Below are 57,671 nucleotides of genomic sequence, written 5' to 3' on the forward strand. Positions count from 1 at the left end.
GACTGTTTTCATGTCGAAATTCGACACAGCCTGACGCAATACAGCACCTCCATGCTGCTTTATATCAAGCCCAAGTTCTTGAATAAGAGGGATATTTCTTTTATTGCCAAAGTAAGCCTGAGAATAGGCCCCAGATCCAACTTGATTATAGCCATCTAATTTCGCTCCTTGTTCAACAAGGTAACGTACTATTTCCTCATTACAATATCGAACAGCTCTTAAAAATGCAGGATTTTTTTCAACATTTAAATTGACCCCATCTTCAACTAATAATTTTACTACATCAAATCTTTGTGTAATCAATGCTAAATCCAACGGGCTTAATGATGTATGCTGATTTAAACATATCTTTTCTTCAATATTCCAGCCTTTATCCCTCGCAGCCTGCAAAGCATTGACATTACCAGTATAGATATACATTGCAAGCTCTGGTAGTTCTGGAAATGTTCCAATACCTTGTAGCTTAATCATCTATAGATTTGCTCCCTTCTTATTTTTATACAAAGTATAGAAAACTACCGTTTATATAACAATGGTACATAGAGCTATAGTGTTATAAAATACAGGGCAAGATTTATATTAAATTTGTTGGTTCTTTTATTAAAAAGAAGACAATTGAATTAAAAATTTCCCAGGAAAGAATTTATTCAAATTAAAAAGAGGGGCTGGGACAAAACCCATCTCTAAACTAAAAAGCCGGTGAAATTTTACGATCAGTAAAATTTCATCGGCTTTCAATTTTTTCATAAAAATAAGGACCACTTCTGATAAAATTAAGTCACCACAACCAAATTATACAGAAAGAAGGATCCTTATGTTTAAAGATTATAACATGAATCAATTAGTTTTGCCTTTAGATTTAGAAGTAAAATTACAAAAGAATGATATTGCCTTCCATGTCCATCATTTAGTCGAAAGTATCCCGCCTGAAGCGTTTGAACCATTCCTTCGAAATGAGGGCTGCCCTGCCTACCATCCACGCATGATGCTTAAAATTATCTTATGCGCCTACACGCAATCTGTCTTTTCTGGTCGTAAAATTGAAGCGCTTTTAAAAGACAGTATTCGGATGATGTGGCTAGCTCAAGGGCATGAACCAACCTACCGCACAATCAACCGATTCCGTGTCCAACCAGACGTAAAAGAGTTAATTCGTCAATGCTTCGTTCAATTCCGCTGCCAGTTGGTACAAGGGGGATTAATTAACCAGGAAGCTATTTTTATTGATGGAACAAAGATTGAAGCGAATGCGAACAAGTTTACATTCGTGTGGAAAAAGTCGATTGAAAAATATCATAACGGACTAATTGAAAAGTCAAACCAGCTATACGATGAGCTGCTTGAAAAAGAAATCATGCCAGAAATTGAACGGGAAAATGAAAATGAATTAGCATTGGAAGACCTCGCTCGAATGGTTGAAAAAGTAGATGAAGTGATTTCTGAATATGATCGAAAAATTGAGGATTCATCAGATGTAGCAGAGCGAAAGGCTTTAAGAACGGAACGGAAATTCCCAAAGCAAGCTCGGAAAAAATTAATCGACTATATTGAACGCAAACTAAAATATCAAAGAGACTTCGAAATCTTTGACGAACGAAATAGTTATTCGAAAACAGACCCGGATGCGACATTTATGCGTATGAAAGATGACTATATGAAAAATGGTCAATTGAAGGCAGGTTATAACATACAAGTGGCAACAGAAGGTCAGTATGCGCTTGCCTACAGCATTTTTCCGAACCCAACAGATACACGTACATTAATCCCATTTTTAGATGAAATCGAACAACGTTATTTTAAGTTACCCAAACACATTGTCGCAGATGCCGGATATGGCAGTGAACAAAATTATGATGATATCCTTTCGAATCGTAAGAGAGAAGCCTTAATCACGTACAATATGTATTTAAAAGAACAGAAGAAAAAGCATAAGCACAACGAATTCAATACAGCGAACTGGGATTATGATAAAGAACATGATCGATACACTTGCCCAAACCAACAACAGCTTGTATTTAAATATCGTACCACGAAAACGGATCAATATGATTTCAAGCGTGAGTTTAAGATATACGAATGTGAAGACTGTTCCGGATGCCCTCTCCGTTCATCGTGTACAAAAGCAAAAGAAGGAAATAATCGTAAGATAATGGTGAATGAGAAGTGGGAAGAACAAAAAGAATATGTGCGAGCAAAGCTTTCAGAAGAAAAAACAAGTACCATTTATCGTCAACGTAAAATTGACGTGGAACCAGTTTTTGGATTCTTGAAGGCTAATTTGCGTTTCACCCGATTTTCTGTACGAGGAAAATCGAAGGTTGAAAACGAGATGGGCCTCGCATTAATGGCCGTGAATTTAAGAAAATTCACAGCCATTAGCTAAGATCTATAGGAAGACTACATAAAAAATAGAGAAATCCGAATTTGAATTCATTCAAATTCGGATTTCTCACTAATTGAAGCTAGTTATGTCCCAGCCTCTCTTTCTTAAACAATTACATGACTTACTATTATTTTAAGCCAAGTGCTTTATCTGTTGTTGCATTTATTTCTTTTAGAAGCTCAGGGTTTTCTGCTAATGATAGACCATAAGATGGAATCATTTCTTTAATTTTCGGTTCCCACTCCTTGATATGTTGAGGGAAACATTTATTAAGAACCTCAAGCATAACATGTACAGCCGTAGATGCACCTGGTGAAGCTCCTAGTAAAGCTGCAATCGAGCCATCAGAAGCACTTACAACTTCTGTACCGAATTGAAGTGTTCCTTTACCACCAGCTTCTGTATCTTTAATTACTTGTACACGTTGACCAGCTACGATAATATCCCAATCATCACTTTTTGCATTTGGAATGAACTCACGTAACTCTTCCATACGTTGTTCTTTTGAAAGCATAAGCTGTTGAATTAAATACTTTGTTAAGCCCATCTCTTTCACGCCCGCAGCTAATAAAGTTGTGATATTATGCGGTTTAACAGAAGCAAATAAATCCATATTTGAGCCTGTTTTTAAGAACTTAGGTGAGAAACCTGCGAATGGTCCAAATAGTAGTGATTTTTTATTATCAATATAACGTGTATCAAGATGCGGTACTGACATTGGTGGAGCACCAACTTTTGCTTTTCCATACACTTTTGCATGATGTTGTTCAGCTACTTCTGGATTATTACATTGTAAGAATAGACCACTAATTGGGAATCCACCAATATGTTTCCCTTCAGGAATACCAGATTTTTGTAGTAATTCTAGGCTTCCTCCACCAGCTCCAAGGAAGACAAATTTTGCTGAATGATATTCCATTTTACAGCCGTCTAAATCGTGCACGCGTACTTCCCATGTACCATCACTAGCTTGTTTTAAACTTTCAACACTATGATTGTAGTTAACATCTACATCTTTTGCTTTTAAGTGATCAATTAACATACGTGTTAAAGCACCAAAGTTAACATCTGTACCAGTGTCAATTTTCGTTGCAGCAATGTCTTCACCTGCAGGACGATTTTCCATGATAAGTGGAATCCATTTTTTTAGAGTTTCAGGGTCATTAGAAAATTCCATTCCTTCAAATAAAGGATTTTTTGTCATCGTTTCATGACGTTTCTTTAGAAACTCAACATTTTCTTTCCCCTGTACTAAACTCATATGTGGTAAAGGCATAATGAAGTCTTGTGGATTATTGATCAGCTTATTGTTTACAAGATACGACCAAAACTGTCTTGAAACATGGAACTGTTCATTAACATTAATCGCTTTTTTGATATCAATTGATCCGTCTTTTTTCTCTGATGTGTAGTTCAGCTCACATAATGCAGCATGTCCAGTTCCCGCATTGTTTAATTCGTGAGAACTTTCTTCGCCCGCTTTTTCAAGCTTTTCAAACACTGTAATTTTCCAATCTGGTGCTAATTCTTTGAGTAATGTTCCCAAAGTTGCACTCATGATTCCGGCACCAATTAAGATAACATCTGATTTAATTTGTCTGTTACTCATTTTTACCTTCCTTATATATTAAGATTTGCAGAAAGGATGTAAGCACTCCCGCTTTAGAAGTACTGTAGCCATGGAGCAACCTCGGAGCACACCATTTCTGTATCAATTATTACCTTATTGCAGTTTATCACAATTAGTTCAAGAATAAAATATCAACTATTTATATGAGAGTTATCAGCTTTTTTCGAGCCTTTCCAATCATAATTCAAGCAAAAAAATGACTTTTTGTTCTAGATAAAATTTGAATTATTTAAGCTTATTGGAATAATCGGCCTAAAAATGGTTGACATTTTCATAAAAAATAGGTTCTTTTTATTATTATATCTGTATAATAACATGCAAATATGAAGCTCGTCTTGTATTTGAACTAACTTTCCTTTCCCCAAAGATTAACTATCGATTGGGGATTTTATATGCCAGCCATCTATATGAAAACCGCCCATTTGTATGAACACATACTCCACTACTGCTTCATATAACGCCATCATCTTTTCAGCATTATCCTCTTGCATTGCTCTCATAAAAATTTCTCTAAAGTCCTCATCTGGAAATGCTGACTTACTATATTTTTGTAAGTAAATTGGATCTTCAAGATAGGCATAGATTTGATAAAAGGGTATCGTTTCTAGATTTAAAAACTGACAGTATGCCAAAAATAAATTGGCTAATGAGTTATGGTAGGTAAAGGAAAAGTCCATTCTATCATGCTCATAACAATCCTTTAAATTATCTAGTGCATCCCATAATTCATATTTTTTTAATTCTAAGACCGTTTTATTCATTGTGTTATATTTTTCTTTTAGCCATTCCCCTGCTTCAAATTTTAAATCTTTTACTATTCCAGTATAATCAAATATAATTCTACCTGTTTTAAATTGGACCATCGACATGGTTCTTCTTTTTTTAAAATCATCTTGGAAATACCCACGAATTTGACTTGGTGGATTTGCAAAGTATTCAATTAAAAAACCATCAATAACACGATTCCCTCTTTCCCTCCACCCCACATTATCCGCCAAAATAATATGGACATCGATATCAGAGCGCTTGGAAGGATTTCCAGTAATATAGCTCCCACATACGAGTGCTCCTACAACTTCCTCTTTATCTTGCCATTCTTTCAGGAATATTTCTAAGGCTATATTCCATTTTGCCATTGATCATTCACTCCCTTTTTAATTGATTTATTTCTACAATACTATTGAAAAAACAGAAAACCTTTAATACGTTTTCTGTTTTTATCTACTTCTTATTTAATTTCTTTAACAGTTAATTTCTTTTGGCTAACTTCATAAGTTACTACTACATTTTTAATAATCGCCGTATCATCATAGGAGAGACTAGCTTCAAATTCTATTGTAGCATCACCCTTCCATCTAAGATGATCCACATAGCTATAGTTTTCATGATCTGTTCGAATCCAAGTATCCATCCCTTGCTCAGCACCATATTTAACCCTTGAAGATTCTACTAACTCTGGGCTTACCATTCGCTCTTCCACATTGATGACTTCAACAAATTCACTTTTATTAGAATTCGTAACAATAGCAATTAATTTATGATCAGGTGAAGGGATAATTTCTTTTATATACATTGATGGACTGGAGAAGCTAGAATATGCCTCTAGCACATCGTCTTTTATCCGCCAAAGAACATTTTGACTGCCGTAATCAGAATAATTATTGAATAAAGTAAAGAAGACGCTCCCATCTGCTAATTTATATACATCCTGACTTTCAAAGCTCCCTGATAAAATATCTACTGCAAAAATAGCCGCATTTGCAATTTTTTCGTTATCACTTTGTATAAATGGCTGAATAGCCTTTAACGCCTTATTTCTCAACTTTTCATCATTATAGCTCTCTACTAGTCTATTTATGGCAATATAGATATACTCCTCTTTGTCACTATCTAGAGCTTTTAGAAATTTATCTGCATCATATTGTGTAGCTGGCATTAATTCCATATCCTCTGTTGATAAATAACGAATATAAAGCTCATTATTTTGATGTTTATAGTAAGCTGCTGCTATTGTGGCAGTAGAAATTGAGCTTACGATCATCATACCTATTACCATAGCGAGCCATTTTTTAGAAAAACTTTTTTTCTTTTCTCCATAGTTGGCTGCTTCAATTAATTCTTCCTCTATTAAGCCAATTTCACGATACAACTCCTCTTTTTTCATATATATAACCCCTCGCTTTTCAAATAAAATCTTAGTTTATTACGTGTCCTAAATAAATTCGACTTTACTTTACTACTACTCATTTGAAAGTGTAAGGAAATATCTTTTATTGAAGAGGAGTACCAATATCGCTGAATAAATATATTTCTAGATTGTTCATCTAAGGTATATAAAAATTGGCTAATGTATTGAGCAAGTTCACCCGCTTCATAGGATGTTTCTACCGTATGAGAAGAAGCTAGACATTCTTTCAGCTCTGTGAGAATGACCTCAAACTCATTATTTCTTTTTTTGGCTGTATTATAGCTATGCTTATCAAGTGCAATATTTCGTATGATTCTCCCTAAAAAAATAGATAGTTTTCTTGGTATTTGTGGAGGGATTGTGTTCCATGCAGCTAGGTAGGCATCATTTTCACATTCTTCAACATCCCTCAAATTTGCCAAGATTCTTCTTGCTATTACTCTACAGTATGCTCCATATTTTTTTCTGGTTTCCAAAATAGCCTGCTGTGAGCGTTGTATATATAAAGCAACTATTTTTTCATCGTCCATTTGCATTTTCTCCTTTTATGTACTCTTACTTATAAAGTAGATAATCCAAACAATTGGTTGCATGTTATGGCAAAAATTCTGCTAATGAAAAAACCGCACTCTTTAGGTACGGTTCTCCACATTTCAAAATAAATTAGATAAAAATGTTTGTATTGATGTAGGTAATAGCTGAAAGAATAATCCTTTATATTTAATATCCAGTATACCAGCGATGACAATAACAACGAAAACTAACAATAGAAAGATTTTCTTATTTTTAGCAATCCAATTCAATAGCTGCCACTCCTCTGACATAATAGTAAGCATGTTAAGTATAAGTTGATTGCTATCAAATAGCATCCTATTAATTGTCTGTCACCTTATTTTACAATGCTACATAAATTAAAATGATACGCTAAAAACGAGAAATATGTAAGAAGGGAATGGCTATGGTCAATTTTAAATCTTTTCGAGGTGTCATCACTCAAATCAGTGATTTTCCTGTTGGGCAAAACGGAGATAAGAGCGGTTGTTATAAAATGATGACCTTAGAAGATGGTGCTGGAGGGATCGTCAATTTTATTATTTCTCCCTCCACCTATTTTGTTAATCGTGAAATTGTAACAACTGGTGAATGGGTAACAGGATATTATGATGGAGATGCGCCTGTTCCAATGATTTACCCGCCACAATATCGTGCTTTAATTATTGTCAAAGAAAGCAATTATCAAAATGTAAAAGTAGATTTCTTTAATCAACAATTACTGAGTAGTGATGGACAATTACAATTAAACCTTTCTCCTACTACGATTATTTCACTTAAAAATGGGCAGCCTTTTTCCAATAGTCCTGCCAATCGAAACCTCATTGTTGTTTATGGCCCTACCACTAGGAGTATTCCTGCTCAAGCCACTCCCTATGAAATCATTGTTTGGTGTTAATTTAATCAATTTGAACAACGGCTTAAGCCTCACTACGTGAATTTAAGCCGTTGTTGACTGTTATTATTTATTCATATCATTTTTCATTTCATGTAATTGTTGTTTAATCTGCTCTAGATTTTCCTTATTTTGCTGAACAGTATCCAAATGTTCACCATATTGTTCTGCATTGAAACGTGCATTTTCAGCATGCTTAATCTGATTAAATGCATGTTCTATTGCTATTTCCTCTGGATGTGACTTTGCATGCTTTAATAGACGATCCGCCTTTTGCACAGAGTTACTAAACAATGTGCTAGGATGATCCTGCTTCCAACTTGTATCGGAGTGCTTAGCCAATGTATATATCTCCCTTCATAAAAAAGTTTTCATTGTTCTAGATGTAGTATTAAGAAATGCTTTGAAAATATGTATGGAAGAAAATAACGTGAAGTTGCTAAACACAATATTTCCCAGGCTATATTCAAAGAACTAAGGCTCATGCCTTAGTCCTCCTCTCAATGTAATGAATAGTTGTCAAATATAAATTAGTGCCATGCAGTCCTCTCACTGACTGGTTGCTTGATATCTGTTTTTCCTTGTGTTTCAGCAAAGTTATTGATTTGTGCTGAAGATGAATCAAGCTCAAATTCAGTACCAAACTCCTCACGATGAAGTGTCTGACGCTGTTGATTTGTTTTATTTGCACTTTTCGTATCATTTGATTTGTTACGATTTGTATTCATATTTGACATAACCATCCTTCATCGATTATTTGAAAAGCTTTAAAACCTTGTATATGTTTTATGAACTTTTCATTCTAAAGTTTGTCCAAGGAGGAAAAAAGAATGTGCATTAATTATTTTATTTAGCTAAGTATAAAGTTGAGGCTTTTTCAATTTTTGATTGTTAGTAAGTCGCTTGCAATCTTATTTTCTTTCTGACTATAATACTTGTATACAAGTATACTCCAAATAAAAAAGGTGATAGTATGAGCGAATATAATGATTATTTATATCCACAAAAGTGGCTTTCTAAGGCTTCAACAGGTGATCGCGTAGCATATGAACTTAGAATGCGTATTATTTCAGGTTTAATTGAAAGCGGTACCATTCTTTCAGAAAACAAACTAGCAGCTGATTTTGAAGTAAGTCGTTCACCCATTCGTGAAGCCTTAAGAATTTTAGCTTCTGAAAATATCATTCGATTAGAAAAAATGGGTGCTGTTGTCATCGGTTTATCAGAAAAAGAAATAGAGGAAATTTATGATGTTCGCTTGCTTATTGAAACATTCGTATTTGAACGTCTGATTAAAATGGATACAACAAACTTAGCACTGGAGCTTAGCAAAACGTTAGAAATGATGAAAGTTGCCATTAAATACAATGATGCGGATGAATTTTCCTATCAGGATGTTATGTTCCACGAGACTATTATTCGTTCTATTGGGCATTCCTATATCACCATGATTTGGAATAATTTAAAGCCAGTAATGGAAGGCTTGATTTTGCTATCTATGCGCATGCGCTTCAAAGAAAAATATGAGGATTTTACTCGCATTGTGAAAAATCACGAACTATATATTGATGCTATTAGAGCAAAAGACCGAGAGCTCATGATTAAATCCCTTCATGAAAATTTTGATGATGTTCAAGGCAAAGTAGAAGATTTATGGCGGTCACAGCAAATGCTATCTAAAGGGGTTGAGCCACAAAATGACTAACTATATGTTAGGTGTTGATATAGGGACTACTAGCACAAAAGCAGTTTTATTTAGTGAACATGGGAAGGTTATTCAACAAGAAAATATCGGGTATCCATTATATACACCGGATATTTCGACAGCAGAACAAAATCCAGAAGAAATCTTTCAAGCTGTACTGCAAGCCATTTCTAACATTATGAAAGTCCATTCAGATAAATCATTATTATTTGTGTCCTTTAGTAGTGCTATGCATAGTGTAATCGCCATAGACGAAAATGATCTACCGTTAACACCCGTTATTACATGGGCTGATAATCGTAGTGAAGCATGGGCACATAAAATTAAAGATGACTGGAATGGTCATGAAATTTATAAAAGAACAGGTACACCTATTCATCCAATGTCACCACTAAGCAAAATTACTTGGCTTGTGCATGAACATCCTGAAATCGCCCGCAAAACAAAGAAATATATCGGTATTAAAGAATACATTTTTAAAAAGTTTTTTGATCAATATGTCGTCGATTATTCATTAGCTTCGTGTATGGGTATGATGAATCTCCACACATTAGATTGGGACGAAGAAGCTTTAGCTGTTGCAGGTATTACAAAAGCACAATTATCAACACTCGTACCAACAACTCAACTATTTTTGAATTGTAATGACCTTTTAGCTAAACAAATTGGTATTGACCCACACACACCTTTTGTCATTGGTGCAAGTGATGGCGTGCTCTCTAATCTAGGTGTGAACGCCATTCGTGAAGGTGAAATTGCTGTCACTATTGGGACAAGCGGTGCTATTCGCACTATTATTGATAAGCCTAAAACTGATGTGAAAGGTAGAATTTTCTGCTATGCCTTAACAGAGAATCATTGGGTTATTGGTGGACCCGTAAACAATGGCGGTATGGTGCTTCGCTGGATTCGAGATGAATTTGCGTCATCCGAAATTGAAACAGCCAAGAGACTAGGGATTGATCCATATGAAGTATTGACCAAAATTGCGGAACGTGTAAGACCGGGTGCTGATGGACTGCTATTCCATCCTTATTTATCAGGTGAACGTGCACCTTTATGGAATCCAGATGTGCGCGGTTCATTTTTTGGTTTAACCATGTCTCATAAAAAAGAACATATGATACGAGCGGCACTGGAAGGGGTTATCTACAATTTATATACGGTCTATTTAGCATTATTGGAATGCATGGAAAGCCCCGTCACTCGTATTCAGGCAACAGGTGGTTTTTCACGCTCTGAGATTTGGAGACAAATGATGGCGGATATTTTTGAATCCGAAGTGGTAGTTCCTGAAAGCTATGAAAGCTCCTGTCTTGGCGCTTGTATTTTAGGCTTATATGCTATGGGAAAAATCGATTCCTTTGACGTGGTCGCTGACATGGTTGGTGACACTTATAAACATACGCCAATTGAAGAGGCGGCCAAAGAATATAGACAGCTGCTCCCAATTTTCATTCGTTTATCTAGAGTATTAGCAGACGACTATGCGTCAATTGCTCAGTATCAAAGGAGCTTAATTAAGCCCGACTAAAGAGGAGGAGAATACATGCCATTAGTTATTGTAGGTATTGGTATTATTGCGCTGTTAATTTTAATAATGGGCTTTAAATTAAATACGTTTATTTCATTAATTATTGTTTCATTCGGTGTGGCATTAGCTCTTGGGATGCCTTTAGATGTCATCGTAAAAACGATTGAAGCAGGGTTAGGCGGAACATTAGGCCACTTGGCATTAATATTTGGTCTTGGTGCGATGCTAGGAAAATTAATTGCCGATTCTGGGGGTGCACAGCGTATTGCCATGACCCTTGTGAATAAATTTGGAGAAAAGAACATTCAATGGGCAGTTGTAGCAGCATCCTTTATTATCGGTATCGCCCTTTTCTTTGAAGTAGGTCTTGTGCTATTAATTCCAATTGTCTTCGCTATTTCAAGACAATTAAAGGTTTCTATTTTATATTTAGGAATTCCAATGACCGCAGCATTATCTGTCACACATGGATTTTTGCCACCACACCCAGGACCAACCGTTATCGCTGGTGAATTTGGGGCAAATATTGGTGAGGTGCTGCTTTATGGCTTTATCATCGCCATTCCAACTGTTATTTTAGCAGGGCCTTTATTTACAAAAGTAGCGAAAAAATTAGTGCCTGAATCATTCAACAAAACTGGAAACATTGCCTCTCTAGGTGAACAAAAAACATTTGAACTAGAGGACACACCGAGTTTTGGAATAAGTGTTTTCACTGCACTATTACCCGTTATTTTAATGTCCATTGCTACTATTATTACACTGTTGCAAAAAACAATTGGCTTTGATGATAATGGCTTCTTAGCAGGTATCCGCTTCATCGGTGAAGCTGGTACATCCATGTTAATTTCCCTATTAGTTGCCGTCTATACAATGGGTATTGCAAGGAAAATCCCTATTAAGCAAGTAATGGAATCATGTACGACAGCAATCTCCCATATCGGTATGATGCTCTTAATTATTGGGGGCGGTGGCGCCTTCAAACAAGTATTAATCGATGGTGGTGTTGGTGATTATGTAGCTGAACTCTTCCATGGAACTACCTTATCGCCAATTTTACTAGCATGGATTATTGCCGCTATTTTACGTATTTCATTAGGGTCAGCTACAGTTGCTGCTTTAACAACAGCTGGGCTAGTCATCCCAATGTTAGGTCAGAGTGATGTGAATCTTGCTTTAGTCGTACTGGCAACAGGTGCAGGAAGCTTAATTGCTTCACATGTCAATGATGCTGGTTTCTGGATGTTTAAGGAGTATTTTGGATTAAGCATGAAGGAAACATTTGCTACATGGACCTTGTTAGAAACAATTGTATCTGTAGCTGGTTTAGGATTTATTTTATTACTAAGTTTATTTGTTTAAAAAAGTTAAAAAGGAGCAAGCACAATGTTAAATACAATTGGCGTTATCGGATTAGGCGTTATGGGAAGTAATATCGCTTTAAACATGGCTAATAAGGGCGAGCATGTAGCTGTTTATAATTACACACGAGATTTAACCGACAAACTTTTACAAAAAGTCGAAGGACAAGCGCTTACTCCCTACTATGAAATAGAAGAGTTTGTACAAGCTTTAGAAAAACCAAGAAAGATCTTTTTGATGGTGACAGCTGGTAATGCCATAGATTCAGTTATTCAATCAGTAGTGCCCTTCCTTGAAAAGGGCGATGTCATTATGGATGGCGGTAATTCTCACTATAAAGATACAGAACGTAGATATGATGAACTTAAAGCTTCAGGAATTGGATATTTAGGAATTGGGATTTCCGGTGGTGAAGTAGGAGCATTGACAGGGCCATCTATCATGCCTGGTGGCGATCAAGAGGTCTATGACAAAGTTGCACCTATACTGACAAAGATCGCAGCACAAGTGAATGATACACCATGCTGTACGTATATAGGTCCTAAGGGTGCAGGTCACTTCGTCAAAATGGTCCACAATGGAATTGAGTATGCGGATATGCAACTCATTGCGGAAGCCTATACGTTTTTAAGAAAAAATATAGGATTATCCGTTGATGAAATTGCTACTATTTTTGAAACATGGAATCAAGGTGAATTGAAAAGCTATTTAATTGAAATAACAGCTGAAATTTTAAGGAAAAAAGATGAGGTAACAGGGTTACCATTAATTGATATGATTCTAGATAAAGCTGGTCAAAAAGGGACTGGGAAATGGACAAGCCTACAATCGATAGATAATGGTATTCCTACATCAATTATTACGGAGGCTTTATTCGCTCGTTATATTTCATCATTAAAAGAAGAACGAATTAGAGCAGAGGCAATACTAACTGGACCAAATTACAATCAGCAAAATCTAGAGAAGGATGTCTGGATTGAATACGTTCGCCAAGCCCTATATATGGGGAAAATCTGTGCTTATGCGCAAGGATTTACACAATATAAAATGACATCTGAGCTTTATAAATGGCATTTACCATTAAAAGATATTGCATTAATTTTCCGTAGTGGTTGTATTATTCGAGCGGAATTTTTAAATGTTATTAGTGAAGCCTATCAAAAGCAACCTTCACTAGATAATTTATTAATTGATCCATACTTTGCAGAAAAGACGAAGGACTATCAAAGTGGCTTAAGAAAAATAGTTTGTGAAGGCATCCAAGCAGGAAATGCATTCCCATGCTTAAGTGCTTCTCTCACATATTACGATAGTTATCGAACAGGTTCATCTAATGCTAATATGTTACAGGCACAACGTGATTATTTCGGTGCGCATACGTATGAACGAATTGATGCACAAGGTGTTTTCCATACAAATTGGTAAGTAAAAAGCTAAAATATACATCATTGCCTCAATGATTGTATATTTTAGCTTTTTTATTCTAGAAAAACATGTACTCGATTACGGCCTGCTTGTTTTGCCGCATACAGTGCTTTGTCCGCATTGTTTAAAAGCTGATACAGTGTCTCTTGTCCCTTTGTACCTTCTGCTACACCACAGCTAATAGTAGCACGAATTGCTCCCTCAGTAGTCATAAGTGGCTGGGATTCTACGCTATTACAGAGCAAATTAGCTAATGCTTGCCCCTCTAATAATGTAGAGTCCTTGAGTGCAAGAACAAATTCCTCACCGCCATACCGTGCAAACAGTTCTCCTTTTTTCAACACACTCTGACAAACCTTTACGACATGAACTAGTAATTGATCACCGATAGCATGCCCATACGTATCATTGACGTTTTTAAAATGATCGATGTCCATTAAAATGACAGTAAAAGCTGAGGATGATTCTCTTGCCTCGCTGTAAGCCTGATTACATTGTTGAAAAAAAGCTCGACGATTATAAATTTGTGTAAGTTCATCGTAAAAAGCGAGTTGCTCTAACTGTCTTTGTAGCTCCTTCAACTCTGTTATATCAGTGAAAATAAGTAATAACCCCTTACCATGATTAACATGTTGCAGCTCTGTAACACGCACTTGATAAGTATGATCAGAAAGCACCATCTCGATGTCTTGCGTATTCACCACTGCCTCCAATGTAAATGGCATCGGTTGTCCAGTTACTTCAAGCCATGTTTTCCTAATATCCCTACCAATCATTGATCTGGTTAGCTGAGGAAATACCTTGCTGCAGGCTTGGTTAAACTCTATTAATCGGGCAGATTCATCTAAGACAATAACCCCATCATTGATACTATGAAATATTGCATCCTTGGCAACAGGCATCACCCTAAATAACCGTGAGGAATTAATAGACCATAAATATAAAAATGAAGAAGCCCATAATACCATAGGGACAGGATCAACTCCTTGAGGTGTTAAGCCCAATAAATAGATGAATGCTGTTATCATAGGAATAAGTTGACCACACATTAAGGCAATTAATTGTTGCCGGTAGGCCTTAGTAGTCTCTTTCCAATGGATTAATACTAATAAAAAAGATACGAACATACAGCCAAAAGTAAAGATGCCATGAATGATATACCATATGCCAATTTCCTGATGAACATAAGGTGCCCCTAATATAGGATCTATTTCAAATACTCTATAATGAAAATGGTGTATATCATTTGTAGCAACCATGATTAAGCTAATAAATGGAATGGCAAGAAGAGCCATTATCTTTTTCCTTGTCAGATGAAAGCCTAGGTATTGCATGATAAACAATAATCCGAGAGGCGTTGAAAAAGCCATACCTACATATTGGATGGCCGTCCAAACCTTTATGGCACTTAATGTTGTAGCGATTAAACCAAAAGCAGAGGCAAAACAATATACCGCAATTAATGCGGTATAACTAATAAACAATTGAGCAATTTTTGTATAATTGTAGCGTTTTAGAAATACGTATAAACATAAATACAAATTTAGTACACCTGATGTGCAGCTAAGAGTAATGAAAGCAGTCAATTGCGAATTCATGTCTATGTACCTCTTTATATTTTTAATTTTAATGTAGCATACATATAAAATTTTGTGGATTTATTTATTGATTAAATTGCATCAAAAAGTGAATTTAAAGGAGTAACGAATATGATCAATAAGGATAACTCAGAAATCATTTTCTTTTCCGATCCAGCAGAAAATCTAACCCACCCCTTTTATAACAAACAAATTGTATTTACAGGCGCCCTTTCTACCATGACACGATCCGAAGCCGCCAAACAAGTAAAAGCCTATGGAGGGTATTTACAGGGAGCTGTTACACAGCAAACGGATTTCGTCGTTCTTGGTGATAAACGTCGCGGTATAAGCGCCAAGCAGTATAAAGCTGAGCAGCTAATTAACCAGGGACAAGATATTCAAATATTAATAGAAGATGATTTTTTATGGCTTATTTCAATACCAAAGGAAATGGACAAGTAAAAAGAGTATGTAAGGTTGTCCTTCTTACATACTCTTTTAAAACAATATTCATGTGTTTAACACATGAACTATTTATTGACCTTAGGTGCTGGATAATCAAAGCCCTTTGTATCCACCTCTACCTTTTTCATTTGCTGATCTTCTAGTGGTTTATTTGTAGCATCTCGCTCTGCTCCAACAATGGCATCAACTGTTTCCATTCCCTCGATTACCTTGCCAAAAGCAGCATATTCCCCATCAAGATGTGATGCTTCCTTTACCATAATGAAAAATTGTGAGCCTGCTGAGTTTGGATCATCTGAACGAGCCATCGAAATAACACCACGTTCATGCTTCATATTATTTTCAAATCCATTTGAAGAAAACTCACCATCAATTGAATAATCAGGCCCTCCAGTACCATTCCCCTTTGGATCTCCACCCTGAATCATAAAATCAGGAATAACACGGTGGAAAATAAGACCATCGTAAAATCCATCTTTCGCCAAAGCAATAAAGTTGGCTACTGTATTCGGTGCTACAGTAGGCTCCAATTCAATAACTATTTTTTCATCATTGCTCATCGTAATCGTCACAATTGGATTTTCCTTCACTTTTGACGCGTAATCCACTTCTTGTTGTGTTTCCTTAGTCGTGTTACTCTCTGTTTTCTCACTATCCTTCGCTGTACCACAGCCTGTCAAAACAACCATAATGGCTAGCAGTGATAGCATAAAATACATACCTTTGTTACGTGCAAACATATCCTTTTCAGCTCCTCTTGTTATGCATTTCATTATAAAACTATCCAATCTTTAGGACAAATTCAAGAGAGACAATGACAGGATATTCATGTCATCGTCTCTACTTTTTATTTCTATTATATTAAGTCGTATGCTGCAAAATCAAAATATTCCCTGACCGACTATACATTGGAGTTTAGTTGTTTTATTAATTCACAGGATCTCAATAAATCATAACCGCCTTGTCTAGAACAGATTGATTTTGTACTTGATTCCCTAAAATATATAGTTTTTTTAAGTTAGGCAAATTCACTAAGGGTTCCACATTCGAAATGGCATTATTTTCTAAATGAAGCACCTCTATTTGTTGCCAATTTCCCAAGAAATTTAACGATTGTAGTGAACTATCTTGTAAAGTGAATGAACGTAAATTTGTAAAGCCAGCAAAGTAAGGCATGATCTTATCTACTTCTTGCACCCATTCCCCATTACCAATTTGAATGGAAACATCATTTAAAGTTAAATGCTCCAGCACGTTGTTCGTAAATGGCTTGCTATTCACCTGAAAATTACATTCATTACAGTTTAACATTTTTACATGCTGCAAATTGAATAAGTCATTGGTTTCATAAAAGAGGGTCTCATTTAAATTGATTGTTTGCAAATGAGGTAGGTCATTTAATGAACGAATACCTGTAAGAGTTCCATACTCCATGACTGTAAGCTGTTCTAGCTGTGGGTATTTCATTAGTTCTGAACCATTCAATTGCGAATCCGATCCACTTATAGAAACCGTCAAATCTCTTAAAGCCGGTGCCTCTAGCTTTGGTAAAAATGAGCTCTTCAGCTCTGCTTTTTTCAAATGGGGCGCTACAATCGATGAAATATCACCATGATAACCAGTTAACGATAACTCCGTCAATGACGTTAGACTGTTTACCATATCCAACAACTCCACTTGACCAGGAGAAGCTAAACGTAGCTTTGTTAAAGATGACATATTTCTAAGTCTATCTAAATTGATTATATTCATGTTTTCAAGATCTAAAGACTGTAGTTTAGGCATGTTTTGTATAAAATCAAGCGTTTTTAAATTTCTTACTGAAGTAAGTTTTAATTCTTGTAATTGAGTCAATGCGTATAGTGGGCTAAAATCTGTAGCTTCACTAATGTCTATTGCTAACGACTCTAAATCAGTGAATGTAGACAGCCACTTTAAATCATTGATCGATGTTAAGGAAAGTGATTTTAGCGATAATTTATTTAGAATCTGGAAATCTGTCACCTCTTCAGCCACATAAGATAGTTCAAGCGATTGAAGATTGGGGAACTCTAATAATAAAGCAAGTTCATCATTACTTCTAATTTGGATAGAGAGATCTTTAACATTTGACTTATCACTAAAATATCCTGCGATTTTACTAAATGATTCATTAAAGCTACCTGTATAACTTTTTAAGTTTTCAAGATGGTGAAAGCTTACTTTTTCACTTTGTGATATTTCATAATCATTCATGAGCTTTAAAACCGTTAATCCAGTAAAGGCCTCAAAGTCCTTTTGTTCAATTTCTTGCGTATTTAATAACTTATCCATAATGATATAAGTTGAAATTTTAGCTTCCTTATTTGTAAAAGGATCTTCTAAGCTATAATCAAAATGCCATTGATTGTCAGAATAGTAGGCAGCCAAATATCGAATACTTGCAATCTCTTCTTTTGTTGGCATCGCCCCACCTTTATCAAAAATATCTTTTAAAAAGAACAGAAGAACTTCACTTTCAGGCATTATCCGAACAGATAGCTCTTCACGGTTTCCATCCTCTGTTTGATTACTACTTAAAAGGAAATACCCAAGGAATACACACATCATGACAATGGGTATCAGAAGGAGCAGCTTTAAATTTGTTTTTGGACGGGATATTGTATTAGGAGAAGCTGTTCCATAATAATTATTAATCGTTTGATCTACATAATAAACTTTATTCTCTTTCAACATGATTTCAGTATCACAAAAAGGACATTTAAATGTTTGCTCTTCTTTATATTCAATTTTCCCATTACAATTTGGACAATTTAATTTAATAAATTCCACTGGCAGCCCCCCAGCACTATTTTCCATTAAGCTTAGTTGTCTAAAAAATAAATGTCAATATATACGAAGTATAGGTAAGCAATCTAAAACTATATTTGAAGTGCCTAGCCAGCTAAATACTTAACTAAATTTACAATAACTCTATACTCGGGTTGTTAAAGTTTGCCCATGCTATATCACTGTTAATGTATCTAACCATTCTATAGGCTACTGGCTTAAAACCGCACTTAGGCCAAAAAGTCGATGCAGCAAGATTCGTTATTCTCCAATCTGTAATGATATTCTCATAGCCCGCCTCTTTCATCCTTCTACAGCCTTCATTCATCAGCTCTTTTCCCACACCTCTTCCCATTTGAGAAGAGTAAGTACCTGCAATCGTTAGCTCTATTGCATGCTCAGGTGTCATCAAATCTGAATGTATAGGGTAATATTTTTGAAATCCTAATTCCTGCCCATCCTTTATTGCAACGAGACATGTATCATCATTATCCTCTACTATACTTTTATATGAGGCTTTTATGCTCATAACAACTTCAGGGAATACGGGCTCAAATGTAGGTGCGGCATTTTGATACGATTGAATGATCCTAGACATTTTCCCCATCATTTCACTATCCATTTTATTAGCAACCCTAATCTCTGCATTACATACATTTTCGAATGGTTTGTAATCCCCTATGTTCATTACGCCATGTACTTGCTGTATAGAAAAGCTTAATCGTAGGTAGGCATCATAATAAGCCTGATTTCCAAGTGGGATTATCGTGTAATGCATAAAGCACCCCTGCTCTAGCCACGCCACTGAAACCTCTGTATAGAGATTCCTTATAAGCTCAGAGGATTGATCCTTTCTGATTGCCATTCCCTCATAGGGTACCCATATATGTCTGCCTCTTACCGTGTCAATCTTAACGACTCCGATTATATACCCTACTAGGTCATCTTTAATAAATGCCCCCACCCCATTGACATTATTATGAACAAATAAATTTTCAAGCATATTCGTTATATGTTCAGTATTAAGATAGTTGTTGTTTAAAAATGGATATACCTCCCCTTCGAAGCTCTGTCTATTAATGAGTAACTTAGCCATTGCGGGTATATCATTCATACTGATTGTTTTATACTCACATTTTCCCATTTCAACTCTCCCCCTAAATTTTCACTTTATATTACCTATTCTATCATTATGGATAAGACAGGATTTTGTTGGAAATTTCCATCCTTAAGCTAAGCCAATTAACTATGTAGAAATAAAGTAAGTAAATATGATATCTTTTTGCAAGATAGTATTTTGGAAAGAGAGGGTATTTATCAATGAATCAAAATAATTTCTGGCTTGATTTACCAAGGCCGTTTTTCATTTTAGCTCCTATGGAGGATGTGACAGATGTTGTATTTCGTCATGTCATTCAGGAGGCAGGGCGACCCGATGTATTTTTTACTGAATTCACCAACACGACGAGCTATTGTCATCCAGATGGCTTAGATAATGTACGTAGCCGCTTAGCTTTCACAGAAGATGAGCAGCCCATTGTTGCACATATTTGGGGGGACAACCCTGAACATTTTCGTCAAATGAGTATTGGTATGAAGGAATTAGGCTTTAAGGGAATTGATATTAATATGGGCTGCCCAGTTGATAATGTAGCAGAAAGAGGTAAAGGCGCTGGCTTAATTCTCCATCCTGAACTAGCCGCAGATATTATTCAAGCAGCCAAAGCAGGAGGCTTACCAGTTAGTGTCAAAACAAGACTTGGCTTTACGGATGTAGCAGAATGGCGTGAGTGGCTTACCTATATTTTAAAACAGGATATCGCCAATCTTTCTATTCATCTCCGTACACGGGAAGAAATGAGTAAGGTTGCTGCACATTGGGAATTAATTGCAGATATCAAAAAACTACGTGATGAAGTTGCTCCCCAAACATTACTGACAATCAACGGTGATATTCCTGATCGTTTAACAGGTCTACAACTAGTTGAACAATATGGTATTGATGGTGTAATGATTGGACGCGGCGTATTTTCAAACCCATTTGCCTTTGAAAAGGATCCTAAAGAGCATAGCGCCAAAGAATATCTTAACTTGCTATACCTACACCTGGATCTGCATGACCACTATTCCAAGGAATTCGAAACACGTTCATTTAAAGCATTGCAACGTTTCTTTAAAATATATGTACGTGGCTTCAAAGGAGCCAGTCAATTGAGAGTTCAATTACTGAACGCAAATTCTACAGATGAAGTCCGTGAATTATTAGCTACGTATATTGCCGACAAACTAACGGAGTAAACCTTTAATATAAGCTGATATAAAAGAGGAGACTGGCTATCGCCAATCTCCCTTTTACTTGAAATCATTTATTGGGCCTTTACCCATTAGAACTTCTACCGTATTAGAAGATCCCATGTTAAAAGAAATGCCGTTAACGAAATATATCAATAGAAAATTCGGGTACTATTTACAAAATCCTTCTTAAGGGGAATCTTTGGAAACAAATACTGACAGCATATAAGGAAAACCAATCTAATTTCTCATAAAAACATTTTATGCTATGATATTTAAATTGTGTCTACTAAGTAACACAGTTACATTCATCTAAGAAAGAGGTATTTATGCATCATACACAGTTATCCAAGCGACATTGGTTACTTATCTTAACACTTGCATTATTAACATTTGTTCTTGGGACAAGCGAATTTGTTATTGTCGGGATCTTAACTGATATTTCTTCAAGCCTTCATATGACTAATGCAAAAGCAGGTACACTCGTTTCTGCGTTCGCTCTTACATTTGCTATCGCCACACCACTCGTGATGTCAGCAACAAGCCATTTTCCAAAGCGTAAATGGATGCTGTTTTTGATAGGTTTCTTCATTGCATTAAATGCTCTGTGCGTAATTTCAACGAGCTATATTATGCTCCTTGTCCTTCGGGTTATGACAGCGATTGTGACAGGCGTATTGATCTCTCTAGCCATGATTGTTGCGAGCGAAACCATGCCGACTAACAAACGCGGTCTTGCTATATCATTCGTTTTCAGTGGTTTTACACTGGCAAATGTAGTTGGCGTTCCCATTGGAATTGTTATCGCCGAATGGTACGGCTGGAATGCCATATTCATGTTAACCACTCTTCTCGGAGGGTTGGCGTTTGCGGCATCTTTTTTTGTCTTACCTACTCGGCTCAGCCAAGTACGAAGCTCCATACGCGATCAATTTTCTTTACTAATCCAGCCACGAATTTTAATTGCCTTTTTCATTCCTGCTCTCGGGTTTGGTGCAACCTATGCAGTCTTTACGTACCTTGTTCCTATTTTAAAGGGGATGGGTGCACCAAATAGTTCTATAAGTCTAATCTTATTCGGTTACGGGTTTCTTTCGATTTTCAGCAACATTCTTGCCAATAAAATCGCCAGTCACAATGCCATTGGTCGACTTCGGTTTGTTTTTCTCGTCCAAGCAATTGTACTGACAACTTTATTTTGGACGACAAATCATTTTATTTTAGGACTAGCAAACATTGGATTAATGTCACTAATGGCCATCCTCTTAACAACATCTACTCAGCTTTATTTAATAGATTTGGCCGAAATTTATAAACCAGAAGCTAAAGGACTCGCAGCTTCTCTTATGCCAGTGGCAAGTAACGTAGGCATCGCTTTTGGGTCTGCATTAGGCGGAATTGTGTATCATCAAGGAAATTTGATGAATGTCACATGGGTCGGTGGTATAGTTGCCATCTGTGCAAGTCTGCTAACTTTCTTTAGTTATCATCTAGACCATAAACAAAAGAAAATGGCATAAAACAATAGGTACTTTAGTAAAAATATAAATTAAACAGACCCATGCGCATAATGCGAATGGGCCTGTTTTTACTTTTGATACTTATCTTCATAATAAGGAAGCCTATTTCAAAGAATTATCCTGAAATAAGATGTTTTTCTTTCATTGGTCCTACTTTATTTAAAATGATTGCACCAACCATTTGAATAATCGTCTTCACAATAATTTGCCCTATAATGGCGGCAGGTACCGCTTCCCATGGCAATATATTGGCACCAAGTGGACTTAGGCCGATTACGACAAAAATTGCAGAATCTAGAAATCCTCCAACAATGCCACTGTAGAACACACGCCAAGCCATTGGTAATTTTAATCGAGTATAGATTTCTGTATCAGCTGTTTCAGCGACAACAAATGATAGTGCTGAGGCTACCACAATCAAAAGTGTATCACCCAGTAGGAATGACACCACAGCTGATAAAATTAAAGCTGTAATAATAAATAAATACGTCTTTTTTCTACCATATTTATTTTGTACTAGATCCCGAAAAATAAAGGTTGCTCCAATTAAAAGCGTTCCCATTGGGACAATAAACATGCCAAAATGTAATGGTGCAAATGCTGCCGTTACTACATTAGCGATGACAATAGATAATAAATAAAATAAAATTCTCATACTTTTACTCCTCAAGTAAATTTAAAGACATTTTTGCAGCGGCTCACTATACACCTCTTTTATTTCCCCAAACGAGGGCATGTAACTGTGGCAGTACTTTAACATCTCTTAAATCCTCATCCTTTATTACTCTATCAATCAGCGCATGATATTTATCTAATAAATGCATCATTAATTGTGAATTATCAGTTGTCGCGAGATCATCATTACCAACTTGAAGATAAAAAGGAATCAGGGGATATCGATGGTGAATTTGTTTAGCATAATCGTAATCCTCTTGATTAAAAACGACTATTTTGAGGGATACATGGTGATTGTTGTTTCGATCTTTAAGTTTTTCGAAGATATAAGAGAGCACCGAGTAGTCTGTGGTCATTCCAGAACTAGGTGGCTTTGGTGAAATCGTCAGTTCATCAATCTCATACATCCATTTTTGCCACCTACTCCCCTGTGTTTCTACCCCGATTTTTATGCCATTTTCTTTTAATATGGCAATGAGCTCTGCTAAATTCGGATTGAGTGCAGGATTGCCGCCTGAAATCGTAACAAATGAAAAACCATTGCCTCCCAGCTGCTTGAGCTCAGCCCAAATCTCTTCCGCTGTCATTTGGACAATAAGATGCTTTCCACTGCCATCCCACGTAAACGCTGAATCACACCAAGAACAGGAGTAATCACAGCCTGCGGTTCTCACAAACATTGTCTTCTGGCCAACGACCATTCCCTCACCTTGAATTGTTGGTCCAAAGATTTCAATTACAGGTATTTTACTCAACTTCCATCCACTCCCGTCTCGTTTCTGCATAGCTTGTCGGAGTTTCATAAAGTTTAATAAACTCTACACGCGCACCGTTATATCCTTCATCAAGCAAGGCCTCAGTCAACTTTTCGTATATCCACACAACAATGTTCTCTGCTGTCGTATTCATGGGCGGAAGTGTTTCATTTAAATAACGGTGATCTAAATGAATCTCTATTTTTCGTTTCCATATTTCTTTTATATCGCCAAAATCAATTATCAAACCACGTTCATCTGTGTAGCCACTCAGCCCTAATATAACTCGATAGGTATGACCGTGAAGATTTTTACATTTCCCCTCATAATGGTGCAGATGATGAGCAGCATCGAAGGTAAATTCTTTGCTGATGAGGACACGCTTTGCATGGTATTTCAATTGATTTCTTTGAATATCCACATCCATTTTCTGGAGTCTCTCAACGATTTTAAAATCTGACATGTCTTAAGACTCCTTCCTATAACTTAAATACTCATCAAGCCCTTTATTTCGCAATTTACATGCTGGGCATTCACCACAGCCATCTGCTATGACACCGTTATAGCAAGTCAACGTTCTTTCTCGTACAAACTCAAGTGCCCCAAGCTGATCAGCTAATTCCCATGTCTGTGCCTTATTCAGCCACATCAACGGAGTATCAATCACAAAGGAATCATCCATCGATAAATTTAATGTTACATTCAAGGATTTAATAAAGACATCACGGCAATCCGGATAGCCACTAAAATCAGTTTCACAAACACCTGTTACAATATGCTTCGCTCCTACTTGGCTCGCTAAAACGCCCGCAAATGAAAGAAAAAGGAGATTGCGACCAGGCACAAAAGTCGATGGGAGCTCACCATTTCCTCCGTCCTTCACCTTTATGTCTTGTCGTGTCAATGCATTCGGAGCAAGCTGGTTCAGAAGTGACATATCAAGAATATGATGCTTGATACCAAGTTCACTCGCTATCTCCTTTGCACATTCAATTTCAAGACGATGCCGTTGACCATAATCAAAAGTTACTGCCTCAATCTCTTCAAAGCGTTCTTTTGCCCAGAACAAACAAGTTGTGCTGTCCTGACCTCCACTAAATACTACAATTGCTTTTTCCTGCTTCATCTAGAAAACTCCCTTATATCAAAAAAACAGCACCCTAAGAAAAAGTGCTGCTTTTTTCTTAGTTTTTTTAAGAGGGTAGCTAAAAACCTCTTTCTTGCTTCATTTATCGATTATCAATTTTTTCTGGATTAAGATCGTGGTTCATTAAACGATAATTGGCGATTTCTTCGTATTTCGTTCCTGGCTTCCCATAGTTACACCATGGATCAATCGAGATACCCCCACGTGGAGTAAATTTTCCCCACACCTCTATATATCTTGGATCAAGTAGTGTAATTAAATCATTCATAATGATATTTACGCAATCTTCATGGAAATCGCCATGATTTCTAAAACTGAATAAATATAACTTTAGTGATTTACTTTCAACAATTTTTTTATCTGGAATATACGAAATGTACATCGTAGCAAAATCCGGCTGATTTGTAAGCGGACATAAACTAGTAAACTCTGGGCAATTAAACTTAACAAAATAATCTCGATTAGCATGAAGATTATCCACTGCCTCTAATACCTCAGGTGCATAATCATAGGAATACTTTGTACCTTGATTACCTAATAGGGTCAAATCCTTTAATCCTTCTTCATGACTTCTGCCAGACATAAAAAAACCTCCTTGTAAAATGTTTCCCAACACTTTTCAAGAGAGGCATCACCAATTCAGTCTATTAAAACATAAGTAAAAACATAAAAAAAGCCACGTCCGATATGGACATGGCATATTGTCATGTTTCCATAGTTTTTTATAGAGGGTATCAGCTATGAACCTCTCCCGTTTTAGTCCGGGCATTCTTTTCTTCCATATCGTACAAAAAATAATACAGAACGTCAAATAGATTTTTTATAGAATTCTTCCTTGAGGATTAAATGATAAAAAGCATGAATTACTGTAAGTCGATACTCATTTAAAAGTTCTACTTTTTTATTAAATTACTTGGAAAATAGAATTAATTCATTTTTGACAAAGTCATACTAATTATCAATATTTTGAGATTTTTTAATATTCCGATATTCGAATTATCTCACCTGTGATAAATTGGAATTATCGCACTAAACTGAAAAGTGCGGTAATTAAGAGTGGAGGGAGAAATGAGATTTGAAAAAGTTTAAGTTTACGAAGTTTTTAAGTAGTATGATAGCTTTCGTTATGGTGCTTTTTCTATTGGTTCCATTATCGAATGCCAATGCTGAAGAATCGAAACCATTCAAGCAGGATAGTCAAAGTGAAAGCACACTTCAACTAAAGGCGGCTATCGCTGAACAGCTAAGCTTGTCTAAAGATGGTCCAACTCTTCACGAAAGCTTACAAAATGTATCAGGCAATCAAGAAGTTGCTGTCATCGTACATTTATCTGAAAAGCCTGTGGCACTAGAGCAAGGTATAAGCCAAGTGAAAGGCCAAAAGTTCTCTAATGCGCGAGCAAATGAAGTTCGTTCAAATGTAAAATCTCAACAAGCACAAGTTAAAAAAGAATTAGCTACTAAAAATGTTCAAATGACTCAAGGCTACACATTTGATACTGTTTTAAACGGCTTTGCAGCAACTGTGAAAGCAAATGACCTCCCGAAGCTGCTTTCAATAGAAGGAATTACATTAATCGAACCTGATGCGATTGTTTACGCATCAGAAGACAATACAATGAAATCATCAGAACTTATTAAGGAAGATCAATTAGAGGCTCAAATGAATACAAGTATTTCTTTCCTCGGCATCGAACAGCTTTGGAAGGAAGGAATTGAAGGACAAGGTATAAAGGTGGCAGTATTAGATACTGGTATTGACGCAGATCACCCCGAGTTTGCTGGAATTTACAAGGGCGGGAAAAACTTCATTCCAAATTCATCAACTTACACAAAGCCTCGGGCAGATGACGATGCATCGGAAACATTGCCTTCTGAGCGTCCTGCCGGAACACCTGAATTTAATGAAAAAGGAAGCTCGTTCTATACTTCTCACGGTACCCATGTTGCTGGAACCATTGCAGCAATTGGAGCTAACAATTTCGGCATTAAAGGAATTGCTCCAAAAGTAGACCTTTATGCTTACCGTGTTCTTGGTGCATATGGAAGTGGGGCTACATCTGGTATTGTTAAAGCAATAGAAACGGCTGTAACAGAAAAAATGGACATAATCAACCTTTCTCTTGGTGGGGGGGCTAACTCTGAAACGGACGCTGGTTCATTTGCTATTAATAATGCAATGATGGCTGGAACAATCGGAGTAATTGCAACAGGGAACTCCGGCCCAAATCGAGGAACAATGGGCACGCCTGCAACTGCTCGTTTAGGCATTGCTGTCGGTAACACAACAAATCCTGAAACAATGTATAACGGTGAAGTGAATGTTACAGTTGGTGACTACAACTTAACAAAACAGCTCCCATTAATGGGAACAACTTTTGGAAGGGATTTAGCAACACAGCTTCAAGGAGAATTTGACCTAGTTGCTATCCCTGGAAACGGAGAAGTAAAAGACTATGAGGGAATCGATGTAGAAGGTAAAGTAGCATTGATCTCTCGTGGCAGTATCGCATTTGTTGATAAAATTGCGAACGCAAAGGCAAATGGGGCGGTCGCCACAATTATTCATAACTTTGCTGGTGGAACAAATGCACCTAATATTTCAGGTACATTCCTGGGGGATTCCTTTGCTTTTCTACCAACATTTGATATGTCCCAAACGGATGGCAATGCAATTCGTGCTGCATTAGCCGGTGGAACTGGAAAAGTTAGCTTTAGTCAATTTACTTCCACAAAGACACTGGGAGATGAAGTAAACGATTCAAGTTCCCGTGGACCTTCTACACCAAACTTTGACATTAAACCAGATGTAAGTGCACCTGGAACAAACATTATGTCAACGATTCCAATGTATAAAAAGGATTTCCCTGATGCAGATTATGCAGAGGCATATGATCGTAAAACAGGAACTTCTATGGCAACACCGCATATTACAGGTATTGTTGCATTACTTAAACAAGCAAATCCTGATTGGAATGCGTTCGACATAAAAGTGGCGCTTTCTAATACAGCAAAGGTTTTAGATAAAACAAAATACGATGTGTTCTCTCAAGGTGCAGGTCGTGTAAATGCTTATGCTGCAGCACATCCAGAAATTCTTGCCTATGCATTGGATAATGCAATTTTAGATGGAACTGGAGCTGTTTCAGAAAACTTAAAAGGGACAGTTACTTTTGGTCCACAATCACTTAAAGACCAGGATATTTCCGTAACGAAACAAGTTTTAGTAAAAGATATAAAGGGGAATGGCGGTAATTATAACGTATCAATTGATGTGACAAAAACATTTGGTGATGCAACTGTTACAGTCGACCAGCCAACATTTAATCTAGTTGGTGAGCAAGTGTTAAATCTTACATTAACTGCTTCACAAGCTACAGCACCAAACGGCTCAGAAATACTGGGGTATATTCACATCAGCGGTGGTGCTACAGAAATTTCATTGCCATTCGCAGCTGACTTTGGAAGCGAGGCAGTAACTGAAATTAAAGATTTAAAGATTACAGAAACAGATCTATCCTTTAATGGAGATGGCGTGAAAGATTCAGCTGTACTTTCATTTACATTAACTGGCGATGTAACAACTAACTATATCGAGCTATGGGATATTATGAATCCTCAGGGTGGAGAATATGGTGATGGCTACATCGGTTATCTACATGCAGGTACTGCGCTAGGAAAAGGCTCTTATACGCTGAATATCGCTGGGCAATACAAACCATGGGGAACAGAACCTGCCACAACAATTCCAGATGGTCTCTATACTATTGACTTTACTGGTCTTGCGGCATCAGGGGTAGTTTCAGATTATGTTGGGCCAATTATCGTGAAAACGACTAAGCCAGAAATTACTGGTTCAGTAGCTGAAGGTGTCGCTACAGGACAGGTAACAGATAAGTATATCGACTACAATGAAGAGTTATATTTATATGGTTTAAACTACAATTTAAATGATAAATTAAAAGCTTCCTATATTTCGACTGTGAATGGCGAAGTACAAGCGCCAGTTCCTTTTGAATTAAATCAAGATGGTAGCTTCACATTCCCAGTAACATCAGAAACGAATGCTGTATCCGTAAAAATTGAAGACGCTGCTGGAAATGTTGGTGAAGCATTTATATTTGAAAAAGATGTAGTTGAACCAAAAGTGACACTTTCCGTCAATCCAACTGAGCTAGACCTAACAGTTGGAAAATCTGCACAACTTACAGTAACAGAGACGTCTACTCCTCCAGAAGGTGAAGCAACAGAGAAAGATGTAACTTCACAAGCGACTTATGTTGTGGGAGATGAGAATGTTGCAACAATAGCAAATGGATTAGTAACTGCTGTAGGTGAGGGCACGACTACGATTACTATTTCATACGGTGATCATGAGGTTATGGTAAATGTTACAGTTAAAGCACCTGTTGTAGAAACACCAATCGTAACACTAGAAATTGACCAAGCTCAGGTTGAAACTAGAATAGGTAAAGAGGTTACGGTTAAGATTACTGAAGTAACTACTTTTGAGGGTAAAACAACAAAAAAAGATGTTACTACGCTTGCAACCTACGAAGTAGCAAATGATAAAATAGCTACTGTAAAAGCAGGAGCTGTAAAAGGAAAAGGTCAAGGTACTACGACAATTACGGTAACATACGGTGACCACACGTTAACATTCGGTGTGTTGGTTGAAAAGCCTGGTAATGGTAATGGTAACGGCAATGGCAACGGCAACGGCAACGGCAACGGTAATGGCAAAGGTAATAATGAAGTTACCGAGGTTGAGTTATAATTAAATAAGTACAGTTCAGCAAAAAGAGAAATTGCGCTTTGCAATTTCTCCTTTTGCTATTTAAATTTCACTTACTTATGATAAGGTTGGCTGTAACTAGTCTAAGTGCAGTTTTTCTGTAGAAGCTTTATCTAGTAATCGAGAGACCGTTCAGGACCTTTTAGTTTTATTTAAGCATTGTTGCAGTTAAAAATTCTCGTGTTCTCTCCTCTTTCGGTTGGTTGAAAAATTGTTCAGGTGTGCCGCGTTCAATAATTTTTCCATCATGCATATACACAATCCAATCAGCTACCTCTTTTGCGAATCCCATTTCGTGGGTTACAACAACCATTGTCATTCCTTCTTCAGCCAAGTCTTTCATGGTTGTTAAAACCTCTCCCACAAGCTCGGGATCGAGTGCCGATGTTGGCTCATCAAAAAGCATAATGTCTGGTTCCATCGCAAGTGCTCTAGCAATCGCCACCCGTTGCTTTTGCCCCCCTGATAGTTTACTAGGATAGACATCCGACTTATCCTCCAAACCTACTTTTTTCAGTAATTGTTTTGCTTTGATGATGGCTTTCTCTTTGTCTACACCCTTTACCATAACAGGTGCTTCAATAATATTTTCTAAAACCGTTTTGTGTGGGAATAAGTTGAAATTTTGAAACACCATCCCAACCCTTTCTCTAATTTTGTTAAGATCATCTGTCCGAGGATTGACTTCATTTCCCTCAATTATAATATTGCCACTATCTTTTCTTTCTAAAAAGTTCAAACAGCGAAGGAGGGTGCTTTTCCCTGACCCGCTCGATCCTATTAGACAAACAACATCGCTCTCGTAGACTGTCATGTCGATATTTTTCAATACATGTAAGTCTCCAAACGATTTATTCAATTGACTTATTTTAATCATTTCCTTGGTGTTCAATCTTTTCAGCTCCTATCTGTCGCTAACTGCTAATTTTAGTTCAGTTCGATTCACTACAAATGTCATCAACGCTACCAGCAATAAATAGTAGACTGCTACAATGAGTAAGTAGGTCATTTCATCAAAATTATTCGACCCAAGTGTTGTCGCCACATTAAACAGCTCATTCATGGAGATAAATGCGGCTAACGAAGAATCTTTTAAACTGATGATAAATTGATTGCCTAAAGGCGGCAACGCTCTACGGAATGCCTGTGGGAGAATAATCCTTCTTAATGTCAGTGTCTTTGTCATCCCCAAAGAGCGTCCTGCTTCAAATTGACCATTATCGACTGATTGAATTGCTCCCCGAAGGATTTCAGAAATATAAGCTCCATTATGTAGCGCTAGAGCAAGTGAAGCAGCCCAAAAATCAGGAAGAAGGAAAATCCCGCTAATTCCGAAGTAAAGGATAAATATTTGAACAATCAGTGGTGTTCCTCGCACCAAATAGACATATATATCTGAAATAAGTTCTAAAATTTTTATATTAGAAATTTTTAATAAGGCAAAGACTAGTCCGATGATGATTCCAAGTAAGATAGAAACCACCGTCAGCTCTAATGTTAAAAGCATAGCTTTAAAGAATACACCTTTTGTTTCGATTAGTATTTGAAAGAAATGTGAAAAACTTGGCAAAGTACTACTTCCTTTCTTTTATAGCATTGATTTATTCTGGTTTTGTGGTAATGTCCTCACCAAAATATTTGATACTGATTTGAGTCAGTGTTCCATTTTCCCGAAGTTGTTCCAAAGATTCATTTACTCGCTTCAATAGATTTGGATTATCCTGGGGCAACACAATCGCTTGTTCACTGCGATTAATTAATTGCTGTCCTTTAATCTTAAAACCTTCCTTTTCAGCAGTTTTTCCTGTAACAAAATCTGTAATTACTGCATCATGACGCCCACTACTCAACGCCTTTAATGCTGTAATATCACTGTCATATGTTTTTATTTTGTCTGTATACTTGGAAGCTGTATCGGCATATGTTGATCCTTTTGCAACAGCTACTTCCTTTCCCTTTAAATCTTCGACAGTCCTAATTTTACTATCGGATCTGGTGAAAATTTTCGGTCCTGAATAATAATAGGGGGTAGAGAAAGAAACATGTTTACTCCGCTGCGGGTTAATTGTGTGACTTGCAACGGCTGCATCCGCTCTTCCCGTTTTCACCCCTTCAACAATCCCCTTGAACTTGATTCGTTTCTGAACCGGCTCAAGGCCCATTTCCTTTGCAATCGCTTCACCAACCTCAATATCAAAGCCCGACATTGTAAGATCGTCATTTATATAACTAAATGGCTTAAATTCACCAGAAGTAGCAAAAACAAATTGATTTTTATTTATCAGTTCAGATCCATCTTCAAGCTTCTGCTTCTCTCCACAACCAGACAACATGCAGGCTACGATTGTACTAAAGACCAATAAAAACTTTTTACTCAACAACATGTTGGCTATAACTCCTTTCCCTTTCGATTATTCTTACAATCCTTTCTTGCTATATAACTTGCTTATGATAGTTAATACCCAATCCACTCCCAATAAAACAAAAAAGTATCAGGCACTTTTAATAGTGCCTGATACTTTTCTACAAAATTCGCATTATATAATTATCTTTCAGGTATTCTCTTTCCTCTAAAATGTAGCTTTTTAGATGTATAGAACTAAGAAAAACGCACTTACTTATGATACGGTTCACCGTAAAAATTTAAAAGGCAAAGAACAGCTTCGGGAATGCGTTTCCTGGAGCTGTTTTGTTCATTTTCCGATTAATTTGACCGTCGATAAATATTATTTTATCAAAGTTTTATAGACGTTCACACCATGTTGAGCATAAACACTAAATTTATAGGGACAATTACGTTTTATAAAAATTCCATATTTACCCTAATAAACTTATTTGTACGCTACTCGTACCACCAGCATAGCGCGCTCTATTATGTTCATCTTCTGAAGAGCAAAAGATTATCGTTATACTGCATTTTTCAGGAAATACACACTCTCTCATAGTATTAACAAATTCCTTGTAAATCATATCCTTTAGATTATAATCATGTACTTGAAAATCGAGTGTTTCACTTTCTCCAACAATTAAAAAATCATTATCAGACGCAAAGAATTTAGGGTTGGATAATTGATGAAGATTATTGCAATCATAATACTTCCCTCTTAAATTATTATTATTACTGATGTCACGATCATGTCTGTCTATTCTTTTGCATTGATCAATACCATAAAAATCGCTAACAAATTTTTCAACAAACTCTATGCTATGATCCATAGTAAACATAAAGAATACTCTTATCTCCGCTTTATAAATTTGTAAATCATATTTAATTAACACAAAATCTCTCCTCGTTTTTAGACAAAAAAATCCGCACTATTGACCACACATTTTGTACGCAATCCCGCTTTCCATAGCGCACTTAAGTTAAGTACATTTTTAATGTCGGCAAAACAAAAAGCGCCATTGTTTATAGGCTACGCAAAAAATGTGTTTTTTTTGCAAGACTATACAATAGCGCTTGAATTAATTGAATTTATAGTATGTTGTTAAGCATTTCTATCATACTTATTTGATTAAGTTTTTTCAAGTATCTTCGAATATTTAGAAGACAATTGTCTATAATATAGCATCAAAATTTAAAGGAGATGCTTTATGAATAAAGAAAAATTTCTTGCTCTTGATTGCACGCAGAGAGTTGAATACGTGAATGATTTATTAAAAAATAATCATGATTTACAACAAATTGCTGATTCTATCGGAATCAATTATTCTACGTTCACTAAATTAATGACTCAAGGAGATTATATTTTTGTAAAACGGGATGGCCAGTATTTTCGCTTTATCAGAAACGGTGACACCATTTCGTCTATTAACAATTCTGCCGACGACTTCACAGCATTTCTCAATGAGAATAAAGACGTCTTAAAACAGATTATCGAGAAACACAAAGCCAACAATGACTTCACAATTGATAAGAAAATATTCTCTTCTAAACTTTCAACTAAGACGTTTCGTATGCCAGAGGAGTTATATCAGCAATTCGTCCTTACTTGCGAAAGAGAGTTCCCACACTTGAAAATACAGGACATTATTGCGCAACTTTTATTAAACTTTAGTAATAATTATTCGAGCGATTAGAAGTAGTTTAGCAACTTAAACTACTTCTTTGTCATTTCTTAAATGTTTTGGAAGCATAAAGTCAATCTCTTGATCCGAGAAAGTTAGCTCTTCATTAACTTTTAATGCGGATTGAGCTTTTTTATATGCCTTAGCAGATGTTATTGGCGCATTACTATATATTTCTGACGTCCTTAACTGTAATTCGTCGCGCGCATTTCTAATTTCTTCAATGCTCATAGAATCCATATCCGCAATTAATGAAATATAGTCCTCACGTATAACCCATAATGTTTGCGCTACATTTCTATGTTTTTTCGAATTACCATCGAAGTCAAATTCCCGCATGATTGTTGTAACTACCAATAACAATAAGGATATAAATGTGCCGACCCAAGTTGTTATTTTACCATCACCCAATAACACAATTAAAAATGCTCCAGCTACTAAAGTAGACAATATTAACTGAACCGTTTTATATCGTGTTTCTTTCTTCTCTAATAATACCGCACTTATATCATGTGTTTTTTGAGTATATGCAACGCGCCCGTAACATTCTCTAATTTGACTCATTAGTTTATTTCGTTGCTCCACTTCAGCTTGGGAATTTTGTTCCAAAAAGCTCCCTCCATTCCCTTTTAGAAGAATAATCATTGCCGTTTGATTCGTATTCAATTGCTTTTAATGCTAAATTTTTAGCTTGTTTAGCCTTATAAGCAAAATTATGCGTTGCTTCTATTCTTCTGTTACTGCCAGGTACATACCAATATGTTTTATCAGATTGTTCTATTAAAAACTCGAAAAAGTCGCGAACCATCCAGTCATAGTATATATAAGACTTATCACTATATGACCAGTTTTGCATAAACCTATAACATAGTGTATCAATCAGATAACCGCTCATTTGAACATTATGTTTATTTTTCCACGCTCTAATCATCCTGCAAAGTCGCTTAAGATTTTTATTACTGCTCTTGTTCAATTCATTAAACGCTTTGATTTCTGCTTTGGGATTAGTTGTTTGCCAACTACCTCCATTGTTTGTATCAGGATATGTGTAACTCTCTTGATCTTTATTAATAAAACAAGGCACAATTTCATATGAAGTTCCATCAGTAAAATCAATTTTAACAACTTGTCCATCTGCTCGTTTATATGATGGATACGTTTTTTCAATTGACTCTTTCACCGCTTGTAATAAAGCAGATTGTCCATTAGAGCTATAATTATTGTATTTCTCATAAGTCGCGTAAGGTAAACGAACTAATAAATCAATATCGCTTGTATGAATATCCGTTCCACGTCCATATGACCCCGAGTAGAAACTGTGATCCGTTTCTGAAGTCGATCCCCAGAAATCTTTATTTAATTGTTTAGTGATGCGCTTTGTTCTATAACTAATGTTATTTACTGTTTCATCACTCATTCTTAAATTTTGGCAAAATGTTTCAAAGTTACTTGCTACACCCATATATATTCCCCCTATAAAAAGACAGTTTCCTCGCGTAATGCTAAGAAACTGTCAAAAGTTAAATATTCATGATGTGTTTTCTAAGATGTTATAGTTCGCGCACAATTTCTTCATCTAATATCTTTTTGCGCTTCTCCCAGTCTGGCATTAGCGCAAATAACATATTGTAAAAGCTTTCACTGTGGTTGTTGTATTTAAAGTGTATTAATTCATGCAGTATTACATAATCAATGCAGTATTTTGGTGCTTTGATAAGCTCTGTATTAATAAGAATCGTTTTGTTATCAATATGCGCAGAACCCCAGCGCGCTTTCATAACGCGGATGTCGAGGGCAGGCTTATCAACGCCATACTTTTTCATTACGACAGCCATCTTATTTAATGATTCACCGAATACTTTATATGCCTTTTCATTATACCATGCTTCCATCAGCTGTTCCTTTTTACAATAGTCGGTTGGATCTGATACGAGTAAATGAATAAAGCCTCGAAAATACTTGACCTTTTCCTCCGTAGAAGGTTCAACGCGCAGGCGATATTGCTTGCCTAAATATTTGAACGACTCACCGCTCACATATTCGCGTTCGCTTTGCTTAAGCGGAAGTACATCTTCAAACTGCTTTACGTTCTTTAAAATCCATGAACCTTTGCTTTTCACAAAGTCATATATAAAACTTAATGGTACTTTTTCATTTGCTGACACTGCGATGCTCATGTCAGGCTTAATGTTTAAATTGACGTTTTTAACGTCCTTTCGTTCGATCCAAAAATCAATGGGCTGAGTGCCATAATGAATTTGGTGCTTTTCCATATTGCTCACTACCTTAATAACGCTTGATGGCTACTGTTTTTACTTGTTCAATCACTTTATCGATTGTGTCGAAGTCTAATGTTACATTATTTTCATTTGAGAAATCAAACAATAAATCATCAATGTCCTGCGCAATACGATTATGAATTTGTGGGTTGTTATGCCAGTCTACCTTTTGATGTTGTTTAATAATTGCATCCATTTTTATTGCTAAATTTGCAAAGTCTTCGTCGCCATACGACACTTGTTCATCCGTCATCGTTAAAAGGTCCTTTGTCACGCCATAAAAAGCTTGTGCATGACCGTTATCTTTAATGATGGCTGGATAATCTTCTTTCGGCTCACCTTGACGGAATTCGTTTAACAATTCATTCATTGAGTTTAAATAGTCTGCCTCAGAAATGCGCTTTTCTTTATATTGATCGATTACTTCTTGAATGCGCTCTGAGAACTTCTTATAGTAAGCAGGATTTTCATCCCATTTCGTGCTCACGCTTTTCGTTAAGCGAGTGCGAATTGCGTCCGCCTTTGCACGCTTTGATCCAAGACGGTCAAGCTCTTCCTTGAACCCTTTTTCATTCAAAATGTCGACGGGATTTGTAATACGAATAATATCCTCAGCTGAAATATATTGGTCCATCAGCTTTTGCATTTTCGCTTCGTATTCTTTATGGTCAATCGAATCTGAATAGCGTAACTTCACTGCCTTGCGTAGCTCTTGGAAGAACTTCAAGTCTTTCTTATACTTAGAAAGCTCCTCTTCCTGCAAGGCGTTATATATACGCTCCGATTCTAAAGCAATAGCAAGATTACGGGCGAACTTACTTAAGATATTATAAAAATCGTTGCGTAATTCTTCATCTTCTAACAACACTTCAAACTCTTCGACATCAGACTTATTACGAATAGGTGCAAAAATATCCCATAATTGCGAATGATACTGGCGCAATTCACCAATTATTGTAATGACGTCATAAATCGCACCTTGAATGTCCTCGGGGTCGAAGTTTTCAAGTCCAGCACCTGAATACATTTGTAACGCTTCGTCTAACTTTTCCAGCAAGCCTCGGTAGTCGATAATTAAACCATAATCTTTACCTTCGTAAAGTCGGTTAACGCGAGCAATCGCTTGTAATAACGTATGCTCTTTCATCGGTTTATCAATGTATAGAATCGATGCCCGTGGCGCGTCAAATCCAGTTAATAGCTTATCTACGACAATAAGTAAGTCAATTTCATCCCCGTAAATAAATTCTTCTTTGATTGCATCTTCATAAGCATCTGGTGTTCCGTAGCGATCCATCATCTTCTTCCAAAAACGCTGTATTAAATCTTGTGAATCTTCGTCAATCTCGTCATGCCCTTCTCGTTGGTCTGGAGGTGAAATAACAACAGCGCAATTCAAATCCCCAAACTCCTCAAAGAAACTCAAATAACGAATAGCTTCCATTTTACTATTCGTCGCAAGCATCGCCTTAAACTGTGAACCTTGCGTTTTATAGTTTCGATTAAAGTGTTCATTAATGTCAAATGCAATCATACTAATACGTTGGTCTGAAGAAGCAATGCGTTCAAAATGCGCCCATTTTTTCATCACTTCTTCTTTTTGATTGTCATTTAAATGGCGAGTAATCATGTTTAGTCGGTTATCAATTGCTGTCTTGTTAACTGTTTGGTCGACCATTTTTCCTTCATATAAAAGAGGAACAATGGCTTTATCATTCACCGCATCCGCAATTGTATATTTATGAATGAGCTTACCGAACTTAATCATCGTGCTCTTTTCTTTTTTCATTAAAGGTGTACCAGTAAAGCCGAGATACGACGCGTTCGGGAATACTTTCTTCATTTTGTTATGAAGCTCCCCATACTGTGTGCGGTGCGATTCATCGACAAGTACGAAAATATCACGCGAATCATTTACTTGTTGCTTCGCCTGCGCTGTGTCAAACTTATGCACTAAAGTTGTGACGATGTCAGTGTTACCGTCATTAAGCAATGCAATTAAATGATTACCTGAATTCGCACGGCTTGCTTTTAAGCGCGTATGATTAAACGTCTTATGAATTTGTTTGTCTAATTCTACACGGTCTGTTACGACAACTACTTTCGGATTCACATTTGATAGCTCTGTTAAAATGTAGCGCGCGAGCATCACCATTGTTAAACTTTTCCCCGAACCTTGCGTGTGCCATATAACACCTGATTGGCGGTTGCCGTTTTCATCACGCTGTTCAATCGTTTGCAATATTTGTTTGATTGCAAAGTATTGCTGGTATCGAGTTACTTTCTTAACATCTTTGTCAAATAGCGTGAAAAATGCCGTTAGTTCTAATAAACGCGCTGGGTGGAATAACGAAATAATGTTTTTATCCTGCGTCGTTGGTAAGCGATCTGTTACAGCGTTTTGTAGCAACTGCTCTAACCACTGTTGCTCTTCTTCTTTCCAAACAGACCAGAATTTTTTAGGTGTACCGCATGTTGCGTACTGCGTTTCATTTTTATTGGTCGCCATGACAATTTGAACAAACTTAAACAACTGCGGGATATATTCTTTCTTTTGGTTACGAATCATTTGGCTAATGCCTTGATTCATAGAGATGGATGCTTTTTTACATTCAATAACTGCCAAAGGAATACCATTTATAAAAAGTACAAGGTCAGGACGCACAAGCTTGCCATCCGCGCGCTCAACAGAAAACTCTTCAACGACATGAAAAACATTATTTTCGATATTATCCCAGTCAATAAATTGTAGTGTAAAAGATTGCTTTGAGCCGTCTGGAAGGAACTCCGTATAGCTTCTTCCTAACATAATTGTTTCATAAATCGCTTCATTCGCCTTTACAAGACCATTCGTTAACGGCTCGTCTAAATCGCGAATCGCTTGTTGAATATTATTTTCGCTGAAAGCATGATACTCATTTTTATATTCGTAGCGATTAATTTTGTGTAGTTGATATTCCAGCACGTCCCGAAGTAATACGTTATAAAGATTCCCGCGCATTTGCTCCGCTTGCTCAGTTGGAATTTGAGTATACCCAAGACGTTGCAACACTTCGAGCGCTGGCTGTTGGCTAATATTAATTTCATCATAAAGTTGCTCAGTGGACACATCGCCACCTCCAATCTATAAATGAAGGAAAGGAGTAAAGGCGTTACACCTTCACTCGGATTTTTCCTGTAAGGAGTTGTTGCATGAGAGCTTTTTTTTGATTTATTAAGGCACTCAATTCCTTTTCACTAAGTTCTATTCCTTTTTCGATAGTTTTAAATAATTCGGCAATACATTTTTGCTCGTTCACTGAAGGGACATTTAATATTAATTCTTCGAGTTTAGAAAAATAAATATAAGTTCTTGATCCACCTTGCTTTTGATTTTTCGCAAACTTCCTAAATTCGTTTCCTTCATTTAATTTTAATAATAGAAATTCACTATTTAAGTTTTTAGTTGTAAAAACTGGATATAAGGTACTTACTATACCTCTTTCCACTATAGTATTTATATTAAATTTAAACATTAAATCATCACTCATATGTCTATAGGTGAAATAACCATACGGTACTACATTGTAACCTGTGTTATCGTCACTTGCGACTTCATTACCTAAATAATATTCTTTTTGTAAAAATATCCCCTTTCTTGAGGAAGTAAGAACTGGGTATTGATTATTATATTGCGACTTTTCATTATGCTTTATTAAATAGTCCCCTAATCTAATCTTTGTCCACTCTTCTTGAAAACCTGGCAACCTTACTTTCCCCGTTAATAATTTCTGAAATAATCCCCTCCTCTGTACTTTCTTCTTAGCAATAAGTTTCTCTAAATGTTCAATTGCTTTGTCCCATGTACTTAAAATATCGACTATTTTTCGCTGTTCATTTAAGGGCGGTAAATCAATATACATTTCCTTCATTATCTGTGTAGTAAGATTATTAAACACACCACCCATTGTTGCAGAGGATTGCATTTTCTCATGCAATTGCTCAAATAAATAATAAAGATACTCAGGTACTAAATCCTTGAAATTATCAAATCCAAAAAAACCATCGTGGATACATGCAGGAACCGCCAATATTCCAGGGATTGCCACTCTTGTTCCAGAACAACTAAGAATTACAGAGTCCTTTTCTAAGTACCTGCTCTTTTTGGCACCTTCCTCTGTTAAACTATCTACACGAGGTGTAACATACTTACCGTCACGTGTAACATCTTCAATTAATACCCTTGGAATAGACCCACCATAGTAACGTGGATCACCTTTAGGTCTGGGACTTGCTCCACGAAATACTCTGACAACCTCTTGAAGTTGAACAATTTTCCATTCTTTTATTTCAATATCGGGCGCTTGCATCCTTTACACCTCAATCTTTTTTATTTTAACAACTCTATTTTTCCTTGTTTAATAATTTCTTTTGTTCAATTCTCTCAATTTGCTTAATGCTTTTCTCAGGTGTCGGTAAATCTTCAGGCATTGTTCCCCCAAGGTCTTCAATAGTTTGTCTAACTTTTTTACCGACCTCATAATGCGTACGGTTGGCATTATCTTTACCTTGTATATTTTCTCTTCTAAGTTTTTCATCTGTTTGTGTTGCGCGGAACAAGTTGGCCGCCAGCTCGGTACTTCCCATATGATCTAAAATTTTATGACTTTTTTTCAGACCTTTACGTGCATGTATTCCTTTAGCATCTAAACCACCATACAAACCTTTATAACCGTGATTCTGGAAAATTGCATAATCTAAATTCGTTTCTACACCTGCAAGCATGGCCGCCTCTTGTAATGATTTATTGTGCTCTTTTAACTCATTTCGAATTGCTAATCGTTTTTTGTCTTCATCTAACGTTTCAAATTGATCTTGAAGTTCCTGTTTTCTTGTTTGTACCGCAAAATATGTTTGTCCTAATGCAACAACTTCTTTTTTTGGATCAGCGTTTTGGACAACTAAATAGCAAGCATATCGCGAAAGTTCATAATCTTCGACTTCTCTAATAGCACCTGATCCGAGCTCAACCATTTTTCCCACTTGGGAAAAATGGTCTTCAACTTCATAACCGCTATTTATACAGGCTGTTTTTGCCTTATCAATAACATTCAAAAACTTATCAAAACGTTTATAGTCTAATATCTGAGCTAAATCTCTTGCATACCAAAAATCTTCTCCGTATTCATTGACATTTCGATGTTGTTCAAAAGTTTGTTCACTATATTTTTCAATTTCACTCATATTGCATCCTCCCTTTCTTTCAACTTGTAAGAGTTACTTACAGGTTCAACTCATTTTGTTCATCTCTTCAGGAACTATTCGGAAAAACCGAATAGTTCCTTGTAAAATATCAGTTATCAAGAATTACTTGACAACTTAAAATCCTAATTCTTTCAAATACTTCTCCATCTCAGCTTCCACAACAGCTAACTCTTTCTTAATATCAGCGATGTTTTGCTTCACTACTTCCATGTCAACTGGAGCTTCTTCCTCAAATGTATCAACATAACGAGGAATATTTAAGTTGTAGTCATTGTCTTGGATTTCTTTTTTAGTCGCTTTATATGAATACTTATCAATCGTTTCACGGCTATCATAAGTAGCGACAATTTTTTGTAAATCCTCTTCACGTAGCTTGTTTTGATTTTTGCCTTTTTCGAAATTGCCCTCACCAGATGCATCGATAAATAATACATCTTCGCGCGTACGATCTTTCTTGAATACAAGGATACACGCTGGGATACTTGTACCGTAAAACAGACCTTCTGGTAAACCGATAACCGCGTCCAACAAGTTCATTTCAATGATTTCTTTACGAATTTTCCCTTCACTCGCACCACGGAACAAAACGCCATGTGGTAAAATTGTCGCCATTGTTCCACCCTTTGCTAATGAGTAAAGCATGTGTTGTATAAATGCATAGTCACCTTTAGACGTCGGTGGTACGCCCCATTCAAAACGGCGATGTTGATCTAAGCTTGCTTCCATCTTAAACTTCTTATCATCGTTACCGTCACCCGCAAAGCCCATCGCCCACTTGTCTAAAGAAAATGGCGGATTTGCAACGATTTTTTGGAACTTCATTAGTTTACCGTCCTCTAAGTGAAGTGGATTAGCTAATGTATCGCCCCATTCAATGTTGGCATCATCAATTCCATGCAGATACATATTCATTAATGCCAGCGAGTGTGTTGCGCCGTTACGCTCTTGTCCGTAAATTGCTACTTTGTTATTAGGTACTTGTTTTGCTACACGAATTAAAAGTGAACCTGATCCACATGTTGGGTCATAAATTCGGTCGTTCTCCTGTGGTTTCACTAAACGTGCTAATAATTCAGATGCCATCGTTGGCGTGTAGAACTCCCCGCCCTTCTTCCCCGCATCTGACGCGAATTGTTCAATCATATATTGATAAGCGTTACCGATAACGTCTTCATCACCAATAACAGATGGCTTTAAATTCAGCTTGTTAATGTCTTCTAACAATGTGCGTAGCATCGCATTACGCTCTTTTGGCTTTCCTAAAACTGCTTCGTTATTGAAGTCAATATTACGGAATACACCACGAAGCTTGCCTGTATTTTCGTCCTCAATTCGTGCTAATAGCTTGTTAATGATGTCGCCAATTTCAGAATCAGTACGTTTGCTGTAAAGATAATCGAATGTTGATTCATTATCTAATACAAAACGTTCACGTGTTAACGCGCGTTGAATGCGCTGTTCATCACCGTTATAGCGTTCTGTGTATTCCTGTAAATGCTCTTTATATGAATCACTTAAATATTTAATGAACATCATCGTTAAAATGTAGTCCTTATAAATACTTGAGTCGATTTTTCCGCGGAACGTGTCCGCGGCCTGCCATAATATACTGTTAATTTGCTCTTGCGAAACTTTCTCTGCCATGTGATTTCCTCCTGTTAAATCCCTTGAAGCACTTTATTTGTTTGTGCTTGGAATAGCTTTTCTTTTTCTTCTATTAAGCTTGTTAGCAACTGTTTTTCTTGTAAATGAAGCTTGTACAACTGCACAATACTTCGTTGCTTTTCAATAGCGATTTGTTCTATTGGAATCGCGTTTAAGGTTGTCTTGTTCGTGCTCGGAATTTTCGTTCCCGACTGCCCTTTTTCCAACTCTTTCTTTGCGAAAGCCGTATTTAAATACCACGCAACATACTCTGGTAAAAAGAAATCGACCTGCACCTTAATGACCGCAAAAGTAGACGGGATTAATAGTTGCTTTTTCGATGCATCAATATACGTCGCCGAATACGGGTAGTTTAGTCGGAACAGTATGTCGCCTTCTTCTGTGAAGTGTTGCGGACTTAATACACCATTACTTTGAAATTGCTCGAATGGCTCATTTAACGCATCCACGTTTTTCAGCGTAAACATGTCATAAGTTGCTTTTACCTCGTTCTTATTCATCGCTTTTTTGCGCGTAATAACCATACCTGAGCGTATATCTGCTATATCTCCTAATTGCAAAAAGCACACCCTCCGTTTCGTTAAATTGATTATTTAACAATTAAGTTAAATGCATCATATAACAAAATGGTTGTGGTTGTAAAATGTTTTTTCATATCGTTACAAAGGCAACGATTTCAAATATGCATAGTAAATATAATCGAACATCTAATCGAACTTCGATTATAATCGCTATTCTAATTTGAAATAGATGCGCGAACATATTGCGATTATGAATACAATTGCAATACAACTCGATAGCAAATAGATTCATGAATAGCTTTACGATTATATTCAAACTGTAACTGAACATCTAATTACAGTTCTATTTGCACATCCATAACAAATAGCAGTTGTTATTTAAGCTTCGCGTATAAGTCATTTAATGGGTTTTCAAAATGGCGTGGAGCTTGAGGAAAGTTCTTTGGAATCGTGATAGGGTTTATATTTAAGTCGCTCAAATAATTGAGCATTTTATTATAAACGTATTTTGAGTAGAAACGTTTTGCTGTCGATAAACTTTTATAGGCGGACTTTTTAAGGAATTCTTTAAGAAGCGCTTTATCCGTAGCTTTTAGTGGCGCGTAGTCGATCCATTTTTCGACGTATGCATATTTATAATAGTCTCCTTGGGGATAAATACTTAAAAGATAGGAATCTAAATAGGAATAGTAGACACTTTCTTTAAAGTAGCTTTCCAATTTCATTGGAACAGGGGTTTTACATCTCTTGCTTGCCTTATAGTATAAATGGTTGTAAAGAAGCCTTACTTCAAAGCGTATTACATCTTTTTCATATGGTTGAATTTCACATCCTTTTGCGATTCTTTCTAAGTTCTTATCGTATGCAGTTGTTACAACAGATTTCGAATTATGATATACCGTTGTTTTAAATTCTTCAAACTCACCTGAAGCATCTATCTTTCCTGTACACTTCACTTGATGACGGTATTTTTCTACATGCTTCTTAATTAGATGGAAGTATAATTTGCGCAGTTTTTCACAGTTGATTGTTACATCATGACGGAAATCTAACCTTGCCAGTATGTGCGAATCGTAATGCGTTGCGTGATTAAATAACAGCATTAGGCATTCCAATATGTTTAGTTTTATCTCCTTGTAATCCGTTTCTGCTATATCGGATTTTTGTAACAGCGCCACCGCATCAACAAATAATGATAAATATCATTTCCCATGACCTTTTGTGATTTGAGGGATTAACGCGAAATTGAAGAATTCACCGTATACCTTTTGGAAATATTGATTCAGATGTTTGTAATCCGTTCCGAATTTAATTTGCGCTACGTTTACATCTTCATCAGTAATTGGGAACTTCATTAGAAAAGTATGAAGCATATGTGATCACTCCTAATCTATTAGTATGTAATTAGGTTTAGCTAACTATTTGATTTCATAGCATTAAGGAGTTTATTTTTTTCCCAATTCAAATATATTTATTATTCACGAGAACGTGAGCGCGCAGACATAAAACACCCCCAAATACAGAAGCTTTGTCGCGCCAAATCAATATGCGATTTTCAAAGAACAAACATACACGAGAAAAATTTCGAAAGGGATAAAAAGTGATTGAGAGGAATTGAGAGGTTTTCAAAAAACATTATACATACAACTTGTTATTTGAAAAGCCCCTCTCTTGTCGGACCATGTTTGATACAAAAAAAGACCGAGAACATAACGTCCTCGGCGTTTGGTCATTTTACATTCTTCAACTTGTTAATGGCTTCGCCTAATTCAGCAAGTTCATGCCACTGTGATTCTCTACTCCATTCAAATTCCACTATTCGCTCTATCATTTGCAACACCAGCATCGTTTCTTCTTCCGATAACACTTTATCTGCAACGCGCAACGGGGATTTGAACATAATCGAGTACAGATCAACAACCTCTTCTTTATCGACTAATCCTTCCGCTAATGTCAGCACATCTACATTTAATGCATTTGCTAACGCCACAAGGATTGGGAAAGATGGAGATTGTTTTTCATTGCGTTCTAATCTTGAAATATAGCTGGGGCTACAACCACTCAAATCACTAAGACGTTGTAAGCTCATTCCGCGGGACTTACGAAGTCGTTTCAATTTCTCCCCAAATGCTTCATCAAATACTTTTACTGCTTTCATATCCTAACCTCCTAAATATGCCCTTATAGCATCCCTTAATATTTTTTCTATATTTTAGTTGTCAGTTAAATTTTTATAACAATATTAAGCAGTTTTTCTGTTGACAACGAAAAAAATATTTTGTATTTTATATTTGAAAAATTGAATATAGGCAACATAACATATAGTTTTTTGTTTAATCGTTTCTCTTATTTTTAGCTGGTTTATTTAAATGTACATGTTTTTATTTAGAGCGCTTTTTAGCAAACAGTGGGTGTAGTGCGCCCATTTATAGGCTGATTGCGTCCTCTAAGCATGTATCTTTAAATAAGCCAGTTTTTTTGTGCCTTCCTTCTTACATAGGCTACTTGCGCATTTTCCGCCTTAGCCTTCCTCAATAAAATTCCACGAAAGGATGAACCTCTATGAAACAATCCCCTTCTTTAAACTTCCACGAAGAAATTGAAAAACAATTACTCATTGGTGCTGATTTGGAAAAGTACCATGCCCGCCATTTTTTAAATGTGCTTTCTGAAATGATCTTAAAATATGACCAAGCTTCCTGCGAACAACAACAAAATCAATTAGGAGCGTGATATGTATGCGTGCAGTTGGCTACGTTCGTGTAAGTACAGAAAAACAATTAGGTAACACCTCTATTGCAAAACAAACCGAGGAAATTAAGAAGTTTTGTAAAACTAACGGCATGACTCTTGTCCAACTATTCGATGAAGGTGCTAAATCAGGTAGAACATTTAATAACCGCGATAAATTTAAAGAAATGTTTGCGTTCATTTTAAACAAGGCAAATAAAATCGATTGTGTCATTGTATATGATTCAGATCGCATTTCACGTAATAATGTGGAGGCGCTTCAGTTTTATCATCGATTAAATCAATTAAAAATACGACTCGTTTGTATTGCTGACAATATCGATACAGATTCCCCACAGGCTAAACTTATGTACTACTTCTCTTCACTAATGGCAGATATAGAAAGGGATATGATTGTTAGTAGAACGAGTTCTGGTATGCAAAAACGCGCGTCTAATGGCTTATTTAACGGAGGCATTGTTTACGGCTACACATGCTCCTCTAAACAGCTAAAAGTCGTCCATAAAGAAGCTAAAATCGTAAAGTTTATTTTCGATAAATACGCAAACGAGCAATGGGGCTATAAAAAAATCGCTTCGGAGTTAAATGATATAGGTATTCGGACGAAGAAAAATAACTACTGGACTATTTATGCTGTAAAAACGATTTTGACGAATCCGATTTATATCGGGAAAATGAAATGGAATGGTGAATTACACCAAGGACAGCATGAGCCAATTATTAGCATTGAATTATGGGATAAGGCACAAGATGCAATGAAGCGAAATAGTCATTATCAAGAGAAAATTCACCCTGGCAGTTTTCCGCTATCTGGTTTACTAAAATGCCCACAATGTGGCGGTCCAATGGTTCAAGGAAATAGTAGCCCAAAGTATAAGTATTACCAATGCTCGCGCAACAAAAACAGCGGTTCCTCTGCCTGCTCGGCAAACCTGATCCCGAAGGAATATGCCGAAAACACCGTATACGCACAAGTATTTGCCACTTTACAAAAGCATAATCTCATTGAGCCATTAATAAGTACGCTCCGTTCTAATTCAATGAATGAAGTGATGGACCTACAACAGCAATTGAAAAAACAAGAAGCTGATTTAACAGTGCTAAAACAAAAAAGAAAAGAACTAATGAATTGGCGATTGCGGGACATCATTACAGAAGAAACTTTCGAAGAAGAAATGCGCGATGTACAGCAGGAGGAACAAGCACTTATAAAGCACATTGAAAGCATAAATCAGCATATTAAACTATGTGACAAAAATGTCTTAACAGCTATTGTTACTCGTTCACTTAAGGATTTTGCTGAATTTTTCAGCTTGATAGAGGACACGGACAAAAAGCTCCTTTTACAAGATTTAATTAAAGAAATACACGTTAATCCTGGTGAAAAACCAAAGAACCGAACAATTAAGGACATCATTTATAAATTTGATTTAACGTATTTAAATCAGGCGATTTAAGAGAAAGGTGCGCTTCCTTTCTCTTTTTTTTCGTTTCATATTAAAATGGCAGTGAAAGGAGGATTTTTCATGAATGAAATTAGACGAGTAGCCATTTATTGTCGAGTATCGACCGAGGAACAAGCAACGGAAGGTTACAGTATTTCTGCGCAGTTACAAACATTGCGCCAATACGCACAGCTATACGGGTGGGAAATTGCTGGTGAATATGTTGATGAAGGGATAAGTGGTAAAAACATTACTGGGCGCCCCGCAATTCAAAAGCTTATTGCTGATGTGGAAAAAATAAAATTTGAAGCTGTCCTTGTTTGGAAAATCTCGCGTCTATCGCGTAACATGTTAGATACGCTTACGTTATTAGACCTATTTGAAGCGAACGGTGTAAAATTCATTTCTTACTCTGAAAACTTTGACACAGGTAGTCCAATCGGACGTTTAGTTGTTCAGCTTATGGCGTCAATTGCTGAAATGGAGCGCAATACGCTATCAGAAAACGTAAAACTCGGTATGAGGCAACGCGCATTACAGGGGTCTTGGAATGGTGGAAAAATCTTCGGCTATGACGTCGTCGATAAAGCGTTAGTCATTAACGAAAATGAAGCATCTATTGTTAAATTAGCCTTCGAACTATACGCAGAAGGCAAAGGATTAAAAGCAGTTGCTAATCACTTGAACAAGGCAGGTTATCGAACGAAGCGCGGACGTCATTTTTCAGTGAATGGTGTTGCACAAATTTTGGATAATATCGTTTACAATGGCAAAATTAGTTGGGCAAAAGTTGAAAACTGCGATAACAAGCGGAAAAGAGCTAAAAACCCAAACCCAATTGTTGTTGAAGGCAAACATGAGGCAATTATTCCAGATGATCTTTGGAATATCGTGCAAGCAAAACGAAATAACAGGTCCTTTAAACAGCGCCAATCAAATGAACCTTTTTTACTTAGTAGCCTTCTACGCTGTCCTACTTGTAATCAAGGTATGGTGCCTGCAAGTACGACGTGGAAATCTAAAGACGGCACTAAAAAGAAATACCGCTATTATGTATGCAGTGACTTTCATAATAAAGGCTCGTCTGCCTGCCGTGCGAACTCAACGAAAGCGTATGAAGCAGAAGCGCAACTCATTGAGCGAATTGAACAATTTGCACATAGCGAACAACAGCTGTTCTCAAAGCTACAAGCTCTTAACACGACATCTATTGAATTGCTCCATTCCTTAACCAACGAGCTTGAGGACATAAAAAAACGACTGCTCGAAATACAGTCGCTTCAGCACCAATATTTAGATGCCTTTGAACAAAAGACGCTCCCCGTTACAATACTGCAAGAGCGCCTGCAAAAACTAACTACTGAAAAGACAACTTTAGAGCAAAGACAAAATGAAATTACCGCGCAACTAAACTCTAACGATTCAAAGGTTATTCAGCCTGAATTAATTCAGACATTGCTATTACGATTTTTAGACGCCTATCAATGTGCGCCACGTGAACATCAAAAACGGTTACTACAATTACTAATTGGACAGATTACTGTGAAACATCAAAACGGTAAACCGCGCTCCATTGATACGATTGAACTCGACTTCGATTTTTCGGAAGTAAACGTGTCGAAAACATTTATACTTCTTCATCTTTTATATCGTGAAGCAAATACGGAAGATGAATTTTCATCCCAAAAATTCGCTTACGACCACAAAATACCACCTTATTTACAACTTTTTTTGCCTCTATTTATGATACGGTTCTCCCTTCATAATCCTAAAACTGCGGTAAATCTGCTCGACTAGCACAAGCTTCATGAGCTGGTGAGGAAGTGTCATCTTACCAAAGGATTGCTGTTCGTCGGCTCGTTTTAGGACATCTTCGTGCAGACCGAGCGAACCGCCGATGACGAAGGCGATTTTGCTTTTGCCGTAGGTCATGAGGGATTCAATGTCGGCTGCCATTTGTTCGGAGGTTTTCATTTTGCCGTTGATGGCTAGGGCGATTACGTAGGCATCTGGACTGATTTTCGTTAGGATGCGTTCGCCCTCTTTTTTCTTGACGATATCCATTTCAGCTTCACTTAGTTGTTCAGGTGCCTTTTCGTCTGGCACTTCAACCAAATCCATTTTTGCATAGCCGCTAAGACGTTTTACGTACTCATCGATCCCCATTTTTAAGTACTTTTCTTTTAGTTTGCCGACTGATACAATCGTTATATTCACACGTTATCCACCTTTACAATTCATTTACAAACAAATTATCCACAAAAGTTATCAACATATCCACAAGCATTCTCTATATATTGTGTAAAGTTATTTACTTGATACAATATATTCTGCTGGCTGTTCACAGTAGCTACACTTTGTGGATAACTTTTTATCCTCTTCGATTTTATCCATAATTGGGAACACTTTTTGCTCTGCTACAAACATGTCTAAAGCGTGATCTATATGGCTTTCACAGCTGTACTTTTCCATTTTTTGATGTCTCCTTATTTTCCGAAATTTCCACAAACTTATTCACAAATCAGTCTATGTTATCCACAATCTATTGTAACAAAGTAATAGCATGTATGGAAGAAGTGCCTTTTACTCCCGATTTGCTGTGCGGAATTAGTATTCACAATTTTCTAGTTATCCATAATATTTCATAAAAGTATTTTCTCCATCCTCATAAAAAAAGCGATGGAGATTGATTAGATCTCCATCGCTTTTCATCTTCTTTACAATGTATTACCGTTTGTTAATGTTAGTGATAGCTCGACTAATTTACCTTGACGGTACACTTTTAATGTTAGTTTATCACCAATTTTTTTGTCATTATATAAATGCTTGCGTAAATCAATGGTTGTTTCAATTTTTTGACCATCCATCTCTACAATAACATCGTATTGTTGAACCCCTGCTTTTGAGGCTGGTGAGTTATTCATGACATCTGTTACAACAACACCTGTTGTCACCTCTGCAGGTAATTTTAATGTTTGTTGTTGATAGAATGATGGCACATCTGTTAAATCTGCAAGTGAAACTCCCATTGTTGGACGTTTCATTTCTCCATTTTTCTCTAGTTCCTCGATAATTGGAATAGCTGAATTAATTGGAATAGAGAACCCTAAACCTTCCACTGAGGATTCAGCAATTTTCATGGAGTTAATTCCTACTAATTCTCCAGCTAAGTTCACAAGTGCTCCACCACTATTCCCTGGGTTAATCGCAGCATCTGTTTGCAATACTTCTTGTTGCCAATCTTCTGTGCCATCACCATTTAAGTCTACTGGTACAGAACGGTCTTTACCTGAAACAACACCAGTTGTCACAGAACCATAGAAGTCTAAACCAAGTGGGTTACCAATGGCAATCACTGTTTCACCTTGTTTTAATACATCCGAATTCCCGAATGTCGCAACTGTTTTAACATTTTTAGAGTTAATAGAAATAACTGCAAGGTCCGTCCAAACATCGTGACCCACTAATTGTGCAGGTTCTTTTGTTCCGTCTGGCATTGTGACCTCTAACTGCTTTGCCCCTTCAATAACATGGTTATTTGTGATGATAAAGGCTTTGTCACCTTCAATTTTATAAACGACACCTGAACCGCTTCCTGCTTCTTTTGTTGTTGTGGATGGTGGGCTCCAAAAGCCTCCGCTTGTTACTTCTTGAATATTTGTGATACCAACAACTGCTTGTGAGGCTTTTTCAACTGCTGTTGTCACATCTGTCGTTACTTCTGTAGCTACCTGATTAATTGTTGTGTTATTTTTTCCTGTATTACTTGTTGTTGTTCCAGGCATTTGATTGACAAGTCCTGGTAGCATAAGCCACACAAGTAAAGCACCTATAATGACACCGACCAGACCACTAAAGAAATAGCCGCCTTTACCTCCGCCACCTTTCTTTTTCATGCGCTTAGTCTGCATTTCTTGCTCCTCGCGCTCTAGTCTTTCTTGAAGAGGTGATTTCGGTACTTCATCATTTTTTAGGAAATCACTGTTTTTATCATCATCTTGGAAATAGCTCATGTTCGTCATCCTTTCCTTTGAGTGCTATCTAATTAGTTGTTACCCTAATCTTACGATTCAAACATTAAAATCAGATGAAAAACAAATAAAATAGGCATAAAAATAGCTGTTCAATGCATTTTTTTTATGCGTTGAACAGCTTCAAGTTTTGCCTAAATAGCCTTTGATTAAACCGTCACCAATTTTGTTGGTTCTTCTGCATCCGTATCAAATAGATGAACATGCTCACCAACAAGGATGCCACAAGATTGTAAGGTTTGTGCGACACTCATACGTGCTAGCTCTTTCATATTATTATCCTTACTCAAATGTGAAAGATAAATATTCGTCGTCTTATCAAATACAACCTCACTCATTGCAATTGCTGCATCCTCATTAGACACATGTCCTACATCACTTAAAATACGACGTTTAATAGACCAAGGATAGCGTCCCATTTGCAGCATATTGACATCATGATTACTTTCAAAGACAAAAGAATCAGCGCCTCGAATAATTCCTTTCATACGATCACTGACATAGCCTGTATCTGTAATAATAACAAGCTTGCGATCATTTTCATGAAAAGTATAGAACATTGGATCTGCTGCATCGTGTGAAACAGCAAAGGATTCCACAGCTAAAGAACCAAAATGCTTCACTGTATCCATTTCAAATTCAAAACGTTGCTCAATAGGAATGTCTCCAATTAGCCCGTCCATTGCCTGCCACGTTTTGGCGTTTGCGTAAATTGGTACATTATATTTCCGTGCCAGTACACCAATTCCTTTAATGTGATCACTATGCTCATGTGTAACAAAGATACCACTGAGCTGTTTCATATTACGGTCGATTTTTGTAAATAACTGCTCCATCTTTTTCCCACTAAGACCCGCATCGACGATAAAAGCATGATCGTCATTCTCTACATAAATCGAATTCCCTGTACTGCCACTTGCTAAAACACTAAATCGCATTATTCAACTCCCCAGTCTTCTTCTTCGCTCTCTTGCTTGTCCTCCTGGATTTCGATGACTTTACCTTCTACTGCATTCACAAAGTACTCCTCTTTTGTCCCATCAGATAATTTCACTTGAACTTCCCATGTTGGCACCAATACCTGAGTACGTGTCAATTTAACAAGCGTTGAGTAACCTAGTTTCATTTGTGTAATGCGCGAGTCTGGTTTGAGCGGTCCTTTTGCATACAAAGTTTGAATAATTTGAAGTGGTGGAATAACTGTTTCCTGCTGTTCCATTTCTTCAATGTTATCAATCATTGTTTGTTCATACATTGTTACTTCGTTATTAGCATTCCATTTTATTTTTAATGAACCGCTATAATAGAACATTCGATTGTTTGTCTTTTGGAAAAAAATTGCGACTCGTTCTTCGCGGTCTACTTTCCATAAAGCATAAGATGAACCTTCAATGATGTTTGCCAGGGCAAAATCTGTAAAGCTTGCATCATCACTTACATTACGTAATTTAACAGGCCTCATAAAAATAACACGGGCCTTCGTATTATTATCATCCTTAAATTTAACTTGCTGGTTACTATTACTAAATTCGGCTGGTGTGAATTTATGCACTTGAGCTGTCATATACGAAGCAGATTCAATATTATTTGGTAATGTGCCATACGTAATATTATCATCTTTTAAACGAGCCTCTATCGTTCTTTCACCTGGTACCTCAATATCTTTCGCTTCATTGTAGCGATTGACATAAAGTGAATACAAGAAGATGTTCAGTATTAAAAAAACGAATATAAAAATAGATTTTGTTCTATTCCAATCCATTTTTAACACCTCCTAATACTTCAGGAGTCAGTTTAGTCCAGGTACCATTACGAATAACAAACCAACAAGGTTCAAATATAAATATATTCTGTTCTTGATTTTGTGTTAAATAATAGCCCAAGACAATTTCATCAATTTCAGACAAAGGAATACTATTAGCGTTCTTTAATCTCTCTGCAATCTCTGCGCCAGATGCTAATTCTTTAATTTCTTTCTCTAAAGATATATCCATATCCAATGAGAAGTATGGACGCTTGTAATGGAAAATTCGACTATCTCCCCAAATCGTTGTCATTCGTGTAATAACATGATTGCTATAGACAGGGAAGCCTTGCAAATACATTTGATAATCTATTTGATTTTTATTGGTATTGGATGAAGCATAGCGGAAATCTGCCGTAAATCCTCCATGCTCATTAATAAATTCAAAGCTATCCTTTAAAAGCTTCGATGGCTCGACTCTAATACTACTTTCTGCAGCTGGATAAACATAGTTTAATGATTTAAGATTTGTTTCTAAGGTCATTAATGACATACCATCTGTATATTTTTCAGAGGATGCGCTTTCGACATTCCGCTGTACAATATTTGGATCAGGGAATAACACATTTTTAAATAATTCTGGTGTAATATCCTCAATAAAGTACGTATATTTTACAGATTCAATATTACTGTTCGCCAGATAAAGAGATGTATAGCCTTCTCTCTCTACTTCTTTGAAAACCTCATATTTTTTTGCAGGCTCAATGACTTCCTGTATAAATTGATTCATGTTTGGCACACTGACACGTGAGCGGAATAATGATTGGTTATTACCACTAATGTAATACAACATTAATTCTTTGCTATTGTAATTACTCCAATCTATAATCATTCGATTGAACGTTGTTTCTGGTAATTCCTTATCAGTGAACTGAAAGGTTGTGTTAAAAGCTGAAAATGGAATCTCTCCCGTAAAAAAGATTGTCATTCGATGATCTGCGCCAATAATTTGATTCACATAGTTTGCAGAAAGATTATTGTTTACAGGCACCAAATCTAAAACATTCCAGCCTTTAAACACTTTCATCATATCTTTCATAGCTGCATTAGAAACTGTGCCTGTAAACTCTTCTTCAGAACGGAAAATAGCCTTGTACGGTCGAATAATATCCTCCATATCCTTTTGCGGCTTAATTAAAATTTCCTCTCCCTCTGTTTTTTCAATATATTTATAATCAGGTGTATAGGTCCAAATTAAAAAAGTTAAAATCACGCTCAGCATGACAAGTAGAAATAATACAACAGATTTAACTGGCTCTATATATTTCATTCCCACTCACCTGCCTCACCAAATTCATCTGCATCATATGGTAATGTGAAGAAAATTGTTGTACCCTGTCCTTCTTCACTTTCAGCCCAAATCTTACCGCCATGCGCTTCAATCATTTCCCGCGCAATAGCTAATCCCAAGCCTGTTCCTCCCATAGAGCGAGCGCGTGCACGGTCCACACGATAGAAGCGATCAAAAATTCGGCCAACGTTTTCTTTAGGAATACCCATGCCATCATCTGAAATCATGACCTTCAGCATGTCTTCCTGTCCAGTAAAGCCAAAGCGAATATTGCCGCCATCTGGAGAATATTTAATAGCATTGGAAATGATATTATCAATAACTTGTGTGATTTTATCCGTATCAATTTCTACATAAAAGGATGTTTCAGGGAATAAACGTTCAAATTGTACCTTGTCAGACTTAGACATTTCAAATCGGTCAATAATGCGATTAAAGAACGAATTAAATAAGACAATATCTTTATTCAACTCGTAATCTGAGCTATCCATTCTTGATAGCTGCAATAAATCATTCACTAGACGAATCATACGCTCTGTTTCGGTTTGTGTCACATTTAAAAACGTAGGAGCAATATTTTCGTCTTTCCATGCACCATCTGCAAGTGCCTCTAAATAACTGCGCATTGTTGTTAATGGCGTTCTTAACTCATGTGATACATTCGATACAAATTCCCTACGATCCATTTCAATCTTTTCTTGCTCTGTTATATCGTGCAAAACAGTAATCAGCCCATTAATAAAGCCCGTTTCTTTTTGAATAACAGAGAAATTAGCGCGAAGTATATAGGGCGCATCAGCTGTACTAAAGTTTAAATTCACGGCATCATTCATATGAATTAAGTCTTCAAAGCTATATTCCTGATCAATCCCCAATACAGAGGCGATAGGACGCCCTAATGTAATATCTCTTGAAATATGCAGTAATTCTAGTGCGGGGTCATTGATGAGAATAATACGTCCCTTGCGATCTGTTGCAATAACGCCATCTGTCATATTACTCAGCACTGAATCTAGCTTTCGACGTTCAGCTTCTGTGGTCGATTGTGCTTCCTGCAAACGGTTGGTTAGATGATTAAAGGTGATGGCTAGCTGTCCGATTTCATCCGTACCATATACACGTACCTTGCGAGAATAGTTCCCCTTCGCCATTGCCTGAGCCTGCTTTCGCATATCAGCAATAGGCTGTGTAATCGTTCGAGCCACAAGAATACCTAAGAAGATGGTAATGACCAAGGACATTGCCGTACCACCAAGGAAAATCTGATTAATATCATTCATTTGTTCAAAAACAGATTCAATATTGGCTTCAATATAGAGTACACCAATGATTTCGTCGTCTGGTCCTGCACCCGCACGAATGGGGTTCGCTAAGACCCACACACGATTTCTCGTTTTATTGTCGAGCTTAATAATATCAAACAGTGTTTCGGCAGATATTGCTCGACGTACAAGATCAGTATTAGAGCGCTGACCTATTAAATTCTGGTTTTCAAGCTCAGATGTTGCAAGTATTCTTTGTCTATCGTCAATGACACGAATTTCTAAAATATCACCATTTGAAACATCCCTTAAACCAGTAGAAAACTCCATAACAATTGACTTTAGGCTCTCCTCTAGTTTAGGCATGCTTTCATCGCGTTCCTTTAAAATTTCCTCACGAAGACTATATTGCATCAAGTCAACTCGCTGAAAAATGGAATCTTGGAAGTTGCTCTTCAAATTTCTTTCTAATTCACGAGCGAAATAGATACCGATAATTTGTAAAGCAAGCAATATTAATAAAATATAAATCAGCACTAGTTTGACATGAATGGATTTAAAGAAGCTCACTTTCTGCATTCCTATTACTCCTGTTCAGGATTTCGTAAATAATAACCTACACCACGTCGTGTGACAATCCAAGCGGGATGACTAGGATTATCCTCAATTTTTTCACGTAAACGGCGAATTGTTACATCAACAGTTCGTACATCACCAAAGTAATCATAGCCCCATACTGTTTGTAGGAGGTGCTCCCGTGTCATTACTTGTCCAATATGTTTCCCTAAATAATGAAGTAACTCAAATTCTCGATGTGTCAATTCAATTGCTTCATCACGCTTCATTACTAAATAAGCATCTGGTTGAATAACAAGCGAACCTACGACAATCTCATTCGACTCCTCCTCAGCCTCTTCTGCTGCTGGAGCGACTACTTGTAAACGGCGCATATTGGCCTTTACACGTGCAATCAGCTCTCTTGTACTAAATGGCTTTGTGACATAATCATCTGCACCCATCTCTAATCCTAATACTTTATCAATTTCAGAGCCTTTAGCTGTTAGCATAATAATCGGAAAATCATATTTTTTACGTACTTCTCTACAAACTTCCATCCCATCACGCTTTGGCAGCATAATATCTAAAAGCATTAAATCTGGTTGCTCTTCCTCTACTTTCTTTAATGCCTCATCACCATCATAAGCACAAATAACTTTATAGCCTTCTTTTATTAAATTAAATTGCAAAATATCTGCGATTGGTTTCTCATCATCAACAACTAAAATTGTTTTATTCATACATACTCTCCCTTTCGCTTCTTATCTATTCTTAAACAATGTGTATTTGTAAATTCACTACTCTTAACTCTATCATGCTTTCGGATTCTATGCATTAATCGATATTCAATCCCTCTAATACTGTGACAAAAAGCGATGTAATTCAACAATTATTTCTCGGGAAATAATAGAAAAAGACAGTCCATTATTCGGACTGCCTTCTATTCAACATGTTTTATCGGCCTACATAAGATAACGGATTTTCTAATGAACCGTTCTTTTCAACTTCAAAGTGCAAATGTGTACCTGTCGAATTTCCAGT

General features: G+C 36.6%; 55 protein-coding genes and 1 riboswitch (2 of these 56 running past the window's edge). Of the genes, 14 read left to right on the forward strand and 41 right to left on the reverse strand.

Features of this window, described 5'->3' with window-relative positions:
• Positions 1-471, reverse strand: the 5' portion of a protein-coding gene (locus tag MHB39_RS23210; RefSeq protein ID WP_342545504.1) for an ankyrin repeat domain-containing protein. It extends 609 nt beyond the left edge of the window; 471 of the gene's 1,080 nt are visible here — the first part of the coding sequence; its start codon is at positions 469-471; its stop codon lies off the left edge, out of view.
• Positions 472-814: 343 nt separating this feature from the next.
• Here MHB39_RS23210 and MHB39_RS23215 point away from each other — a divergent pair, with 343 nt between their 5' ends.
• Positions 815-2,383: an IS1182 family transposase gene (locus tag MHB39_RS23215; RefSeq protein ID WP_342545505.1), complete on the forward strand. Its 1,569-nt coding sequence runs from the start codon at positions 815-817 to the stop codon at positions 2,381-2,383.
• Positions 2,384-2,510: 127 nt separating this feature from the next.
• Here the strand turns inward: MHB39_RS23215 and MHB39_RS23220 are convergent, their stop codons facing one another.
• From MHB39_RS23220 to MHB39_RS23240, 5 genes are all read right to left on the reverse strand, one after another.
• Entirely contained in the window at positions 2,511-3,992 is a 1,482-nt protein-coding gene (locus MHB39_RS23220; protein ID WP_036077872.1) for a malate:quinone oxidoreductase, read from the reverse strand.
• A gap of 389 nt (positions 3,993-4,381) precedes the next feature.
• Positions 4,382-5,149, reverse strand: a complete 768-nt coding sequence (locus MHB39_RS23225; protein ID WP_342545506.1) for a nucleotidyltransferase domain-containing protein — start codon at positions 5,147-5,149, stop codon at positions 4,382-4,384.
• A 92-nt stretch (positions 5,150-5,241) separates the two neighbouring features.
• The gene (locus MHB39_RS23230) at positions 5,242-6,177 is read right to left on the reverse strand and encodes a hypothetical protein (protein WP_342545507.1); all 936 of its coding nucleotides are present in this window, start codon (positions 6,175-6,177) and stop codon (positions 5,242-5,244) included.
• Positions 6,174-6,731: a sigma-70 family RNA polymerase sigma factor gene (locus MHB39_RS23235; protein WP_342545508.1), complete on the reverse strand. Its 558-nt coding sequence runs from the start codon at positions 6,729-6,731 to the stop codon at positions 6,174-6,176. Before MHB39_RS23235 ends, MHB39_RS23230 begins: the two co-directional genes overlap by 4 nt.
• A 123-nt stretch (positions 6,732-6,854) precedes the next feature.
• Entirely contained in the window at positions 6,855-7,004 is a 150-nt protein-coding gene (locus MHB39_RS23240) for a hypothetical protein (protein ID WP_342545509.1), read from the reverse strand.
• Between the two features lie 155 nt (positions 7,005-7,159).
• Between MHB39_RS23240 and MHB39_RS23245 the strand changes: the two genes are divergently transcribed.
• Complete coding sequence (locus tag MHB39_RS23245) at positions 7,160-7,651, forward strand: hypothetical protein (RefSeq protein ID WP_342545510.1); 492 nt, start codon at positions 7,160-7,162, stop codon at positions 7,649-7,651.
• A gap of 63 nt (positions 7,652-7,714) precedes the next feature.
• Here the strand turns inward: MHB39_RS23245 and MHB39_RS23250 are convergent, their stop codons facing one another.
• Together MHB39_RS23250 and MHB39_RS23255 are read right to left on the reverse strand one after the other, a co-directional pair.
• Complete coding sequence (locus MHB39_RS23250) at positions 7,715-7,990, reverse strand: hypothetical protein (protein ID WP_016992268.1); 276 nt, start codon at positions 7,988-7,990, stop codon at positions 7,715-7,717.
• Positions 7,991-8,178: 188 nt separating this feature from the next.
• Positions 8,179-8,385, reverse strand: a complete 207-nt coding sequence (locus MHB39_RS23255; RefSeq protein ID WP_016992269.1) for a hypothetical protein — start codon at positions 8,383-8,385, stop codon at positions 8,179-8,181.
• 236 nt (positions 8,386-8,621) lie between these two features.
• On the opposite strand from MHB39_RS23255, the gene MHB39_RS23260 reads away from it, so the two are divergent.
• Genes MHB39_RS23260 through gnd form a run of 4 tightly spaced genes read left to right on the forward strand, consistent with a single transcriptional unit; the run spans position 8,622 to position 13,674 of the window.
• Positions 8,622-9,353 (forward strand): GntR family transcriptional regulator, encoded by a 732-nt coding sequence (locus tag MHB39_RS23260; RefSeq protein ID WP_036077885.1) that lies wholly within the window; start codon positions 8,622-8,624, stop codon positions 9,351-9,353.
• Positions 9,346-10,887 (forward strand): gluconokinase, encoded by a 1,542-nt coding sequence (gene gntK, locus MHB39_RS23265; protein ID WP_258860012.1) that lies wholly within the window; start codon positions 9,346-9,348, stop codon positions 10,885-10,887. The genes MHB39_RS23260 and gntK overlap by 8 nt, the downstream gene beginning before the upstream one ends.
• Before the next feature lie 15 nt (positions 10,888-10,902).
• Complete coding sequence (locus MHB39_RS23270) at positions 10,903-12,249, forward strand: GntP family permease (RefSeq protein WP_036077888.1); 1,347 nt, start codon at positions 10,903-10,905, stop codon at positions 12,247-12,249.
• Positions 12,250-12,273: 24 nt separating this feature from the next.
• On the forward strand, positions 12,274-13,674 hold the full coding sequence (gene gnd, locus MHB39_RS23275) for a decarboxylating NADP(+)-dependent phosphogluconate dehydrogenase (protein WP_342545513.1): 1,401 nt from the start codon (positions 12,274-12,276) through the stop codon (positions 13,672-13,674).
• A 53-nt stretch (positions 13,675-13,727) separates the two neighbouring features.
• Here the strand turns inward: gnd and MHB39_RS23280 are convergent, their stop codons facing one another.
• Positions 13,728-15,272 carry a histidine kinase N-terminal 7TM domain-containing protein gene (locus tag MHB39_RS23280; protein ID WP_342545514.1) on the reverse strand — a complete coding sequence of 515 codons (1,545 nt, stop codon included), beginning with the start codon at positions 15,270-15,272 and terminating at the stop codon, positions 13,728-13,730.
• Positions 15,273-15,383: 111 nt separating this feature from the next.
• On the opposite strand from MHB39_RS23280, the gene MHB39_RS23285 reads away from it, so the two are divergent.
• Positions 15,384-15,716: a BRCT domain-containing protein gene (locus MHB39_RS23285; protein WP_258860015.1), complete on the forward strand. Its 333-nt coding sequence runs from the start codon at positions 15,384-15,386 to the stop codon at positions 15,714-15,716.
• A 68-nt stretch (positions 15,717-15,784) separates the two neighbouring features.
• On the opposite strand, the gene MHB39_RS23290 is transcribed toward MHB39_RS23285, so the two are convergent.
• From MHB39_RS23290 to MHB39_RS23300, 3 genes are all read right to left on the reverse strand, one after another.
• On the reverse strand, positions 15,785-16,459 hold the full coding sequence (locus MHB39_RS23290; protein WP_342545516.1) for a peptidylprolyl isomerase: 675 nt from the start codon (positions 16,457-16,459) through the stop codon (positions 15,785-15,787).
• A 202-nt stretch (positions 16,460-16,661) separates the two neighbouring features.
• Positions 16,662-18,530 (reverse strand): leucine-rich repeat domain-containing protein, encoded by a 1,869-nt coding sequence (locus tag MHB39_RS23295; RefSeq protein WP_312125046.1) that lies wholly within the window; start codon positions 18,528-18,530, stop codon positions 16,662-16,664.
• 130 nt (positions 18,531-18,660) lie between these two features.
• The gene (locus MHB39_RS23300; protein ID WP_036077899.1) at positions 18,661-19,671 is read right to left on the reverse strand and encodes a GNAT family N-acetyltransferase; all 1,011 of its coding nucleotides are present in this window, start codon (positions 19,669-19,671) and stop codon (positions 18,661-18,663) included.
• 176 nt (positions 19,672-19,847) lie between these two features.
• On the opposite strand from MHB39_RS23300, the gene MHB39_RS23305 reads away from it, so the two are divergent.
• Both MHB39_RS23305 and MHB39_RS23310 read left to right on the forward strand, forming a co-directional pair.
• Positions 19,848-20,825 (forward strand): tRNA-dihydrouridine synthase, encoded by a 978-nt coding sequence (locus MHB39_RS23305; protein WP_342545518.1) that lies wholly within the window; start codon positions 19,848-19,850, stop codon positions 20,823-20,825.
• Positions 20,826-21,148: 323 nt separating this feature from the next.
• Entirely contained in the window at positions 21,149-22,339 is a 1,191-nt protein-coding gene (locus tag MHB39_RS23310) for an MFS transporter (protein ID WP_342545519.1), read from the forward strand.
• Between the two features lie 115 nt (positions 22,340-22,454).
• Here MHB39_RS23310 and MHB39_RS23315 read toward each other — a convergent pair whose 3' ends face one another.
• From MHB39_RS23315 to queF, 5 genes are all read right to left on the reverse strand, one after another.
• The gene (locus MHB39_RS23315; RefSeq protein WP_016992281.1) at positions 22,455-22,994 is read right to left on the reverse strand and encodes a VUT family protein; all 540 of its coding nucleotides are present in this window, start codon (positions 22,992-22,994) and stop codon (positions 22,455-22,457) included.
• Between the two features lie 46 nt (positions 22,995-23,040).
• Positions 23,041-23,769 (reverse strand): 7-carboxy-7-deazaguanine synthase QueE, encoded by a 729-nt coding sequence (gene queE, locus MHB39_RS23320; RefSeq protein WP_016992282.1) that lies wholly within the window; start codon positions 23,767-23,769, stop codon positions 23,041-23,043.
• Entirely contained in the window at positions 23,762-24,232 is a 471-nt protein-coding gene (gene queD / locus MHB39_RS23325; RefSeq protein ID WP_016992283.1) for a 6-carboxytetrahydropterin synthase QueD, read from the reverse strand. The genes queE and queD overlap by 8 nt, the downstream gene beginning before the upstream one ends.
• A 3-nt stretch (positions 24,233-24,235) precedes the next feature.
• Positions 24,236-24,895, reverse strand: coding sequence for a 7-cyano-7-deazaguanine synthase QueC (gene queC / locus MHB39_RS23330; protein WP_312125054.1), 660 nt, complete (start codon positions 24,893-24,895; stop codon positions 24,236-24,238).
• A gap of 103 nt (positions 24,896-24,998) precedes the next feature.
• Positions 24,999-25,499: a preQ(1) synthase gene (gene queF / locus MHB39_RS23335; protein WP_036077904.1), complete on the reverse strand. Its 501-nt coding sequence runs from the start codon at positions 25,497-25,499 to the stop codon at positions 24,999-25,001.
• Positions 25,500-25,624: 125 nt separating this feature from the next.
• Positions 25,625-25,671: riboswitch (PreQ1 riboswitch) on the reverse strand.
• Positions 25,672-25,991: 320 nt separating this feature from the next.
• On the opposite strand from queF, the gene MHB39_RS23340 reads away from it, so the two are divergent.
• Positions 25,992-29,693, forward strand: coding sequence for a S8 family serine peptidase (locus MHB39_RS23340; RefSeq protein WP_342545522.1), 3,702 nt, complete (start codon positions 25,992-25,994; stop codon positions 29,691-29,693).
• A 166-nt stretch (positions 29,694-29,859) separates the two neighbouring features.
• Here the strand turns inward: MHB39_RS23340 and MHB39_RS23345 are convergent, their stop codons facing one another.
• The 4 genes from MHB39_RS23345 to MHB39_RS23360 all read right to left on the reverse strand — a co-directional run bounded on the left by MHB39_RS23345 (position 29,860) and on the right by MHB39_RS23360 (position 32,990).
• Positions 29,860-30,603 (reverse strand): amino acid ABC transporter ATP-binding protein, encoded by a 744-nt coding sequence (locus tag MHB39_RS23345; RefSeq protein WP_342545523.1) that lies wholly within the window; start codon positions 30,601-30,603, stop codon positions 29,860-29,862.
• Positions 30,604-30,615: 12 nt separating this feature from the next.
• Entirely contained in the window at positions 30,616-31,281 is a 666-nt protein-coding gene (locus MHB39_RS23350; RefSeq protein WP_036077909.1) for an amino acid ABC transporter permease, read from the reverse strand.
• A gap of 31 nt (positions 31,282-31,312) precedes the next feature.
• A complete protein-coding gene (locus MHB39_RS23355) occupies positions 31,313-32,095 on the reverse strand; it encodes a transporter substrate-binding domain-containing protein (RefSeq protein WP_342545524.1) in 783 nt (260 codons plus the stop codon).
• A gap of 433 nt (positions 32,096-32,528) precedes the next feature.
• The gene (locus tag MHB39_RS23360) at positions 32,529-32,990 is read right to left on the reverse strand and encodes a hypothetical protein (protein ID WP_342545525.1); all 462 of its coding nucleotides are present in this window, start codon (positions 32,988-32,990) and stop codon (positions 32,529-32,531) included.
• Positions 32,991-33,305: 315 nt separating this feature from the next.
• Between MHB39_RS23360 and MHB39_RS23365 the strand changes: the two genes are divergently transcribed.
• Complete coding sequence (locus MHB39_RS23365) at positions 33,306-33,791, forward strand: hypothetical protein (RefSeq protein ID WP_342545527.1); 486 nt, start codon at positions 33,306-33,308, stop codon at positions 33,789-33,791.
• 15 nt (positions 33,792-33,806) lie between these two features.
• Here MHB39_RS23365 and MHB39_RS23370 read toward each other — a convergent pair whose 3' ends face one another.
• From MHB39_RS23370 to MHB39_RS23420, 11 genes are all read right to left on the reverse strand, one after another.
• Positions 33,807-34,388 (reverse strand): SLATT domain-containing protein, encoded by a 582-nt coding sequence (locus tag MHB39_RS23370; protein ID WP_342545528.1) that lies wholly within the window; start codon positions 34,386-34,388, stop codon positions 33,807-33,809.
• Complete coding sequence (locus MHB39_RS23375) at positions 34,366-35,241, reverse strand: nucleotidyltransferase (RefSeq protein ID WP_342545529.1); 876 nt, start codon at positions 35,239-35,241, stop codon at positions 34,366-34,368. The genes MHB39_RS23370 and MHB39_RS23375 overlap by 23 nt, the downstream gene beginning before the upstream one ends.
• Positions 35,242-35,329: 88 nt before the next feature.
• Positions 35,330-36,052: a SprT family zinc-dependent metalloprotease gene (locus MHB39_RS23380; RefSeq protein WP_342545530.1), complete on the reverse strand. Its 723-nt coding sequence runs from the start codon at positions 36,050-36,052 to the stop codon at positions 35,330-35,332.
• A 13-nt stretch (positions 36,053-36,065) separates the two neighbouring features.
• A complete protein-coding gene (locus tag MHB39_RS23385) occupies positions 36,066-39,167 on the reverse strand; it encodes a type I restriction endonuclease subunit R (protein WP_342545531.1) in 3,102 nt (1,033 codons plus the stop codon).
• A gap of 43 nt (positions 39,168-39,210) precedes the next feature.
• Positions 39,211-40,407, reverse strand: coding sequence for a restriction endonuclease subunit S (locus MHB39_RS23390; RefSeq protein WP_340808441.1), 1,197 nt, complete (start codon positions 40,405-40,407; stop codon positions 39,211-39,213).
• Between the two features lie 34 nt (positions 40,408-40,441).
• Complete coding sequence (gene dinD, locus MHB39_RS23395) at positions 40,442-41,281, reverse strand: DNA damage-inducible protein D (RefSeq protein ID WP_340808442.1); 840 nt, start codon at positions 41,279-41,281, stop codon at positions 40,442-40,444.
• A 135-nt stretch (positions 41,282-41,416) separates the two neighbouring features.
• Positions 41,417-42,946: a type I restriction-modification system subunit M gene (locus MHB39_RS23400; protein WP_342545532.1), complete on the reverse strand. Its 1,530-nt coding sequence runs from the start codon at positions 42,944-42,946 to the stop codon at positions 41,417-41,419.
• 14 nt (positions 42,947-42,960) lie between these two features.
• Positions 42,961-43,536: a restriction endonuclease subunit S gene (locus MHB39_RS23405; protein WP_342545533.1), complete on the reverse strand. Its 576-nt coding sequence runs from the start codon at positions 43,534-43,536 to the stop codon at positions 42,961-42,963.
• A 326-nt stretch (positions 43,537-43,862) separates the two neighbouring features.
• On the reverse strand, positions 43,863-44,603 hold the full coding sequence (locus MHB39_RS23410) for a hypothetical protein (protein ID WP_342545534.1): 741 nt from the start codon (positions 44,601-44,603) through the stop codon (positions 43,863-43,865).
• Between the two features lie 87 nt (positions 44,604-44,690).
• The gene (locus tag MHB39_RS23415; protein WP_342545535.1) at positions 44,691-44,861 is read right to left on the reverse strand and encodes a hypothetical protein; all 171 of its coding nucleotides are present in this window, start codon (positions 44,859-44,861) and stop codon (positions 44,691-44,693) included.
• Between the two features lie 356 nt (positions 44,862-45,217).
• On the reverse strand, positions 45,218-45,646 hold the full coding sequence (locus MHB39_RS23420) for a helix-turn-helix transcriptional regulator (RefSeq protein ID WP_342545536.1): 429 nt from the start codon (positions 45,644-45,646) through the stop codon (positions 45,218-45,220).
• A gap of 404 nt (positions 45,647-46,050) precedes the next feature.
• On the opposite strand from MHB39_RS23420, the gene MHB39_RS23425 reads away from it, so the two are divergent.
• From MHB39_RS23425 to MHB39_RS23435, 3 genes are all read left to right on the forward strand, one after another.
• Entirely contained in the window at positions 46,051-46,221 is a 171-nt protein-coding gene (locus MHB39_RS23425; protein WP_342545537.1) for a hypothetical protein, read from the forward strand.
• Between the two features lie 5 nt (positions 46,222-46,226).
• Positions 46,227-47,696 carry a recombinase family protein gene (locus MHB39_RS23430; protein ID WP_342545538.1) on the forward strand — a complete coding sequence of 490 codons (1,470 nt, stop codon included), beginning with the start codon at positions 46,227-46,229 and terminating at the stop codon, positions 47,694-47,696.
• Positions 47,697-47,765: 69 nt separating this feature from the next.
• Positions 47,766-49,481, forward strand: coding sequence for a recombinase family protein (locus tag MHB39_RS23435; RefSeq protein WP_342545539.1), 1,716 nt, complete (start codon positions 47,766-47,768; stop codon positions 49,479-49,481).
• Here MHB39_RS23435 and rlmH read toward each other — a convergent pair.
• From rlmH to MHB39_RS23480, 9 genes are all read right to left on the reverse strand, one after another.
• Entirely contained in the window at positions 49,422-49,901 is a 480-nt protein-coding gene (gene rlmH, locus MHB39_RS23440; RefSeq protein ID WP_342545541.1) for a 23S rRNA (pseudouridine(1915)-N(3))-methyltransferase RlmH, read from the reverse strand. The two genes, MHB39_RS23435 and rlmH, sit on opposite strands and share 60 nt — an antisense overlap.
• A 90-nt stretch (positions 49,902-49,991) precedes the next feature.
• The gene (locus MHB39_RS23445) at positions 49,992-50,156 is read right to left on the reverse strand and encodes a CxxH/CxxC protein (protein ID WP_016992306.1); all 165 of its coding nucleotides are present in this window, start codon (positions 50,154-50,156) and stop codon (positions 49,992-49,994) included.
• Positions 50,157-50,401: 245 nt separating this feature from the next.
• Complete coding sequence (locus MHB39_RS23450) at positions 50,402-51,697, reverse strand: trypsin-like peptidase domain-containing protein (RefSeq protein ID WP_312125063.1); 1,296 nt, start codon at positions 51,695-51,697, stop codon at positions 50,402-50,404.
• Positions 51,698-51,864: 167 nt separating this feature from the next.
• Positions 51,865-52,653, reverse strand: coding sequence for an MBL fold metallo-hydrolase (locus tag MHB39_RS23455; protein WP_016992308.1), 789 nt, complete (start codon positions 52,651-52,653; stop codon positions 51,865-51,867).
• The gene (gene yycI / locus MHB39_RS23460; protein WP_258860327.1) at positions 52,653-53,477 is read right to left on the reverse strand and encodes a two-component system regulatory protein YycI; all 825 of its coding nucleotides are present in this window, start codon (positions 53,475-53,477) and stop codon (positions 52,653-52,655) included. Before yycI ends, MHB39_RS23455 begins: the two co-directional genes overlap by 1 nt.
• On the reverse strand, positions 53,464-54,789 hold the full coding sequence (gene yycH, locus MHB39_RS23465; RefSeq protein ID WP_339280538.1) for a two-component system activity regulator YycH: 1,326 nt from the start codon (positions 54,787-54,789) through the stop codon (positions 53,464-53,466). The genes yycI and yycH overlap by 14 nt, the downstream gene beginning before the upstream one ends.
• Positions 54,786-56,651 (reverse strand): cell wall metabolism sensor histidine kinase WalK, encoded by a 1,866-nt coding sequence (gene walK / locus MHB39_RS23470; RefSeq protein ID WP_036077920.1) that lies wholly within the window; start codon positions 56,649-56,651, stop codon positions 54,786-54,788. Before walK ends, yycH begins: the two co-directional genes overlap by 4 nt.
• Positions 56,652-56,656: 5 nt before the next feature.
• On the reverse strand, positions 56,657-57,370 hold the full coding sequence (yycF, locus tag MHB39_RS23475; RefSeq protein ID WP_036077923.1) for a response regulator YycF: 714 nt from the start codon (positions 57,368-57,370) through the stop codon (positions 56,657-56,659).
• A 214-nt stretch (positions 57,371-57,584) separates the two neighbouring features.
• Positions 57,585-57,671 carry the final stretch of a M23 family metallopeptidase gene (locus MHB39_RS23480; RefSeq protein ID WP_342545543.1) on the reverse strand. 1,374 nt of this gene lie beyond the right edge of the window, so 87 of the gene's 1,461 nt are visible here — the last part of the coding sequence; its start codon lies beyond the right edge, outside the window; the stop codon is at positions 57,585-57,587.

The sequence above is a fragment of the Lysinibacillus sp. FSL K6-4013 genome, from assembly GCF_038630435.1.
In the GTDB taxonomy this organism is placed as follows: Bacteria; Bacillota; Bacilli; order Bacillales_A; family Planococcaceae; genus Lysinibacillus; species Lysinibacillus boronitolerans.

Bases quoted from the DNA above. Each gene is read 5' to 3' on its own strand.
- MHB39_RS23445 (WP_016992306.1), bottom strand. From the start codon at position 50,156: ATGGAAAAGTACAGCTGTGAAAGCCATATAGATCACGCTTTAGACATG.
- MHB39_RS23390 (WP_340808441.1), bottom strand. From the start codon at position 40,407: ATGCAAGCGCCCGATATTGAAATAAAAGAATGGAAAATTGTTCAACTT.
- MHB39_RS23290 (WP_342545516.1), bottom strand. From the start codon at position 16,459: ATGTTTGCACGTAACAAAGGTATGTATTTTATGCTATCACTGCTAGCC.
- MHB39_RS23260 (WP_036077885.1), top strand. From the start codon at position 8,622: ATGAGCGAATATAATGATTATTTATATCCACAAAAGTGGCTTTCTAAG.
- MHB39_RS23400 (WP_342545532.1), bottom strand. From the start codon at position 42,946: ATGGCAGAGAAAGTTTCGCAAGAGCAAATTAACAGTATATTATGGCAG.
- yycF (WP_036077923.1), bottom strand. From the start codon at position 57,370: ATGAATAAAACAATTTTAGTTGTTGATGATGAGAAACCAATCGCAGAT.
- gnd (WP_342545513.1), top strand. From the start codon at position 12,274: ATGTTAAATACAATTGGCGTTATCGGATTAGGCGTTATGGGAAGTAAT.
- MHB39_RS23380 (WP_342545530.1), bottom strand. From the start codon at position 36,052: ATGGAAAAGCACCAAATTCATTATGGCACTCAGCCCATTGATTTTTGG.
- gntK (WP_258860012.1), top strand. From the start codon at position 9,346: ATGACTAACTATATGTTAGGTGTTGATATAGGGACTACTAGCACAAAA.
- MHB39_RS23245 (WP_342545510.1), top strand. From the start codon at position 7,160: ATGGTCAATTTTAAATCTTTTCGAGGTGTCATCACTCAAATCAGTGAT.
- queD (WP_016992283.1), bottom strand. From the start codon at position 24,232: ATGTCAGATTTTAAAATCGTTGAGAGACTCCAGAAAATGGATGTGGAT.
- queC (WP_312125054.1), bottom strand. From the start codon at position 24,895: ATGAAGCAGGAAAAAGCAATTGTAGTATTTAGTGGAGGTCAGGACAGC.
- MHB39_RS23280 (WP_342545514.1), bottom strand. From the start codon at position 15,272: ATGAATTCGCAATTGACTGCTTTCATTACTCTTAGCTGCACATCAGGT.
- MHB39_RS23375 (WP_342545529.1), bottom strand. From the start codon at position 35,241: ATGGGTGTAGCAAGTAACTTTGAAACATTTTGCCAAAATTTAAGAATG.
- MHB39_RS23305 (WP_342545518.1), top strand. From the start codon at position 19,848: ATGAATCAAAATAATTTCTGGCTTGATTTACCAAGGCCGTTTTTCATT.
- MHB39_RS23425 (WP_342545537.1), top strand. From the start codon at position 46,051: ATGAAACAATCCCCTTCTTTAAACTTCCACGAAGAAATTGAAAAACAA.
- MHB39_RS23285 (WP_258860015.1), top strand. From the start codon at position 15,384: ATGATCAATAAGGATAACTCAGAAATCATTTTCTTTTCCGATCCAGCA.
- MHB39_RS23415 (WP_342545535.1), bottom strand. From the start codon at position 44,861: ATGCTTCATACTTTTCTAATGAAGTTCCCAATTACTGATGAAGATGTA.
- MHB39_RS23315 (WP_016992281.1), bottom strand. From the start codon at position 22,994: ATGAGAATTTTATTTTATTTATTATCTATTGTCATCGCTAATGTAGTA.
- MHB39_RS23455 (WP_016992308.1), bottom strand. From the start codon at position 52,653: ATGCGATTTAGTGTTTTAGCAAGTGGCAGTACAGGGAATTCGATTTAT.
- MHB39_RS23225 (WP_342545506.1), bottom strand. From the start codon at position 5,149: ATGGCAAAATGGAATATAGCCTTAGAAATATTCCTGAAAGAATGGCAA.
- MHB39_RS23355 (WP_342545524.1), bottom strand. From the start codon at position 32,095: ATGTTGTTGAGTAAAAAGTTTTTATTGGTCTTTAGTACAATCGTAGCC.
- MHB39_RS23215 (WP_342545505.1), top strand. From the start codon at position 815: ATGTTTAAAGATTATAACATGAATCAATTAGTTTTGCCTTTAGATTTA.
- yycH (WP_339280538.1), bottom strand. From the start codon at position 54,789: ATGAAATATATAGAGCCAGTTAAATCTGTTGTATTATTTCTACTTGTC.
- yycI (WP_258860327.1), bottom strand. From the start codon at position 53,477: ATGGATTGGAATAGAACAAAATCTATTTTTATATTCGTTTTTTTAATA.
- MHB39_RS23430 (WP_342545538.1), top strand. From the start codon at position 46,227: ATGCGTGCAGTTGGCTACGTTCGTGTAAGTACAGAAAAACAATTAGGT.
- MHB39_RS23310 (WP_342545519.1), top strand. From the start codon at position 21,149: ATGCATCATACACAGTTATCCAAGCGACATTGGTTACTTATCTTAACA.
- MHB39_RS23450 (WP_312125063.1), bottom strand. From the start codon at position 51,697: ATGAGCTATTTCCAAGATGATGATAAAAACAGTGATTTCCTAAAAAAT.
- MHB39_RS23230 (WP_342545507.1), bottom strand. From the start codon at position 6,177: ATGAAAAAAGAGGAGTTGTATCGTGAAATTGGCTTAATAGAGGAAGAA.
- dinD (WP_340808442.1), bottom strand. From the start codon at position 41,281: ATGAGTGAAATTGAAAAATATAGTGAACAAACTTTTGAACAACATCGA.
- MHB39_RS23235 (WP_342545508.1), bottom strand. From the start codon at position 6,731: ATGGACGATGAAAAAATAGTTGCTTTATATATACAACGCTCACAGCAG.
- MHB39_RS23365 (WP_342545527.1), top strand. From the start codon at position 33,306: ATGAATAAAGAAAAATTTCTTGCTCTTGATTGCACGCAGAGAGTTGAA.
- MHB39_RS23435 (WP_342545539.1), top strand. From the start codon at position 47,766: ATGAATGAAATTAGACGAGTAGCCATTTATTGTCGAGTATCGACCGAG.
- MHB39_RS23270 (WP_036077888.1), top strand. From the start codon at position 10,903: ATGCCATTAGTTATTGTAGGTATTGGTATTATTGCGCTGTTAATTTTA.
- MHB39_RS23300 (WP_036077899.1), bottom strand. From the start codon at position 19,671: ATGGGAAAATGTGAGTATAAAACAATCAGTATGAATGATATACCCGCA.
- MHB39_RS23420 (WP_342545536.1), bottom strand. From the start codon at position 45,646: ATGAAAGCAGTAAAAGTATTTGATGAAGCATTTGGGGAGAAATTGAAA.
- walK (WP_036077920.1), bottom strand. From the start codon at position 56,651: ATGCAGAAAGTGAGCTTCTTTAAATCCATTCATGTCAAACTAGTGCTG.
- queF (WP_036077904.1), bottom strand. From the start codon at position 25,499: ATGTCTGGCAGAAGTCATGAAGAAGGATTAAAGGATTTGACCCTATTA.
- MHB39_RS23255 (WP_016992269.1), bottom strand. From the start codon at position 8,385: ATGTCAAATATGAATACAAATCGTAACAAATCAAATGATACGAAAAGT.
- MHB39_RS23220 (WP_036077872.1), bottom strand. From the start codon at position 3,992: ATGAGTAACAGACAAATTAAATCAGATGTTATCTTAATTGGTGCCGGA.